The sequence below is a fragment of the Burkholderiales bacterium genome (assembly GCA_035518095.1).
In the GTDB taxonomy this organism is placed as follows: Bacteria; Pseudomonadota; Gammaproteobacteria; order Burkholderiales; family JAHFRG01; genus JAHFRG01.
In genome coordinates this window covers 1-57,671 of sequence record DATIXX010000071.1, presented here as the reverse complement: position 1 = coordinate 57,671, position 57,671 = coordinate 1, and the positions used below count along the sequence as shown (strand labels likewise).

At 54.6% G+C, this 57,671-nt stretch carries 48 protein-coding genes and 1 tRNA gene (1 of these 49 running past the window's edge); 31 read left to right on the top strand and 18 right to left on the bottom strand.

Going from position 1 to position 57,671, the window contains the following annotated elements; translation table 11 throughout:
* The 3 genes from VLV32_11410 to lgt form a co-directional block, all read right to left on the bottom strand.
* Window positions 1-1,109, bottom strand: the 5' portion of a protein-coding gene (locus VLV32_11410) for a TolC family protein (protein HUL42493.1). The gene continues 223 nt to the left of window position 1, outside the view; 1,109 of the gene's 1,332 nt are visible here — the first part of the coding sequence; the start codon lies at window positions 1,107-1,109; its stop codon lies beyond the left edge, outside the window.
* Window positions 1,110-1,456: 347 nt separating this feature from the next.
* Window positions 1,457-1,532, bottom strand: a tRNA-Ala gene (locus tag VLV32_11405).
* A 148-nt stretch (window positions 1,533-1,680) separates the two neighbouring features.
* On the bottom strand, window positions 1,681-2,463 hold the full coding sequence (gene lgt, locus VLV32_11400; protein HUL42492.1) for a prolipoprotein diacylglyceryl transferase: 783 nt from the start codon (window positions 2,461-2,463) through the stop codon (window positions 1,681-1,683).
* Window positions 2,464-2,554: 91 nt separating this feature from the next.
* On the opposite strand from lgt, the gene ilvD reads away from it, so the two are divergent.
* From ilvD to VLV32_11355, 9 genes are all read left to right on the top strand, one after another.
* Complete coding sequence (gene ilvD, locus VLV32_11395; GenBank protein HUL42491.1) at window positions 2,555-4,228, top strand: dihydroxy-acid dehydratase; 1,674 nt, start codon at window positions 2,555-2,557, stop codon at window positions 4,226-4,228.
* On the top strand, window positions 4,225-4,599 hold the full coding sequence (locus VLV32_11390; GenBank protein HUL42490.1) for a cyclophilin-like fold protein: 375 nt from the start codon (window positions 4,225-4,227) through the stop codon (window positions 4,597-4,599). Before ilvD ends, VLV32_11390 begins: the two co-directional genes overlap by 4 nt.
* 36 nt (window positions 4,600-4,635) lie before the next feature.
* The gene (locus VLV32_11385; GenBank protein HUL42489.1) at window positions 4,636-6,723 is read left to right on the top strand and encodes a thioredoxin domain-containing protein; all 2,088 of its coding nucleotides are present in this window, start codon (window positions 4,636-4,638) and stop codon (window positions 6,721-6,723) included.
* Between the two features lie 166 nt (window positions 6,724-6,889).
* Complete coding sequence (locus VLV32_11380; GenBank protein HUL42488.1) at window positions 6,890-8,107, top strand: branched-chain amino acid ABC transporter substrate-binding protein; 1,218 nt, start codon at window positions 6,890-6,892, stop codon at window positions 8,105-8,107.
* 430 nt (window positions 8,108-8,537) lie between these two features.
* Entirely contained in the window at window positions 8,538-9,461 is a 924-nt protein-coding gene (locus VLV32_11375; protein ID HUL42487.1) for a branched-chain amino acid ABC transporter permease, read from the top strand.
* Complete coding sequence (locus VLV32_11370) at window positions 9,458-10,561, top strand: ABC transporter ATP-binding protein (GenBank protein HUL42486.1); 1,104 nt, start codon at window positions 9,458-9,460, stop codon at window positions 10,559-10,561. Before VLV32_11375 ends, VLV32_11370 begins: the two co-directional genes overlap by 4 nt.
* Window positions 10,558-11,322, top strand: coding sequence for an ABC transporter ATP-binding protein (locus VLV32_11365; GenBank protein ID HUL42485.1), 765 nt, complete (start codon window positions 10,558-10,560; stop codon window positions 11,320-11,322). Before VLV32_11370 ends, VLV32_11365 begins: the two co-directional genes overlap by 4 nt.
* The gene (locus tag VLV32_11360; protein ID HUL42484.1) at window positions 11,319-12,020 is read left to right on the top strand and encodes an ABC transporter ATP-binding protein; all 702 of its coding nucleotides are present in this window, start codon (window positions 11,319-11,321) and stop codon (window positions 12,018-12,020) included. The genes VLV32_11365 and VLV32_11360 overlap by 4 nt, the downstream gene beginning before the upstream one ends.
* Before the next feature lies 1 nt (window position 12,021).
* Window positions 12,022-12,552 (top strand): adenine phosphoribosyltransferase, encoded by a 531-nt coding sequence (locus VLV32_11355; protein ID HUL42483.1) that lies wholly within the window; start codon window positions 12,022-12,024, stop codon window positions 12,550-12,552.
* A 6-nt stretch (window positions 12,553-12,558) separates the two neighbouring features.
* Here the strand turns inward: VLV32_11355 and VLV32_11350 are convergent, their stop codons facing one another.
* The 10 genes from VLV32_11350 to VLV32_11305 form a co-directional block, all read right to left on the bottom strand.
* Window positions 12,559-12,978, bottom strand: coding sequence for a phosphate-starvation-inducible PsiE family protein (locus VLV32_11350; GenBank protein HUL42482.1), 420 nt, complete (start codon window positions 12,976-12,978; stop codon window positions 12,559-12,561).
* A 28-nt stretch (window positions 12,979-13,006) separates the two neighbouring features.
* Window positions 13,007-13,915 (bottom strand): oxygen-dependent coproporphyrinogen oxidase, encoded by a 909-nt coding sequence (gene hemF / locus VLV32_11345; protein ID HUL42481.1) that lies wholly within the window; start codon window positions 13,913-13,915, stop codon window positions 13,007-13,009.
* 182 nt (window positions 13,916-14,097) lie between these two features.
* A complete protein-coding gene (purD, locus tag VLV32_11340) occupies window positions 14,098-15,375 on the bottom strand; it encodes a phosphoribosylamine--glycine ligase (protein ID HUL42480.1) in 1,278 nt (425 codons plus the stop codon).
* Between the two features lie 85 nt (window positions 15,376-15,460).
* Window positions 15,461-17,023 (bottom strand): bifunctional phosphoribosylaminoimidazolecarboxamide formyltransferase/IMP cyclohydrolase, encoded by a 1,563-nt coding sequence (gene purH, locus VLV32_11335; protein ID HUL42479.1) that lies wholly within the window; start codon window positions 17,021-17,023, stop codon window positions 15,461-15,463.
* An 89-nt stretch (window positions 17,024-17,112) separates the two neighbouring features.
* Entirely contained in the window at window positions 17,113-17,349 is a 237-nt protein-coding gene (locus tag VLV32_11330) for a helix-turn-helix domain-containing protein (GenBank protein HUL42478.1), read from the bottom strand.
* Window positions 17,349-18,365 carry a tRNA dihydrouridine synthase DusB gene (gene dusB / locus VLV32_11325; GenBank protein ID HUL42477.1) on the bottom strand — a complete coding sequence of 339 codons (1,017 nt, stop codon included), beginning with the start codon at window positions 18,363-18,365 and terminating at the stop codon, window positions 17,349-17,351. Before dusB ends, VLV32_11330 begins: the two co-directional genes overlap by 1 nt.
* Before the next feature lie 145 nt (window positions 18,366-18,510).
* Complete coding sequence (locus VLV32_11320; GenBank protein ID HUL42476.1) at window positions 18,511-19,659, bottom strand: FAD-dependent oxidoreductase; 1,149 nt, start codon at window positions 19,657-19,659, stop codon at window positions 18,511-18,513.
* Window positions 19,649-20,959 (bottom strand): aminopeptidase P N-terminal domain-containing protein, encoded by a 1,311-nt coding sequence (locus tag VLV32_11315; protein ID HUL42475.1) that lies wholly within the window; start codon window positions 20,957-20,959, stop codon window positions 19,649-19,651. The genes VLV32_11320 and VLV32_11315 overlap by 11 nt, the downstream gene beginning before the upstream one ends.
* Window positions 20,960-21,002: 43 nt before the next feature.
* Entirely contained in the window at window positions 21,003-21,695 is a 693-nt protein-coding gene (locus VLV32_11310) for a nucleotidyltransferase family protein (GenBank protein ID HUL42474.1), read from the bottom strand.
* A gap of 10 nt (window positions 21,696-21,705) precedes the next feature.
* Entirely contained in the window at window positions 21,706-22,683 is a 978-nt protein-coding gene (locus VLV32_11305) for a phosphotransferase (protein ID HUL42473.1), read from the bottom strand.
* A 198-nt stretch (window positions 22,684-22,881) separates the two neighbouring features.
* Between VLV32_11305 and VLV32_11300 the strand changes: the two genes are divergently transcribed.
* The 5 genes from VLV32_11300 to VLV32_11280 all read left to right on the top strand — a co-directional run bounded on the left by VLV32_11300 (window position 22,882) and on the right by VLV32_11280 (window position 30,069).
* Window positions 22,882-25,023: an LPS-assembly protein LptD gene (locus tag VLV32_11300; GenBank protein HUL42472.1), complete on the top strand. Its 2,142-nt coding sequence runs from the start codon at window positions 22,882-22,884 to the stop codon at window positions 25,021-25,023.
* 33 nt (window positions 25,024-25,056) lie between these two features.
* Window positions 25,057-26,385: a peptidylprolyl isomerase gene (locus tag VLV32_11295; protein ID HUL42471.1), complete on the top strand. Its 1,329-nt coding sequence runs from the start codon at window positions 25,057-25,059 to the stop codon at window positions 26,383-26,385.
* 62 nt (window positions 26,386-26,447) lie between these two features.
* The gene (gene pdxA / locus VLV32_11290) at window positions 26,448-27,494 is read left to right on the top strand and encodes a 4-hydroxythreonine-4-phosphate dehydrogenase PdxA (protein HUL42470.1); all 1,047 of its coding nucleotides are present in this window, start codon (window positions 26,448-26,450) and stop codon (window positions 27,492-27,494) included.
* A 37-nt stretch (window positions 27,495-27,531) separates the two neighbouring features.
* A complete protein-coding gene (gene rsmA, locus VLV32_11285; GenBank protein ID HUL42469.1) occupies window positions 27,532-28,311 on the top strand; it encodes a 16S rRNA (adenine(1518)-N(6)/adenine(1519)-N(6))-dimethyltransferase RsmA in 780 nt (259 codons plus the stop codon).
* 33 nt (window positions 28,312-28,344) lie between these two features.
* Window positions 28,345-30,069 (top strand): diguanylate cyclase, encoded by a 1,725-nt coding sequence (locus VLV32_11280; GenBank protein HUL42468.1) that lies wholly within the window; start codon window positions 28,345-28,347, stop codon window positions 30,067-30,069.
* Between the two features lie 22 nt (window positions 30,070-30,091).
* Here VLV32_11280 and gloA read toward each other — a convergent pair whose 3' ends face one another.
* Window positions 30,092-30,484, bottom strand: a complete 393-nt coding sequence (gene gloA, locus VLV32_11275; protein HUL42467.1) for a lactoylglutathione lyase — start codon at window positions 30,482-30,484, stop codon at window positions 30,092-30,094.
* 20 nt (window positions 30,485-30,504) lie between these two features.
* Window positions 30,505-30,669: a rubredoxin gene (locus VLV32_11270; GenBank protein ID HUL42466.1), complete on the bottom strand. Its 165-nt coding sequence runs from the start codon at window positions 30,667-30,669 to the stop codon at window positions 30,505-30,507.
* A 48-nt stretch (window positions 30,670-30,717) separates the two neighbouring features.
* On the opposite strand from VLV32_11270, the gene VLV32_11265 reads away from it, so the two are divergent.
* From VLV32_11265 to VLV32_11250, 4 genes are read left to right on the top strand one after another with little or no spacing between them, the layout of a single operon-like run.
* Window positions 30,718-31,542: a hydroxymethylpyrimidine/phosphomethylpyrimidine kinase gene (locus tag VLV32_11265; GenBank protein ID HUL42465.1), complete on the top strand. Its 825-nt coding sequence runs from the start codon at window positions 30,718-30,720 to the stop codon at window positions 31,540-31,542.
* The gene (gene thiE / locus VLV32_11260; protein HUL42464.1) at window positions 31,526-32,167 is read left to right on the top strand and encodes a thiamine phosphate synthase; all 642 of its coding nucleotides are present in this window, start codon (window positions 31,526-31,528) and stop codon (window positions 32,165-32,167) included. Before VLV32_11265 ends, thiE begins: the two co-directional genes overlap by 17 nt.
* Window positions 32,154-33,434, top strand: a complete 1,281-nt coding sequence (gene hemL / locus VLV32_11255) for a glutamate-1-semialdehyde 2,1-aminomutase (protein HUL42463.1) — start codon at window positions 32,154-32,156, stop codon at window positions 33,432-33,434. The genes thiE and hemL overlap by 14 nt, the downstream gene beginning before the upstream one ends.
* Window positions 33,431-34,021: a GNAT family N-acetyltransferase gene (locus VLV32_11250; protein ID HUL42462.1), complete on the top strand. Its 591-nt coding sequence runs from the start codon at window positions 33,431-33,433 to the stop codon at window positions 34,019-34,021. The genes hemL and VLV32_11250 overlap by 4 nt, the downstream gene beginning before the upstream one ends.
* Before the next feature lie 49 nt (window positions 34,022-34,070).
* On the opposite strand, the gene VLV32_11245 is transcribed toward VLV32_11250, so the two are convergent.
* Entirely contained in the window at window positions 34,071-34,685 is a 615-nt protein-coding gene (locus VLV32_11245; GenBank protein ID HUL42461.1) for a c-type cytochrome, read from the bottom strand.
* A 972-nt stretch (window positions 34,686-35,657) separates the two neighbouring features.
* Here VLV32_11245 and hemB point away from each other — a divergent pair.
* Window positions 35,658-36,668 carry a porphobilinogen synthase gene (gene hemB / locus VLV32_11240; GenBank protein ID HUL42460.1) on the top strand — a complete coding sequence of 337 codons (1,011 nt, stop codon included), beginning with the start codon at window positions 35,658-35,660 and terminating at the stop codon, window positions 36,666-36,668.
* Window positions 36,669-36,678: 10 nt separating this feature from the next.
* On the opposite strand, the gene VLV32_11235 is transcribed toward hemB, so the two are convergent.
* Complete coding sequence (locus VLV32_11235) at window positions 36,679-37,287, bottom strand: hypothetical protein (protein HUL42459.1); 609 nt, start codon at window positions 37,285-37,287, stop codon at window positions 36,679-36,681.
* 12 nt (window positions 37,288-37,299) lie between these two features.
* Window positions 37,300-39,636, bottom strand: a complete 2,337-nt coding sequence (locus VLV32_11230; GenBank protein ID HUL42458.1) for a penicillin-binding protein 1A — start codon at window positions 39,634-39,636, stop codon at window positions 37,300-37,302.
* Window positions 39,637-39,816: 180 nt separating this feature from the next.
* On the opposite strand from VLV32_11230, the gene VLV32_11225 reads away from it, so the two are divergent.
* The 12 genes from VLV32_11225 to VLV32_11170 all read left to right on the top strand — a co-directional run bounded on the left by VLV32_11225 (window position 39,817) and on the right by VLV32_11170 (window position 57,598).
* Window positions 39,817-40,869, top strand: a complete 1,053-nt coding sequence (locus tag VLV32_11225; GenBank protein ID HUL42457.1) for a pilus assembly protein PilM — start codon at window positions 39,817-39,819, stop codon at window positions 40,867-40,869.
* Window positions 40,866-41,456: a PilN domain-containing protein gene (locus VLV32_11220; protein HUL42456.1), complete on the top strand. Its 591-nt coding sequence runs from the start codon at window positions 40,866-40,868 to the stop codon at window positions 41,454-41,456. Before VLV32_11225 ends, VLV32_11220 begins: the two co-directional genes overlap by 4 nt.
* A gap of 6 nt (window positions 41,457-41,462) precedes the next feature.
* Window positions 41,463-42,086: a type 4a pilus biogenesis protein PilO gene (locus VLV32_11215; GenBank protein ID HUL42455.1), complete on the top strand. Its 624-nt coding sequence runs from the start codon at window positions 41,463-41,465 to the stop codon at window positions 42,084-42,086.
* Window positions 42,083-42,607 (top strand): pilus assembly protein PilP, encoded by a 525-nt coding sequence (locus tag VLV32_11210; protein HUL42454.1) that lies wholly within the window; start codon window positions 42,083-42,085, stop codon window positions 42,605-42,607. Before VLV32_11215 ends, VLV32_11210 begins: the two co-directional genes overlap by 4 nt.
* A complete protein-coding gene (locus tag VLV32_11205) occupies window positions 42,604-44,733 on the top strand; it encodes a type IV pilus secretin PilQ (protein HUL42453.1) in 2,130 nt (709 codons plus the stop codon). The genes VLV32_11210 and VLV32_11205 overlap by 4 nt, the downstream gene beginning before the upstream one ends.
* Window positions 44,734-44,829: 96 nt before the next feature.
* Window positions 44,830-45,390 carry a shikimate kinase gene (locus tag VLV32_11200; protein ID HUL42452.1) on the top strand — a complete coding sequence of 187 codons (561 nt, stop codon included), beginning with the start codon at window positions 44,830-44,832 and terminating at the stop codon, window positions 45,388-45,390.
* Between the two features lie 34 nt (window positions 45,391-45,424).
* On the top strand, window positions 45,425-46,513 hold the full coding sequence (aroB, locus tag VLV32_11195; protein ID HUL42451.1) for a 3-dehydroquinate synthase: 1,089 nt from the start codon (window positions 45,425-45,427) through the stop codon (window positions 46,511-46,513).
* Window positions 46,506-47,633 carry a deoxyguanosinetriphosphate triphosphohydrolase gene (locus VLV32_11190; GenBank protein ID HUL42450.1) on the top strand — a complete coding sequence of 376 codons (1,128 nt, stop codon included), beginning with the start codon at window positions 46,506-46,508 and terminating at the stop codon, window positions 47,631-47,633. Before aroB ends, VLV32_11190 begins: the two co-directional genes overlap by 8 nt.
* Before the next feature lie 210 nt (window positions 47,634-47,843).
* Window positions 47,844-52,529, top strand: a complete 4,686-nt coding sequence (locus VLV32_11185) for a glutamate synthase-related protein (GenBank protein ID HUL42449.1) — start codon at window positions 47,844-47,846, stop codon at window positions 52,527-52,529.
* Window positions 52,522-53,943, top strand: coding sequence for a glutamate synthase subunit beta (locus VLV32_11180; protein ID HUL42448.1), 1,422 nt, complete (start codon window positions 52,522-52,524; stop codon window positions 53,941-53,943). The genes VLV32_11185 and VLV32_11180 overlap by 8 nt, the downstream gene beginning before the upstream one ends.
* Window positions 53,944-54,013: 70 nt before the next feature.
* Entirely contained in the window at window positions 54,014-55,075 is a 1,062-nt protein-coding gene (gene hemE / locus VLV32_11175; protein ID HUL42447.1) for a uroporphyrinogen decarboxylase, read from the top strand.
* Between the two features lie 345 nt (window positions 55,076-55,420).
* Window positions 55,421-57,598, top strand: coding sequence for a primosomal protein N' (locus tag VLV32_11170; GenBank protein HUL42446.1), 2,178 nt, complete (start codon window positions 55,421-55,423; stop codon window positions 57,596-57,598).
* Window positions 57,599-57,671: the final 73 nt, after the last annotated feature.

Below are 57,671 nucleotides of genomic sequence, written 5' to 3'. Positions count from 1 at the left end.
AGGTTGTCTTCGGCCGCGTAATAATTTCTGACCGCCTGTTCCGCCTCGTTGATTGCGCGCGCCTGCACAGCTTTAACTTGTGCCGCGGCTTCGTCCCGCTTTGCCCCGGCTTCGGCAATGGGACCTTCATTCCGATTGAAAAGCGGCAATGCAACGAAGGAAATGGGCAATACCAATGAATCCCCGTCTCTGTTGTAGAGATAGCCGGGGCCGAGATGGATGTCCGGATATTGCTTGGCGATTTCCAGCTGCAGGGCAGCCTGGCTTGCCTGATACTTGGCCAGCGCACTCAGCAAATCGGGCCGAACAAGTAGCGTTCTATAGCGATCTTCATCGGTGGGAACTTCAAAACGAATTTGATCAAATACATCAAACGATATCTTGATATCGTGGAGCGCGCTTACCGGGATCCCGATCGCTGCGGCGACTCGGGCTTGAGCGTCACGCATCTGCGTTTGCGCGAGAGACAAATCGCGGCAATATTGGCCGAGAGCAATCCGCGCAGCGTGGACGTCTGCTGCCGAAGCAGCGCCCTGTGAAAACCGCTTATCCAGCATGCTCGCAATATTCTCCTGCGCGTGGATCAACTGCTCCAGGTACGAAACTTTTCGGGTTTCCGCGTACAAGCTAAGTAGTTCACTGCGCAGCCGGCTTCTCACTTGCCAGGCCGTATTTGCCATATCGAGACGCGCCGACAGGGAGAGCTGCCGAGCCTTGGCAATTCGGTAACCGCGCTTGCCCGCGGTTTCAATGGGAATGTCGAGATTGATGCCGTATGTCCAAGGCGTGTCCCCATTCTTGGCGTCCACGGTGTATTGGAACGGCAACTGAAGTATGGGATTCGGCCGTTGTCCGGCGGTTTTTACCGCCGCCTCGGCGACACCCCATTTCGCCCGAGCAACGTCCAATTCGGGGCTGTAGTAATAAGCGGCTAGCGACAATGTTGACAGATCCCACTGCTGGGGCGGCCAGGGTTGGACGTCGTGATGCAGGTTCTGGGCGACGAACTTCTGCAACTCGGGGTTCCCCAGCGAGCGCGACTCAAATGCCCGTCCCGTGTCATCGAGCTTGATCGGGTGGTCTTGGTAAGTGGCGCAAGCCGGCAGCATGAGTATCACTAGAAGCAGAGCACGGGCACGACACCGTCCGGGGCGTGGCCACGTTGATAAGCTGTGGAATGCAGAAAGGCATAATTCCGGCATAGCGATCACCTTCTCGTCAACTGTTTGCCCAGCAATTATAGTATTTACGGGAGGCGGCGGATTCCCCGAACAATCATACCGAAGCTCGATTAGAGTCCTCGCTTAAGACTCTGCGCCCGATGGCCGCGGAGGTTCGCCGGCAATGAGCGAATTGTACTCGACGAGAATCCAAAAAATTACACTTTTGAACCGGATTTACCGCATTTCTGGCAATTTTTGGATCTACAGGCGCCGAGGTAAATTGTCGGGAGAAATGGTGGAGTCGAGGAGGATCGAACTCCCGACCTTCGCATTGCGAACGCGACGCTCTCCCAGCTGAGCTACGACCCCGAGGGCTGTTATCTTATACTCAATTGACATACGCGTAAATTGCGCAGTCAGGCGCCGAAAAATAACGCGAGCGCGAAAATACAAAAACCGATATCTGTCTTGGCGTGCTTGGAAAATTCCAGTTTTTTTCAGATCACCGCACGCAACGTTAGGCGTGTTTGCGATAGCTCCAAAGGATCATCCCGACACCAGCGAAAATCATGGGTAAAGAAAGCCACTGTCCCATGCTCAAACCCAACGCAAGCAGGCCGAGAAACGAATCGGGTGCGCGAGTAAATTCCACTAGAAAACGGAACAGCCCGTAGAAGATCAGAAACATCCCGGACACGGCACCGAGCGGCCGAGGCTTTGCGGAATACAGCCACAAAATAATGAATAGTACGACTCCTTCCAAAGCGAATTCGTACAGTTCGGAAGGATGGCGCGGCACATTATCCACTGACGGGAAAATCATGGCCCACGGAACGTTGGTGGGCCGTCCCCATAACTCGCCATTAATAAAATTGCCGATGCGTCCTGCGCCCAACCCTAGTGGTACCAACGGTGCGATGAAATCGGTTATAGCTAACCAGTGCTTCCGGTATTTGCGGGAAAACAGCCATAATGCGAGGACAACCCCGAGTAATCCGCCGTGAAAGGACATGCCGCCTTCCCAGATGTAGAATATTTTGATCGGTTCGTGCAGGTAATCGGAAAACTTGTAGAACAACACATAGCCCAGGCGGCCGCCGAGAATTACTCCCAGTACGATGTAGAAAAGCACATCGTCAAGTTGGTTATAGGTCCATCCAGAATTGGGTTGAGTTTTTATGCGGTACCGTCCTAATAACATGCCCAGGGCAAATCCTAAAAGGTACATCAATCCGTACCAGTGAACTGCGAGTGGCCCGATGTGCACTGCAACCGGATCAATCTGCGGATGGACGAGCATTGTTTTGGAATAGGTTGTACGCGGTATTTCCGTTAGAATTGCAATTATACGTAAATACACCTCCTTACCGACCGCTTTTCGAGGGACTGTCATGCCTTTGAACCTGCGCAGCAGAGCCGTTACCGAGGGCGACGAACGCGCGCCTAACCGTTCCATGTACTACGCGATGGGATATCACGACGTCGACTTCGGAAAACCCATGGTCGGCGTAGCCAACGCCTACAGCACCATTACGCCCTGCAACGCCGGCTTGAACCAGCTGGCAACGCGCGCCGAAGCGGAACTCAAATCGGCCGGGGCCAATCCGCAGGTGTTTGGCACCATTACCGTGTCCGACGGGATTTCCATGGGCACCGAGGGCATGAAATATTCGCTGGTTTCGCGCGAAGTGATCGCCGACTCGATTGAAACCGCGGTGCAGGCGGAATGGATGGACGGAGTGCTGGCAATCGGTGGCTGCGACAAAAACATGCCCGGAGCGTTGATGGCGATATCGCGCATGAACATTCCGTCGATTTTCGTCTATGGGGGCACCATCAAGCCCGGACATTACAAGGGCAAGGACCTCACCATCGTTTCCGCCTTCGAAGCCGTGGGCGAATTTACCGCCGGCCGTCTCAGCCGCGACGATTTTAAGGAAATCGAACGCCGTTCCTGTCCAGGCGCGGGTTCTTGCGGTGGCATGTATACCGCGAATACCATGTCCACCAGCATCGAAGCGGTTGGCATGAGCCTGCCTTATTCTTCAACCATGGCCGCGGAAGACGCGGAAAAAACGGAGAGCGCGGCGCAATCGGCGCGCGCCCTGATCGAGGCGATTAAAAAACAAATCCTTCCGAGGCAAATCATCACTCGCAAATCCATCGAGAATGCTGTTTCAGTGGTTATGGCGACCGGCGGATCGACCAATGCTGTTTTGCACTGGCTTGCCATTGCCCACGCCGCACAGGTGCAGTGGGTGCTCGATGATTACGAGCGCATACGCAGCCGCGTGCCGGTGCTGTGCGACATGAAACCCTCGGGCAAATATGTTGCAACCGATCTGCACAAGGCGGGCGGTGTACCCCAAATCATGAAGATGCTTTTGATCCATGGGCTGATCCACGGTGATTGCCTTACCATCACGGGCAAGACGGTAGCTGAAAATCTCAATAGTGTTCCTGATGACCCGGCCACAAACCAAGATGTCATCAGACAATGGGACAACCCGCTTTACCCGCACGGCCATCTTGCGATTCTGAAGGGCAACCTCGCCACTGACGGCTGCGTTGCGAAAATTACCGGCCTGAAAAATCCGGTAATCACCGGACCGGCCCGCGTCTTTGAATCGGAAGAAGCATGTTTGAAAGCCATACTCGGCGACAAAATCAAGCCGGGCGACGTGATTGTGATTCGCTACGAAGGGCCCAAAGGAGGGCCGGGAATGCGCGAAATGCTTGCCCCGACCTCGGCCATCATCGGCAAAGGTCTGGGTGACAAGGTCGGGCTGATTACCGACGGCCGTTTTTCGGGCGGCACCTGGGGCGTGGTCGTCGGGCATGTTGCGCCTGAAGCTTTTGTCGGCGGCACCATTGCACTGGTGCAGGAAGGCGATTCGATCACTATCGATGCCATCAAGCGCATACTGCAGCTTAATGTTTCTGATGCGGAACTTGTGCGCCGCAAAGCCGGCTGGCAACAGCCAGCGCCACGCTATACCCATGGGGTCATGGCAAAGTACGCAAAACTTGTGTCTTCAGCCAGCTTGGGCGCGGTCACCGATTGAATACGCGCATCCGCATTTCCTGGTCTCAAGATGAACTCTCCGCGACGCTGCGGAGCACTCCGACCGTGAAAAAACTGCTTGCGGCGCTTCCGTGCGAGGCGCGCGCCCAAACCTGGGGCGATGAGGTTTATTTTTCAATCCCGGTGGAATCTGTGTTGGAAAAAGACGCAACACAGGTTGTCGAGCCCGGGACGGTTTGTTTTTGGGTCGAAGGTCGTTCCTTGGCTTTGCCTTTCGGTCCGACGCCCGTTTCCGAAAGTAATGAGTGCCGGTTAGTGACGCGCGTCAATGTTCTTGGCAAGATTGACTGCAATGCGAATAAACTCAGGACGGTCAAGGACGGCGATCGAGTCCGTTTGGAACCGCTCTAGCGGGCTCGGCACATTGCCGATTTTTGCTCCTGAATTATGTCCAATCACCTTGCGAATGAGACCAGTCCTTATCTGCTTCAGCATGCGGAAAATCCCGTGAATTGGTATCCGTGGGGAGATGAGGCTTTACGGCTGTCGCGCCAGCAGGACAGGCCCATACTGCTCTCAATCGGATATTCTGCCTGTCATTGGTGCCACGTAATGGCGCACGAATCTTTCGAGGATTCCGAGGTCGCCAAATTGATGAATGAGCACTTTATCAACATCAAGGTGGACCGTGAGGAACGACCTGACCTTGACCAAATTTACCAAACCGCGCAGTACATGCTTACGCAGCGCACCGGCGGCTGGCCGCTTACCATGTTTCTCACGCCCGACCAGAAACCGTTTTTCGGCGGCACTTATTTTCCCAAAGAAGCGCGCTATAACCTTCCGGGATTTGGCGACCTGTTAAAGCGTGTTGCGGACTTCTATCACCAGCACCGGGACGAAATTGATATGCAGAGCCAATCTCTGCTTGCCGCCTTGCAGCGCACTTTGCCTGAAACAGCCCAGCAAGTGGTGAGCGCAGAACCCTTGCAGCAGCTGCTGGAGCAATTGCACAACGGTTTCGATCCGCTGCACGGCGGCTTTGGCGATGCTCCCAAGTTCCCGCACACCGCCGAAATCGAGTTTTGCCTGCGGCGCTTCGCAGCAGGCCGTGACGACAATGCACTTCACATGGCCACCTTTACACTTGAGAAAATCGCCATGGGCGGCATTTACGACCAGTTGGGCGGCGGATTTTGTCGTTACAGCGTGGATCAAAACTGGATGATCCCGCATTTCGAAAAAATGCTGTACGACAACGGCCCGCTGTTGCGGCTGTATTCCGACGCCTGGCAGGTGACGCACAATCCGCTGTTCAAGAACGTGACAGAAGAAACTGCAGCCTGGGTGATGCGCGAAATGCAATCCGCGGAGGGTGGTTATTACTCCACCTTGGATGCGGACTCCGAGCATGAAGAAGGCAAGTTCTACACTTGGGTGCGCGACGAGGTCGCGACGCTGCTCAACACAGAAGAATATTCCGTTGCCGCTGCGCATTACGGATTAGCTGATGAGCCGAATTTTGAGGGCAAGCTTTGGCATTTGCACGTCAAGAAAAGCGCGAGCGAGGTCGCAAACGCGCTTTCCGTACCGCAACAAGAAGTCGAGCAACGGCTGGCTTCGGCGCGCAGCAAGCTTTTTGCGGCGCGGGAAAAACGCGTGCATCCTGGACGCGACGAAAAAATTCTCACAAGCTGGAACGCCTTGATGATCAAAGGCATGGCGCACGCGGCGCGAGTTTTTGCCAACCCGGACTGGCTTCTCTCGGCACAACGCGCGAGCGATTTTATTCAGAGTTCCTTATGGAGAAACCGCCGTTTGTTTGCCACCTGTAAGAGCGCCTCGGACTCGCGCCGCACAGAGCGTGAAGGAACACGGAGCACTGGCAGAGCGCATTTAAACGCCTACCTTGACGATTACGCGTTCCTGCTGGATGCGCTGCTCGAACTGCTGCAGACTGAATTCCGCGGCAGGGACCTCGAATTCGCAACACAACTGGCGCAAGTCATGCTGGCGCAATTTCAGGACCGGGAATTCGGAGGTTTTTTCTTCACCAGTCATGATCATGAGAAACTTATTCACCGTCCCAAATCCGGCTACGACGGCGCTACACCTTCGGGCAACGGCGTCGCCGCTTTCGCTTTGTTGCGGCTGGGTCACATTCTGGGGAACCGCGACTACTTAAAAGCCGCCGAGGACACACTAAAACTTTTCTATCCGGAATTGAGTCGCAGGCCCGGCGGCTACACCAGCATGATTATGGCTTTGGAGGAAATTCTCAGGCCGCCGCAGGTTATCATTTTGCGCGGACAAAAAAATTCCCTGGATCAATGGCAGCGTGAATTGCAGCAGGACTACCTTCCGCGCGCTTTGATTCTGGCTTTGCCGGATAACCTTGAAGGGCTGCCCCAAATGCTTGACCGCAAGGCGGCCGGACCGGTCCACGCCTGGGTCTGCGTCGGCGATAGATGTTTGGCGCCGATAAGCGATCTGCAGCGTTTGAAGCAGTTATCGAAAAGCGACCTCGTTCCATAACCTTTGTGACATATTACGTCGTCGCACAAGTACGATGGCATTGCCGAATGTATTCCACACTATAATTGCCACAACAATCGCGATTATTCAGATCTATTTTCCAAAATTGACAAGGCATACTTGACTGCGGATAATCGTTCGCAGATTGTATCTATTCAAAGCAAACATGAAATTAAGCCGAGCTCTTGCATTGGCCGTTCTGGCGGCAGTTCTGGCGCTCTACGGTTGCGGCAAGCAGCAGGCACCCTCATCGGAACTGGTCGTTAAAATCGGCTCGGTTGCACCGCTCACGGGCCCGCAAGCGCACCTGGGCAAAGACAACGATAACGGGGTGCGTATGGCAATTGACGAAGTCAACGCGGAGCACCTGGTAATCGGCGGCAAGCCAGTCCATTTCGAGCTCATCAGCGAAGATGATCAGGCCGATCCAAAAACAGCCACTATCGTTGCGCAAAAACTGGTCGACGAAAAAGTGAACGCCGTTATTGGGCATCTCAATTCCGGAGCTACGATTCCCGCGTCGAAGATTTATCACGATGCAGGTGTCGTGCAGATTTCCCCGTCCGCGACGGCAATACCGTATACGCATCAGGGCTTCAAAAACGCTTTCCGCGTCATGACCAATGATGCGCAGCAAGGCAAAGTGCTTGGCGATTTCGCGGTAAGAGATATGGCAGCAAAAAAAATCGCCATCATTGACGACCGCACCGCGTACGGCCAAGGATTGGCGGACCAGTTCGAGAAGGAAGCAAAGGCCGACGGCGGGGATATCGTGGCACGCGAATACACCACCGACAGAGCAACCGACTTCATGGCAATATTGACTTCCATCAAAGGCAAGCAGCCGGACCTCGTTTTCTACGGTGGGATGGATGCGCAAGCAGGTCCGATGGCAAAGCAGATGAAATCGCTGGGATTGAATGCCAAATTTCTCGGCGGCGATGGAACGCAAAGCTTCGAATTTATAAAGCTTGCCGGAGCGGATGCTGAAGGTGTAACAGCGTCTTCGCCCGGGCTGCCCCTGGCAAAAATGCCCGGCGGCGAAGAATTTCTCAAAAAATTTGAGTCAAAATACGGCAAAATTCAGATCTACGCGCCTTACGCCTACGACGCAACCATGACACTGGTTGAAGCCATGAAACAAGCGGATTCGGTTGATCCCGCCAAGTATTTGCCTGTGCTCGCGCATATTCATCGCAACGGAGTGACCGGGCCCATCGCTTTCGATTCGAATGGCGATGTCCAAGGTGGCGCAGTGACCCTCTATCGAGTCGAAAACGGAAGCTGGGTGCCGCTGGAAACGCTGGGTCAAAGCGTTGCAGCATCCCAGACAACTGTTCCCGCGGAAACTAAACCCCTGGGTTCGCTTAACCAACGTTATTAAGCGAAGTTCTTTCCTGCACGCAGCGCCTTAGGAACCTCTGATTTAATCCGCCAGGTAGTGGGTTGCAGGCGAGGAATGACCGGATGCAACGCGCGCCGGGCAACGCGCTACAGCCTAGTAACGCGAGCTCAAGCGACGCCGCAGATGACCGTCCAGTCGCAGCAACCCCGCGGGACGGCTGCCGCGACAGGGTCAGCGAAGCTTGGGGTGCGGGAGCGGCAGCATAAGCGCCCCATTTTTACCGTGTTTCTTGCGTCAACTTGCGCTCCTTCCCGCACCACGCTGCGCGAGACCGAGTACAGGGCGCTTTTCCGCTTCCTGTGCTTTGCCGTTCATCGCTTCGCGCTTGGGAACCGAAAAACGCACCGTCGCGCACGTACAGGACCAAATCAGAGGTTCCCTTCGCCGTTTTGCCGTATAGAATCGATTTATGGATATTTTTCTCCAGCAGATAATTAACGGAATCGTGCTGGGCAGCGTCTACGCCCTGGTGGCGTTGGGCTACACCATGGTGTATGGCATCCTCGGACTTATTAACTTTGCCCATGGCGAAGTGGTGATGATTGGCGCTATGGTCGCGCTTGCCGTAATCAACGCCTTGAGCGGCACTGCTCTTCCCGGCCCGGTGATCGTTTTGCTGGGACTGCTGGTCGCCGTGCCGGCCTGTATGGCTCTGGGATATGGCATCGAGCGCGTCGCTTACCGGCCGCTACGCCACGCCCCGCGGCTTGCACCGCTAATCACCGCAATCGGTGTTTCCATCGTGTTGCAAAACAGCGCGATGATCATTTGGGGGCGCGAGTACATTACCTTTCCCCCGCTGCTGCCTTCCAAACCCCACTTCATCGCAGGCGCCGCCATTTCCGACCTGCAGATTTTCATCGTTCTGCTAGCCGCCCTAATCATGGTGGCGCTGCTGATTCTGGTCCACCATACCCGGCTGGGAAGGGCGATGCGCGCCACTGCGCAGAGCGCCGAAGTGGCGGGCCTGATGGGTGTCAACGTCAACACCATCATCTCAATTACTTTTATTGTCGGTTCTGCGCTCGCCGCGTTAGCCGGCGTGCTGGTGAGCGCCTATTACGGTCTCGCGCATTATTACATGGGCTTTCTGCTCGGGCTTAAGGCCTTCACGGCAGCGGTACTGGGAGGGATCGGAAATTTAGGCGGGGCGATGCTGGGCGGGCTTTTGCTGGGCATCATTGAAAGCCTCGGAGCCGGCTACATAGGGCCACTCACCGGAGGCTATCTGGGCAGTAACTACCAAGACGTGTTCGCTTTCTTCGTGCTGATTCTGGTATTGGTGTTCCGTCCTTCCGGTTTGCTTGGCGAGAGAATTGCGGAACGCACATGAGCGGCCTGGGGAAACTGAAACGCAATCCACGCGCCGCTTGGGTCGCATTCGCCCTGCTTGCGATATTGCTTGCCTTGCTTCCGTTCCTCGCCGGTTCTCTACTGGGCCGCAGCTGGGTGCGCATCCTCGATTTTGTACTGCTGTACATTATGCTGGCGTTAGGTCTGAACATTGTGGTTGGCTTTGCCGGTTTGCTCGATTTGGGGTATGTCGCGTTTTTTGCGGTTGGCGCTTATATGTACGCACTGCTCGCCTCGCCGCAGTTCGGCATTCATTTGCCATTTTGGGCGTTGCTGCCCCTCGGGGCTGGCGTAAGTTGTATTTTCGGCGTGCTCATCGGTGCGCCTACGCTTCGGTTGCGCGGCGACTACCTCGCCATCGTGACCTTGGGCTTCGGCGAAATTATCCGCATTTTTCTGAACAACCTGGATGCACCCGTCAATATTACCAATGGCCCGCAAGGCATAAATAACATCGACCCGGTGAGTATCGGCGGATTCTCCTTCTACCAGACTCACCGGCTCTTCGACGTCAATTTTTCCTCGGTATATAACTATTATTATCTATTCCTTGCGCTGACAACTCTGGTCATTTTCGTTTCCATGCGTCTGCAGGATTCGCGCATCGGCCGGGCCTGGGCCGCGGTACGCGAAGACGAAGTGGCGGCGAAGGCAATGGGTATCAACACGCGCAATATCAAACTGCTGGCATTTGCGATGGGCGCAAGTTTCGGAGGCGTGAGCGGCGGCCTGTTTTCCGCATTTCAGGGCTTCATAAGTCCAGAGAGCTTTACTCTCATAGAATCGATCATGATTTTGTGCATGGTGGTGCTGGGTGGCATGGGCAATATAGCGGGCGTGGTCCTGGGCGTGGTGCTGCTCGTGGTGCTGCCTGAAGCACTGCGTTATATCGGACCTGCCGAGCAGGCGCTACTGGGCCGTGTTTTTGTCGATCCGGATGATCTGCGAATGCTGATCTTCGGGCTCGCGCTGATTCTGGTCATGCTGTTTCGCCCCGCGGGCTTATTGCCTTCCACAATCCGCAAGCGGGAATTCGCAGCCGAGGACGAAGCCGAATCCCAAGACGGGATCCCTACATGACCCTGCTTGAAGCACGCGGCGTCAGCAAACATTTTGGCGGACTGCTCGCGCTCGATGCAGTTAGCCTATCAGTGCAAAACGGGGAAATTTACGGTCTCATCGGCCCCAATGGTGCCGGCAAGACTTCCCTATTCAATGTGCTGACAGGCCTTTATTCTCCCGACAGCGGAGACTTTTTCTTCGACGGCGAAAAGCTGGTAGCCACTAAGCCGCACGTTGTAGCCGAGCGCGGGATTGCGCGCACGTTCCAGAATATCCGTTTGTTTGGCAACATGAGCGCGCTGGAAAACGTTATGGTGGGGCGCCACCTACGAACGCATGCCGGGGTGATCGGAGCGGTGCTGCGCAACGCGCGCACGCGCGCCGAAGAAGCATCTATCCGTTCCCGCGCGCTGGAGCTTTTGCAGTATGTCGGCATTGCCGCGCACGCAAATAGTCTGGCGAGTCACCTGAGTTACGGCGATCAGCGCCGGCTGGAAATCTCCCGCGCGCTTTCCACCGAACCTAAATTGCTCGCGCTCGACGAGCCCGCGGCTGGAATGAACGCCACCGAAACCGCGGAACTTCAAAAATTACTCGAAACTATCCGCCATGACGGCGTGACCGTCTTGTTGATCGAGCACGATGTAAAGCTGGTGATGGGATTGTGCGACCGCGTAGCGGTGTTGGATTACGGCAAAAAAATCGCCGAGGGTACCCCGCAGCAGGTGCAACATGATCCGGCTGTGATCGAAGCATACTTGGGCGGCGCGCTCGCGTGAACCTGCTCGAAGTGCGCGGATTGAAAGTATCCTACGGCGGCATCAATGCGGTAAAGGGCATAGATCTGGACATTAGCGAAGGTGAAATGGTTGCGCTGATTGGTTCAAATGGGGCGGGCAAAACCACAACTTTGAAGGCAATCTGCGGCTTGCTGCTTCACGTTACAGGTGAAGTGCGCTACTGCGGCAACTCGATCATGCGGCTGCCTAGTTATCAGCTGGTGCGTCGCGGCGTGGCGCTGGTGCCGGAGGGGCGCGGTATTTTTGGTAGGCTTACCGTTGAAGAAAACCTGGAAATGGGCGCTTACTGCCGCGTTTCCGACAAGCAGGAACTAGAACACGTTTACCAAATGTTCCCGCGCCTCAAGGAAAGGCGCAGTCAAACCGCGGGCACGCTCTCGGGCGGAGAACAACAGATGCTGGCTATAGGTCGCGCACTTATGAGCCGGCCGAAATTGCTGCTGCTCGACGAACCGAGCATGGGATTGGCACCTCTTATGGTGAGTAAAATTTTCGAGACGATTATGGGCGTTGCCAAGCAAGGCGTTACGCTGCTGCTGGTTGAGCAAAACGCCAAGCTTGCGCTCGAAGCAAGCCAAAAGGCTTATGTTATGGACGGGGGGCTGATTACCTTGAGCGGCCCTGCGCAGGACTTGCTGAACAACCCGCGAGTACGCGAAGCTTACTTGGGAGAATAAGATGAAGGAGATTAGATCGCTGATTCGCACCGTTCCTGATTTTCCCAAACCCGGCGTTATGTTCCGCGATATTACGACGCTGCTCAAGAATCGAGACGGATTTCGCAGCACCATAGTTCAACTTTTCGACAAATACCGGGGCGTAAAAATAGATAAAATTGCAGGAATCGAATCACGCGGTTTCATTATCGGAGCAGCGCTTGCCTACCGCTTTAAAGCAGGCTTCGTGCCGATCCGCAAGAAAGGGAAGCTTCCGGGGGAGAATTTCGGGCACGACTACGAACTGGAATACGGAACCGACCGACTGGAAATTCACTGCGATGCTATTGCGCAGAACGAAAATGTTCTGGTGGTGGATGACTTGATTGCCACCGGCGGCACCGCAGAGGCCGCTGTCAAGCTGATCAACAAAACCGGCGCACAGATTGTAGGCTGCGCGTTCGTGATAGATTTACCCGATTTGGGCGGTCATAAGCGCTTAGAGAAGCTCGGCCACAGCGTGGTGGCCCTGTGCCAGTTTGAAGGACATTAAAATACGTCAACTATCGTCCTCGGGCCTGCCATATTTGCTGGAGGCATAGGCTAATATCAAAAGCGCAAAGCTAAGTATTACGATCGATCCAGTTATGGTCAGCAACAGATAGAGGTGAAAACTATCTGATACCTTCTGCACATCAACGACCAAATGTCGCGAAAGAGCGGTTATCGCGACGTATATGAGGAACTGGACCGGCAGATGATGCGTTTTGAAATAGATGCCCACCATTGCTCCCAGCTCCAGGTATATAAAAAGCAACAAAATATTCTCCAGAGCCGCGTGTCCGCTTTGCATTATGCGGATATATTCATATACCGCCGACCAAACAATTGTGGCACCGATAACGAACAGCGCAATGTAATGAAACAAGTCCACCAATACGCCGCCAATTTTTTGGATACGATCTGTGTTGTATTTCATGATTGTCAATCCAACGGAAATAGATCGCTTAGCTCACCCAGTCCCGTGCGATCAAAAACTCCTTGTACAACTTTTCTTCGATGCTTTTCGGCTTGGGCCTCCAATCATAGCGCCATTTCACGTGCGGCGGCAGGGATATGAGTATGGACTCCACGCGTCCGCCGGACTGCAGGCCAAATAGCGTGCCGCGGTCGTAAACAAGGTTGAATTCCACGTAGCGCCCGCGCCGAAGGGCCTGAAATTCACGCTCGGGTTCACCGTAAACCGTGTCCTTGCGGCGCTCGAGGATCGGCACGTAAGCAGGTAAAAAATGATCGCCAACGCTTTGCACGAGCTTAAAGCACTTCTCAAAATCATGCTCGTTGAAGTCATCGAAAAATATCCCGCCTATTCCTCGCGGCTCGTTCCTGTGTTTGATGAAAAAATATTCGTCGCACCATTTTTTGAACCGCGGGTAATAATCGGCGCCGAACGGTGCCAGCGCATTCTTGCAAGTTTGGTGAAAATGCACGCAGTCTTCCTCAAAACCGTAATAGGGCGTCAAATCCATACCGCCCCCGAACCACCATACGTCGGGAGCAACTTCCGATGAACGTGAATAAGCGCAGAGGAATCTCACGTTTAAATGTACGGTAGGTATATAAGGATTGCGGGGGTGCACGACAACCGATGCGCCCATCGCGTCAAACGGACGGCCGGCCAGCTCGGGGCGCGAGACCGTTGCTGATGGCGGCAGCCTTTCGCCATGTACATGCGAGAAATTCACCCCCGCGCGCTCAAATAGTTGTCCTTCTTCAATCACGCAACTTATGCCGCCGCCGCCAGCGGGGCGGTCCCAAAATGCTGTGCGAAACTGCCTGCCGTCAATCTTTTCGAAATGATCCACGGTGCGCGACTGCAACTGCAGAAGGTAATTCTTAACGGGTTCCGAATTCATGGATTGAGTTTTAGCATGGCAACGTCGAGGAGCGGCGGAAAGTGAATCAAGCTTCGGTTTCTTTTAACAAGTATTGGTTTTTGTCTGGCACCATTCCGGCGCGGATAGCCAATCCCCCGCTCAAAATGATCGCTTGAAAACGCGGAGCAGGAGAGGCATGGAGTCCCGGCCGACATAGCGAATCAATGTTTTTGGAATTTGACAGCGCGATATCCGATATCGCGTCGCATCTGCATGCCGTCGAAGCGGATGCCTTGTGCGATCTCGTAAGCGCGACGCTGGGCCATTCTGACATTGTCACCCAATGCGGTGACGCATAGCACCCTGCCGCCGCCGGTGACCACGCTTTTGCCGTTGACCTGGGTTGCGGCGTGGAATACTTTAAAGTCGTCTCCGGTCTTGGGCAAACCGGTAATGACGTCGCCCGTTTTCGGCTCGTCTGGGTAATTCGCGGCCGCAAGCACCACTCCCAGTGCCACCCTGCGATCCCATTCAGTCTTCACTTTATTCAGAGTTCCATTTAGCGCGTGTTCCACCATGGTGACCAGGTCGCTTTTCAGGCGCAAGATAATTGGCTGAGTTTCGGGGTCGCCGGTGCGGCAGTTGAATTCCAGCACTTTGGGATTGCCTTTGCCATCGATCATCAGTCCGGCATAGAGGAACCCGGAGTACGGAATGCCATCATTCGCCATGCCCTTTATTGCGGGCTGTATGATTTCGCGCATTACCCGATTATGCAGTGCGGGTGTTACCACCGGAGCCGGCGAATACGCGCCCATGCCGCCGGTATTGGGGCCTTTATCTTCGTCGAGTAATCGCTTGTGGTCCTGGCTGGTGGCAAGCGGCAAAATATGCTCTCCGTCGCACATCACGATGAAGCTTACCTCTTCGCCCTCCAGATAATCCTCGATGACCACGCTAGCGCCCGCCTTGCCCATTTTGCTCGATACCAGCAGCATATCGGCCGCGTGGTGCGCTTCATCTGTATCCATTGCCACCACCACCCCTTTGCCGGCCGCCAGGCCGTCGGCTTTGATCACGATGGGTGCACCGTGTTTGTCGATATGCGCATGCGCTTCGCGGGCATTGCTGAAAGCAGCAAACTTGGGCGTCGGGATGCCGTGGCGCTGCATGAATGCCTTAGCGAAGTTCTTGGAGCTTTCAAGCTGTGCGGCTTTTTGCGTGGGGCCGAAAATTTTTTGGTTGTGGGCGCGAAATTCGTCCACTATGCCCGCCGCGAGAGGCGCTTCAGGACCGACCGTGGTGAAATAAATCGACTCTTTTTGAGCAAATAGCACGAGTTCCTGGATATTGGTGACTGGCAGGTTTTCCAACCCGTTTTCGCGTGCGGTCCCGGCGTTCCCGGGAGCAACATACACTTTCTGGATGCGAGGTGATTGTGCGAGCTTCCAGGCAAGCGCATGTTCCCGGCCGCCGCCACCGATGACGAGAAGCTTCATGAGTACGTGAGGAGTAAGCGGTGAAGGGTGAGGAGTGCCTGCATAAATAGTTTAATACACCTTACTCCTTACGCCTTACTCGTTGCTAGTGTCTGAAGTGGCGCACGCCGGTAAAAACCATAGCGATGCCGTGCTCGTGCGCTGCCGCAATCACCTCGTCATCACGCATGCTGCCGCCGGGCTGAATAACCGCCCGCGCGCCCGCCCGCACCACGAGGTCCACTCCATCCCGGAATGGAAAAAACGCGTCTGAGGCCACTACTGAATTCTGCAAGCTCAAGCCGGCGTTCTCGGCTTTGATCGAAGCGATGCGCGCGCTGTCCACTCGACTCATCTGCCCGGCGCCTACGCCCAGCGTTTGCCCGCCGCCGGCGAATACGATGGCGTTGGATTTGACGAATTTAGCAACGCGCCAGGCAAACAGCAGATCGTCTATTTGCTGGAGCGTCGGCTGTTTTTTTGTAACGACCTTTAGTTGCGAGGCTGTGACATTGAGATCGTCGGGCGTTTGGACCAGCAGCCCGCCCCCTATGCGCTTGTAGTCGTGCGCGTTCGCGCCTTTTTCCAGCGCAATCTGGAGCACGCGGATATTGGCTTTTTGCGAGAGTATCTCCAGGGCATCGGGCAAGACGGCCGGCGCGAGCAGTACTTCTACAAATTGCTGGATCACGGCGCCCGCAGTTCGAGCATCCAGCTCACGGTTGAATGCGATGATACCGCCGAATGCGGAAGTGGGGTCGGTGGCGAACGCCAGCTTATACGCCCGCAGCGGGTCCGTGGCCACAGCAACTCCGCAGGGGTTGGCGTGCTTCACGATAACGCACGCAGGCTGCTCGAACGTCTTTACGCATTCCCATGCCGCATCCGAATCGGCGATATTGTTATAAGAGAGCTCCTTGCCTTGCAGCTGCGCATAATTGCTTAAGCTCCCGGGTACCGCGCCAAGTTCGCGGTACAGTGCCGCGTTCTGATGAGGGTTTTCACCGTAGCGCAAATCCTGCACCTTGCTGAAGTTGAGGTTTAGCCGGCGTGGAAATGGGGCGCGCTCGCCTTCCAGCGTGATCGCAGTTAGGTAATTGCTGATCGCCCCGTCGTAGGCCGCAGTATGGGAGAAAGCTTTCCGCGCAAGACGGTAGCGGGTTTCAAGGCCGATCCCGCCGTTGGCCGATTGCATTTCGCCGATCAGTTCGCGGTAATCGCCTGGGTCGGTCACCGCGGCGACGTGCCGAAAGTTCTTGGCGGCGCCGCGCACCAGAGTTGGTCCGCCGATATCTATGTTTTCTACCGCCTCATCCAGGGTGCAGCCGGGCTTGGCAATAGTCTCCCGAAATGGGTACAGGTTTACCACCACCATATCGATGGTCGGTATTTTTGCCTTGCTCAAGGTCTGCATGTGCTCCGATAGATCACGCCGTGCCAGAATGCCGGCATGGATCTTCGGGTGCAGAGTTTTTACGCGCCCGTCCAACATTTCAGGAAATCCGGTGAAATCCCCGACTTCAGTAACGTTAACCCCTGCCTGTGCAAGCAGTTTCGCGGTACCGCCGGTGGATAATATGCTGATGCCGAACTGCCGCAAACTCTTGGCAAATTCCACGACGTCGGTCTTATCGGAAACACTAATGAGGGCTCGTTTAACTACGGCCATTTTGCGGTTCCAGGAACGAGGAATGAGAATTCAAGGCTCGCAAAGCGCTACTGGACGCTGCGCTCGCGCGAGGCGTCATCAAAGGTTCCTTAACCCTTGATGCGGTAGTGGTGCATCTTTTTGCGCAAAGTATTCCGGTTCAGCCCCAACATTTGCGCGGCATGGGTCTGATTGCCCTTGGCACGATGCAGCACCAATTCCAAAAGTGGTTTTTCTATGGAACGAATTACCATGTCGTATATAGCGCAAGGCTTTTCTCCGTCCAAGTCCTTGAAATAGCCGTCAATGGCTTTTCGAACGCAGCGGGCGATGTCGTTTTCGTCAATCATGCCGCTGCGAGTTCCACTGGCTCTTGGTACAAAATGCGCTTCCCGCGCTCTGCCAATTGGTCGAAGAAGCGGTTTACCGCAGCAAGCTGCTCAGGGCTGCTTTCCAGTTGATTTATGGCGTGGCGGAACGCGCCAGAGCCGATCAATCCCTTTGTGTACCAGGAAATATGCCTGCGCGCTATTCGCACTCCTAAGTATTCGCCATAAAACTGGTAGAGATCATTAAGATGCGCATTCAGAACACGGCGAATCTCCTCGACTTCGGGCGCCGGCAAATGTGCGCCGGTCTCGAGATAATGGCTGATTTCCCGGAAGATCCACGGTCTGCCTTGTGCTGCGCGGCCGATCATCACAGCATCCGCTTTGGTGTAATCCAAAACGTGTTTTACCTTTTCCGGCGATGTGATATCGCCGTTGGCGATAACCGGAATGTTCGCTTGCGTTTTCACCTCAGCGATAGTGTCATATTCGGCATGGCCTGAAAAACCGCAGGCGCGAGTCCGTCCGTGAACCGCCAGCGCCTGGATGCCGGCATTTTCAGCAATCCGGGCAACGCTCAAGGCATTCCGGTTCTGGCGATCCCAGCCGGTACGGATTTTCAAAGTAACTGGAACTTGCACCGCCGACACCACCGCATCGAGGATCTCGCCGACCAGCCGCTCATTCTGCATTAAGGCCGATCCGGCCATAACATTGCAGACCTTTTTTGCCGGGCATCCCATGTTAATGTCAATAATTTGCGCCCCCTGGTCCACATTGTATTTGGCAGCCTGCGAAAGCATTTGCGGATCTGCCCCAGCGATTTGCACCGATATTGGCTCAACCTCGCCTTGGTGGTCGGCCCGGCGCAAGGTCTTTTGCGAACCCCAAAGCAGGGAATTGCTCGACACCATCTCCGATACCGCCATTCCCGCGCCCATTTTTTTGCACAGCTGGCGGAAAGGACGGTCGGTGACGCCAGCCATTGGAGCGACAATGAGATTGTTCTTGAGTTGATGAGCGCCAATTTGCATGATATTTACTTCGTGGCAGGGGTGTAATTGTAATCGCAATTTTATGCGTTAGAAAAGTGGATTAGAAATTTCTTGCAGAACTCACTACAAGGTACAAGAAGCTAAAGAGTATTAGCGCACGCAAGCGCCAAAACAAATGCTGCAATCAACCCCGCGTACCGAAAATCATACGTCTCATCAAGAAACGTTTTGCCGCCGGCATTGCATCTAGGGCGGCAAGCGCAAAACCGCGCGCCGCGGACAAAGGCGCGCTGTCGCGGGTAAACAGCCTTAACAGCGTGTCGGTAAAGAAAATTCCTCCGTAACGGTCAAGCCGCCGCCGCCCGCGATAAGACCTCAGCATTTCCGATGCGCCAAGTTGTTGCACCGTACTGCGCAGAATTATTTCGCTCAATTCCCAGGAGTCGCGCAATCCCAAATTGAATCCCTGCCCTGCAACGGGGTGCAGGGTTTGCGCGGCATTCCCTAAAATCACCGTCCGCTGCAGGGTAGGACTGATCGCATACTTGAGTTTTAGCGGAAAACTGGCGCGCTTCCCGGTCCCTGTAAATCCGCCAAGCCGGTCGCCAAAGTGTTGGTGCAAGCGCTGCAAAAACAACGCGTCGTTCAGGCCGCACAGCTTCTCGGCAACTTGGGGACTGGTGGTCCAGACCAACGCTAATTTTTCGCCGAACGGCAGCAGCGCGATGGGTCCTTGAGACGTAAACCGCTCATAGGCGACATTGCGATGCGGCGCGCGCGTGTTGACCTGTGTTACCACGGCGTTTTGATGATAATCCTTTTCCCTGTGCGTCACCCCTTCGACACCCTCGAGATTGCGTCCGCCCTCGGCCACAACCAGAAGTTTGCAGCTGACTTGTCGCATATTGCCGAGGTAGGTGAACTCCGCCTTTGCCGATTCTGCGCCGGCTTCAATGCGCAAAACAGTCGCGCCCCTTAAACAGCCGTTCAAGTCATGCTGCAAAGCTGACTGCAGTTCGCTGTAGGCAACGACGTAGCCCAAGGCCGGAACGCCGGCTTCCGCAGCACTCAGCACGCTGCGACCGAAACCACCGCGTTGAGAAACGTGGATGTTCAGTATCGGGGTCGGGGCCGCCACCCGCTTCCAGACCCCCAAATGCTCGAGTATTAAGCGGCTGCCGTAGGACAGCGCGAGCGGCCGGGAATCACTGGCTAAGGAGTCCTTTGCTTCAAGCAGCACCACGCTCAAGCCACTGCTGCGCAAGGCGAGCGCCAAGGCGGCGCCGGTAGGACCGCCACCGACGATCACGATATCTGCAGACTCAGGCGGCATTGTCTTGCATCAGCTTCTCGATAACTTCGATTTTCTTAGGCGCGGCGTCGGTCAACACGTCCCGGCCCTTTGACGTGACCAGCACATCGTCTTCAATACGCACGCCGATATTCCATAATTTCTGCGGCACACCTTTTCCCGGACGCACGTAACAGCCCGGTTCAACGGTCAACACCATTCCCGGCTTGAGCTCGCGCCATTTGCCGCCGCGTTTGTAATCACCCGCATCGTGCACGTCCAATCCCAGCCAGTGTCCGGTGCGGTGCATGTAAAACCGCTTGTAGTCGCCCGACTCCAGCACTTTGTCCAGACTGCCTTTGCACAGACCCAGATCGATCATGCCTTGCGCTAACACCTTGAGCGCCGCGCCGTGCGGCCGGTCCCAGCCGTTGCCGGGTTTTACCGCAGCTATTGCCGCTGTCTGCGCTTCGAGAACCAACTGGTAGACATCTTTCTGCGGGCCTTTGAACCGGCCGTTCACCGGAAAAGTGCGGGTGATGTCCGAAGCATAGCCGTCGAGCTCGCAGCCGGCATCGATGAGCAATAAATCGCCGTCCTTAAGCCTTGCGCTGTTTTCCACGTAATGCAATACGCACGCATTGGCTCCGCCTGCAACGATGGGCGTATAAGCCGGAGCTTGCGCACCGCGCCGGCGAAATTCGTGTATCAGCTCTGCTTCAATTTCGAATTCCCCCTTGCCGGGGCGGGTCGCGCGCATTGCCCGACGGTGCGCACTCGTGGAAATTTCCGCGGCTTGGCGCATCAGTACAAGTTCGTGGCTGTCTTTGATGATTCGCATTTCGTCCAGAATTCGGCGCACGTCCTTAATTTCTCCGGGAGCGGTGACGCCACTGCGCGACTCGCTGCGCACATTGTTCAGCCAACCGACGATGCGCGCATCCCACCGTTCGTCTGTTCCCATTGCATAGTACAGAACCGGCTGGTCAGCCAGCAGCTTGGGCATAATTTCGTCAAGCGCGGCAAGCGAATGGCCCTCGTCAAATTCAAAGTGCTCGCGCGCTCCCTCCGGGCCGTAACGGTAGCCGTCCCACACTTCACGCTCGGGGTCCTTGTCGCGACAAAACAGAATGGATCTGGGTTTCTTGCCGCCAATCAACACCAACGCTGCTCCCGGCTCGGCAAAGCCGCTCAAGTAATAAAAGTAGCTGTCGAAGCGATATGGATAGTGCGCGTCGCGGTTGCGCACGCGCTCGGCTGCAGTCGGTATAATTGCAACTCCGGCTTGCATTTCATCTAACAGTTTGGCGCGGCGCTGCGCGTAAATGGAGTAATTGCTCATCGGCGACAGTTGATGCACAAGAAATTATAATCCGAAACCCTGCTCAGCCCGCACGTTTGGCACGCAGCAGAGTATCGAGTGCACGAAGACGTTCTGAAGTGCCGATATCCATCCACAGTCCGTGAAACTGTTCGCCAGTGACTTTTCCGGCTTCAATCTGGGCGCGCAACAGCGGCGCGAGTTTAGCTTTTGCGCCAGGCGCAACACCCGCGAATGCCGCGGGATGATATAGGCCGATACCGCTGTAAGTAAGTTGCGGCTGGCCTTGCAGAGTCACTTTGCCCCGGGCTAGGCCAAAGTCGCCCTGGCGGTGGTGGTCCGGATTATCCACCAGCACCAAGTGGGCAACACATCCGCTTGCAACGAAGTTGCCTGCCTTCGACTTCAGCAACTTGAAATCAAACTCGCAAAAAATATCCGCGTTGACCACTACAAACGGCTGATTTCCGATCAATGGCAGCGCGTTGGCGATCCCGCCCGCCGTTTCCAGCGCTTGCGCTTCAGGAGAGTAAGTGATGTGTACCCCGAAGCGTGCGCCGTCTCCCAGCGCAGTTTCAATGAGGTTTCCGAGATGCGCGTGATTAATGACGATTTCCTTGAACCCCGCCGCCGCAAGGTTTTCCAAAATCCACACTATGAGCGGCTTGCCCGCGGCGGGCAACAAAGCTTTTGGCAGGAGATCGCTAACCGGGCGCATGCGCTCGCCCCGGCCGGCAGCAAGGATCATGGCACGCACTTTGGCGAACTCAAAGGTTGTAACTGACGCGCGCACTCCGCCCTTCCAGCTCGTCCAGTAGCTTGAGCAGCGGCGTGAAATCCGAATAGCGTTCGCAGGCTTTGCGCAAGTACTGCATCACCCGAGGTAGATCCTTAAGGTACCCCTCTTTGCCGTCGCGGTAATAAAGGCGGGCGAAAATGCCCAGGACCTTCAGGTGTCTTTGGATCCCCATCCATTCGAAATCGCGGTAGAATTCCGCAAAGTCGGCGGCTACCGGGAGTCCCGCCTTCCTGGCGCGCTCCCAGTAGCGCACCACCCAGTCCAGGATCCGCTCTTCGTCCCAGCATACATAAGCATCCTTGAAGAGTGAAACCACATCGTAGGTAATCGGCCCGTATACTGCGTCCTGAAAATCCAGAATACCCGGATTGGGATCACCCACCATCAGGTTGCGCGAATGGTAGTCGCGGTGCACATATACCCGCGGTTGCGCAATATTGTTCTGCAACACTCGCTCGAACATCGAGTCCAGCACATCTGCTTGCCCGGGATTTAATCCAATTCGCAGTTTTTTGGCCACATACCAATCAGGGAACAGACGCATTTCCCTCAATAAAAGAGCTTCATCATAAGCCGGCAGCACGCCCGCGCGGCTCGCCCGTTGAATCTTGATCAAGGACTCGATCGCGTCCAGATACAAGCGATTAGCATTTCCGTCCTGCAGGGCCTGTAAATAAGTGATCGTGCCGAGATCGTCCAGCAGCAGGAAGCCATGCTTCAAATCGCTGGCAAGTACTCGCGGTACATGCGCACCCGCGGCATAAAACAATTCCGACACCTTTATGAACGGCGCGCAATCTTCATGCGACGGAGGCGCATCCATGACCATCAACGAACGGTCCTCAAACGTCGCACGGAAGTAACGGCGAAAACTGGCGTCTTCTGACGCCGATTCCAGCGTAAATGAGGCTCCGGGAAACTGCGAACCGACCCAGTTCTTCAGCAAAACAAAACGTTTCAAAAGCGTACCTTAATTGCCATAATGCTGAATTTGTGCGATTTTAGCACTTAAAAATCAAAACTGCCTCCGGCCATTCAATGCGCGATGGAAAAACTCCGTCCTACCTCTATTGCCTTTTTGTTGCTTTGTCTTTTTTCCCATACTTCGAATGCGGATGAAGATGCGCTCAAACTGAAATTGGATATGCGCCTAAACCCGTCACCTAAACTGCAAGAAGCGCTGCCGGTTTTCGTGGAAGCCGACCGCATCGAGGGAACGGGCCAAGAGAAAATAACGGCGCAAGGGTCAGCGGTGTTGCGCCGCGACGGGGAAGCGGTATTCGCGGATCGATTGACCTATTTTATCTCCGAAGACGAAATTGAGGCTGAAGGCCATGTACGCCTCGAGCAGCGAGGCAGTTCGGTACAGGGTCCGAAGGCAAAATTTAACATCGAACGCGACATCGGCTATTTTGAATCCCCGGAATTCAGTCTTCAGAAAAACCAGAGCAGGGGAAGCGCGGGGAATTTGCTGTTGGAAGGTCCCGAGATATACCACTTGGAACAGGCAAATTACACAACCTGCCCCGTTGGCAACGACGACTGGTATTTGCGTGCGCGCGATCTGAAAATCGACCAAGCCAATAACATCGGTGTGGCGCGCGACGCCAGCATCGTGTTCAAGGGGGTTCCAATCCTTTACACGCCGTGGATAGATTTTCCCGTGACCAGCGCGCGCAAATCTGGATTTCTGCCGCCTACAGTGGGCAATAGCAGCAACAGCGGTTTCGAGTTTACGCTACCTTATTACTGGAACATCGCGCCGAATTACGACGCGACTTTAGCTCCGCGGGTGATGTCAAAGCGTGGGGCTCAGTTTAATTCCGAATTCCGTTATCTGCAGCCGAGCTACTCCGGGATCGATCGCGTGGATCTACTTCCCGACGATCAGGTTGACCAAGATAAAACGCGCTACGCGCTGTTGTTCAATCACATGCAGGACCTCGGGAGCGGTTTTACCGGATCTGTGAATTACCAAAGGGTTTCCGACGATAATTATTTCCGCGACCTCAGTACCAACATTGCTTTCACATCGCAGGTCACTTTGCCGCAGCAAGGAACCCTGAGCTACAGCCAGCCATATTGGAATGCGACATTGACCGCGTTAGGCTATCAAACACTACAGCAACCGCAGGCACCAATAATTCCCCCTTACGAACCGCTGCCGCAGTTTAACTATAACGCGGCGCGCCAGGATGTCGGCGGATTTGATCTGTCGCTGACCAGCCAATACACCAATTTCTACCACGCTACACTCGTCAACGGCGAACGCTTCATAGCGTATCCGAGCATCAGCTATCCGCTGCAGAATTCCTACGCCTTTTTTACGCCTAAGATCGGTGTCAATTTTACTCACTATACGTTTAGCGAAAATGGTACTGCTCCACCTGACACCAACCGTGTAATGCCGATTTCCAGCATCGAGACCGGGCTCATTTTTGAGCGCCCCGCTTCGATTTTCGGCCAAAACTTAACGCAGACCCTCGAACCCAAGGTTTACTACCTCAATATCCCGTTCCGCGAGCAGAGCCAGATTCCTGTCTTTGACAGCGCACAAGCCGACGTCAATTATTCGCGCATATTCACAGAAAACGTATTCAGCGGCGGAGACCGCATCAATAACGCCAATCAGATGACGCTAGGGGTCACTTCGCGATTACTTTCCAACAACGGAGACGAGCGGCTGCGCTTTGACATCGGGCAGCGCCTGCTCATCGGTCAGCAGCGGGTCACTCTGAGCAGCACCGTGCCCAATTCACTGACGGGGCCCGGCACCACCACTACCACCGTCAACACAGCTTCGGATATCGTTGCCGCCTTCAGCGCCACGGTGATCCCCAAGTTGTCCGCTGAATCCGGCGTGGAGTATACGCCGTCCTCCAGCGACATCCAAAAATACAACATCAACTTCCGTTATCAGCCTGAACCGGGAAAAGTCCTCAATTTGGGTTACCGTTATATCCGCGGTTCGATTGAACAGACGGATCTCAGCGGGCAGTGGCACCTCGGTGGCGGGTGGTATGGAGTGGGTCGCTTCAATTATTCGCTTTTCGACAGTACGACTTTGGAGGGACTGCTCGGAGTTGAATATAATAGCTGCTGCTGGACGTTTCGCTTTGTTGCACACCGACTGACCACCGCGCAATCGCAGGCGACAACCGGTGTGTTTTTCCAGCTTGAGTTGAACGGACTTACCAAGTTGGGCTCTAATCCACTTTCGATTCTAAAACGTGAAATCCCGGGCTATACCAAAACCAATCAGCCGCTCGGCAGCACCGAACAGTAGCAATTCTATAACGATGCCCGAAGTGCTGTGCAAATGAGCGTGCTCAAGACTTATCTGCAACGCGCGTGCTGGATCGTGCTGGTAAACGCGCACTTTATTGCACCTATCGGTGCCGCCCAGACCGACGCCGCAAACACAAAGATCATTCCGCTCGATCGCATCGTGGCCGTCGTCAACGACGATGTGATTACCCAGTATGAGCTTGACGATCACATCAATCTGGTGGTCAACCAACTCAAAAAACAAGGGACTCCGCTGCCACCCCGGAACGTACTCGAAAAACAGCTCCTGGAACGCTTAATTAACGACCGCGTACAGCTACAGTACGCTAAGGAAACCGGTGTGCGCGTGGATGATACGCTATTGGAAAAGACTATGGAGCGCATTGCCCAGAACAACAAAATGAGTCTGCAGCAAATGCGTGACACGTTGGAGCGCGATGGCGTGAATTTCAATCATTTCCGCGAGGAGATACGTAACGAGATCATCATGACACGGCTCAAGGAACGGGATGTGGACAATAAAATCGTAGTGACCGACAGCGAAATCGCGAATTACCTGAAATCCCAAGCGGCTCTGGGCAAAGAGGATGAATATAACCTGGCGCATATTCTGGTGTTGGTGCCGGAGCAGGCAAGCCCGGAACAGATCCAGGCCAAGCGCGCCCGCGCCGAGCAGGCCCTGGAGCAGATAAAAAACGGGGCGGATTTTGCGCAGATCGCAGTGAGTTATTCTGACGCGGCGGACGCATTGCAAGGTGGCGCTTTGGGCTGGCGTCCAGCAGGCCGGCTACCAACACTATTTCTTGATGCCTTGCGCTCGATGAAGCCGGGCGACGTAAGCGGCATATTGCGTAGTGCCAACGGCTTTCATATCATCAAATTACTGGACGAGCGTGGCAAGGACGCTACGATTGAGGTGCAACAGACCCATGTCCGACATATTCTCGTTAAAACCAGCGAGCTGGTATCGGACAGCGAAGCGCGCGCGCGCCTGCTCAACCTCAAGGAGAGGCTCGAGAACGGTGCTGACTTCGCGGAACTGGCGCGCCTTAACTCCGAAGACGGCAGCGCTGCGCAGGGTGGCGATTTGGGTTGGATTTCTCCGGGCGATACCGTGCCCGATTTCGAACACGCCATGAATGCGCTCAAGATCGGACAAATCAGCGATCCGGTGCGGTCGCCATACGGCTGGCACCTCATTCAGGTGTTGGCACGGCGCGAACAGGATGTTACCCATGATCGCGAACGGCTGCTCGCGCGCCAAGCCATACGGGCACGCAAGGCCGATGAAGCCTACGAAGAATGGCTCCGGCAGTTGCGCGACAGCGCCTACGTGGAATACCACTTGAACGACAAGTAAATTCATCGTGGCGTAGAGAGGATCGGTAATGATCGCTGCGCTTATTTATATGCACTTTAAGCATGCTCATGGCGCGCGCTAATTCGGTTCCGACCCTTGCCCTGACTGCCGGTGAACCCGCAGGCATCGGGCCGGATCTATGCGTCTTATTGGCGCATCGCAAATTCCGGGCGCAGGTGGTGGTGATCGCTGATAAAACGCTGCTTGCCGAACGGGCGCTGATGCTGAAGAAAAAAATCAATCTCGTGGATTTTGCCGCGGGCATGAAAACCCCGGCTTCGGGAAGTCTCCTGATTCTTCACCAACCGCTTGCCAAGCCCGCGGTTGCGGGGAAGCCGGACTCGGCCAATAGCGGCTACGTGCTGCGCACGTTGCAACGGGCGCTCCAGGGCTGCCTTGAGAAACAATTCGATGCCATGGTGACCGGGCCTGTTCACAAAGGCGTAATCAATGATGCCGGCATTCCATTTACTGGACATACCGAATATCTGGCCCAACAAACCGCCACCAAGCACGTTGTCATGATGCTTGTCGGGGGCGGTTTACGAGTGGCGCTTGCGACCACCCACCTCGCTTTGAAGAATGTGCCGGCCGCTCTTAGCCGGAACGATCTGGAGTGCAAATTGCGTATTCTGCAACATGATTTGGCTTCGAGATTTGGAATTGCTGCTCCGCGCATATTGGTTGCGGGCTTAAATCCTCATGCTGGCGAATACGGTTATCTGGGAGATGAAGAACAACGAGTAATTATCCCCGTGTTAACTAAGCTGCGAATCGATGGTATCGACGTTCAAGGACCGCTCCCGGCCGATACTTTATTCACTCGCGAACACCTCAGAAATTGTGATTGCGTTCTCACCATGTACCACGATCAGGGGCTTCCTGTCGTGAAATACGCGAGTTTTGGTTCCGGGGTCAATGTTACGCTGGGTTTGCCGGTCATCCGCACCTCGGTCGATCACGGCACAGCCCTCGAGCGGGCAGGAACAGGCAAAATCGACAGCGGCAGCCTGTGGTCGGCGATCAGGCTTGCCCGGCAGCTTTCAAATAATGTCAGGCGCCGGGAAACGCGAAGCGCAATTCACGCTGTGCCGGCCGGCATAGAATAATCAAGCGCCGCCTGCTCCGAATTCCGATCATTGAACGATGCTACCTGCGGCACGAAAACGGTTTAGCCAGAATTTTCTGATTGATCCGGAAATTACCGATGCGATCATTGCAGCAATTGCACCTCAGGGCTCCGATCGCATGGTGGAAATTGGGCCCGGCAGGGGAGCGCTGACCCGTCCATTGCTGGAACACCTTGAGCATCTGCACGTCGTGGAAATCGATCGAGATATCGCTGCCCGCTTGGTTGGCGAGTTTGCCGCGCCTCGACTCACGGTACACGTTACCGACGCCCTCGGCTTCGATTTTTCGGTGCTGGGCGAAAACCTTCGAGTCGTTGGAAATCTGCCTTACAATATTTCTTCGCCATTGCTGTTTCATTTAATGCGCTTCGCAAATTGCATCCGCGACCTGCATGTTATGCTGCAAAAAGAAGTGGTCGAACGCATGGTGGCCGCGCCGTCCAGCACCGCCTATGGCAGGCTGTCTGTGATGTTACAATATCGCTGTGACATGGAAAAACTGCTGGACGTACCAAGTCATGCCTTTCGGCCCGCACCCCGCGTCGAATCCGCGTTCGTACGCATGCTTCCGCGCCCTTTGGGGGAATTACAGGCGGAAAATGAAAATCTTTTCAGGCGGATTGTGAGCAGTGCTTTTTCACAGCGCAGAAAAACTTTGCGTAATACCTTGGGCCGTTATCTTGCGTGTGAGGATTTTTCGGCGCTGGGAATTGATCCCGGCTGGCGCGCGCAGAATCTGACTTGCGCCGATTTTGCGCGCATATCCAACTACCTTGGCAAAACAGTTGGAACATAAAACCGGCTTGCTGTTGCGCGCTTTGACGCACGCATGAAGTGGCACCTTCCTAAGACAAGCCTGCTCGCGTTCGGTTTAGCGACCCTGCTTGTCTCCGTCAACATTGCACTTTCCGTTGTCGCCTACCGGAACACCGTCAAACTGGTCGCTTCCGTCGACCTAGCAAGCGCGCAGCATAAGGCGCTGAAAGCCGTGGCTGGCATTCTGCAGCTGCTTGCTGACGCCGAGGTCGGCGAGCGCAGCTATCTCATTACCGGAGAGGAACGCTATCTGGAACCTTACCACGCGGCTGTTGCTAGCATAGGCGCCAGGCTCGAGCTGCTGAAGTCGGTCGGTGCGTCCGTGGACGCACAAAATTTTAATTCGCTGATTGCGCTGGTCAACACCAAAATTGGCGAACTAAACGAGTCTATTATCCTGCGTAAAAAATCCGGATTTGAAGCCGCCGCAAAAGCCATGGCAATCGGCAAAGCAAAGGCGCCCATGGACGTAATCCGCCACCTGATCGGCGAGATCGAACTGCAGGAACAGGACCTGTTGAACCAAAGCAGTCTAGCCGCGCGCATGAGTTCACGCGATACCTATATCCTGTTTGCGGCCAGCGCGCTCACTAATCTGTTCCTGCTGACGTTGATCTTTTACGCGGCCTACCGCGATCTTAGCCAACGCGCGCAGGACCAGCGGGCGCTGAAGGATCTCGGCGAAAAACTGGAAAACGGCACGCGCCTGCTCCAGCAACAGGAGCACGAAAAACTAGTATTGGGTCAGATGAGCGGAGTATTGCAATCCTGTATGAACGTGAAGGAGGCTTATAACGCCATTGCGCAGTTCGGCAAGCGCTTGTTCCCGGGCGAGGCCGGTGTGTTCTTCGTAATGCACGATTCTCGTGAATATTTGGAAGCTGGCGCCACTTGGGGCGAACCTGAAATCGGCGGACCACTGTTCGCCCCACAGGAATGCTGGGCACTGCGCCGCGGAAGGTTGCACCTGGTGGACGATCCCCGCGTCGGCCTGCAGTGCGATCATGTAAAAGCAGCCGGTGTTCCGCAATTGTTTTACATGTGCGTGCCGATGGTGGTGCATTCCGAAACAGTGGGCCTCCTGCATTTGCAACTGGACATGGATTCAGTTCGCGGCGAACCTGCGCAGCGCGTAGACAAGCTTCAGCAATTAGCAGCAACGTTTGCCGACCAGGTGGCGCTGGCGGTTACCAATTTGCGGTTGCGCGAGACGTTACGGCAGCAGTCCATACACGACCCATTGACGGGCCTGCATAACCGACGTTATCTGCAGGAAGTCATGCAACGCGAGCTGGCGCGTACTGAACGCAAAAAAACCATGCTGGCGGTAATTGTTCTCGATGTAGATTACTTCAAGCGCTTCAATGACACCTACGGGCACGAAGCTGGCGACGCTGTATTGCGAAGCCTGGCGCACCTGATAGAGCGTCAGATTCGCGGCAGCGATATTGCTTGCCGCTACGGTGGAGAGGAATTTATATTGGTTTTGCCAGAAGCGTCTTTAAGTATTGCACGCCAGCGCGGCGAACTGTTGCGCGAGGCCGCGCTGCGCATGCATGTAACGTTAAACGGACAAACGCTGGGCCCGGTCAGCATTTCGCTGGGGCTGGCGCTATTCCCCCAGCACGGGGCCACTGCGGAAGAGTTGATTCAGGCTGCGGACGCCGCTCTTTATCGTGCCAAGCAAGCGGGTCGCAATCGCCTCATGATCGCAGAAGAAACCTCGAAAGCGACTTGAGCAAATACCTGCAGCGTGTGCTCTATCCGCGGCCTTTCCCTTGTATGAATTCGATTTTGTAGCCGTCCGGGTCTTCGACAAATGCGATCACCGTCGTTCCGTGCTTCATGGGGCCGGGTTCACGCGTAACTTTGCCGCCGCGCTGTTTTACCTGCGCGCACGCCGCATACGCATCCGGTACTTCGATGGCTACATGGCCGTAGCCGTTGCCCAGGTCGTAGGAGGAAATTTCCCAGTTATGCGTAAGCTCAAGAACGGCCTGCGACGCTTCATCGCCGTAACCCACAAAAGCCAGGGTAAATTTGCCTTCGGGATAATCTTGCTTGCGCAAGACCTGCATGCCCAACACCCGGGTATAAAACGCTATCGAGCGTTCGAGATCGCCGACGCGCAGCATGGTATGCATAATCCGCATTGTGCTCTCCTAAAGAACTTCTATATCTCGATCATCTCAAAATCTTCTTTTCGCGCTCCGCACTCGGGGCAGCACCAGTTAGGCGGCAGATCCTGCCACTTCGTGCCCGGGGCGATGCCCTCTTCTGGCAAACCTGCGGCCTCGTCATAGATAAAACCGCAAATCAGGCACATATAAGTTTTCATGCGGCGCAACGTTTAAGCTAAAATGCCATTATTATAACGAAACTCCACATGCCTCAGCCCCCTCCGATGGTTCTTTGCTTCGCTGCCACCGATCCTTCTGGCGGCGCGGGTTTGCAAGCCGATATCATGACGCTCTCGAGCATGGGCTGCCATCCGCTTTCAGTGGTAACTGCTGTCACTATCCAGGACAGCGCAGGTGTGGAAGATTTACTTGCACTGGATGCGGATTGGGTCGCCGACCAAGCGCGTTGTGTCCTCGAAGACATGGCGGTGTCCGCGTTCAAAATCGGCCTGCTTGGCAGCGTGGAAATCATCGCTGCCATCGCTGAAGTCGTGTCGGACTACCCGGACATTCCTTTGGTACTTGATCCGGTGCTGGCGTCTGGACGCGGCGATGAACTGGTTACCGATGAAATGATCGCAGCTATGCGTGAGCTTTTAATTCCGCAAACAACTTTAATGACGCCCAACAGCGTGGAAGCAAGACGTTTGGCGCTGGACGATGCCAACGAAGGCGACGAACCGGCTTTGAGCGATTGCGCACAACGGCTTCTCGGAATGGGCTGTGAATACGTGCTGATTACCGGCACGCACGAAAATACGCCACAGGTTATTAATACTTTGTACGCGCAAGAAGGCATCTTGCGAAATGATTCCTGGGAGCGCTTGCCGGGCAGTTACCACGGCTCGGGTTGTACGCTTGCCGCTGCCGTAACGGCAACCATCGCCAACGGCCTGACTATTTCTGAAGCCGTCAGAGACGCGCAGGAATACACCTGGCATGCGCTCAAATTGGCATTTCGCCCCGGGATGGGACAGTACATACCCGATCGCCTGTTCTGGGCGCGCGAAGAAGATGAACGGCAGGATTAGTGGTCTTTACGCAATAACTCCCGACCTGGCTGATACCCAGAAATTAATTAAACAAGTGCGCCTGGCGCTTGAAGGCGGCGCGCGCGCCCTTCAATACCGTAACAAGAGCGCCGATCAATCACTTAAGCTGCAGCAGGCAAGCGCACTTATGCGCGTATGCCGCGAGGCCGCAGTGCCAATGATCGTTAACGACGACCTGGAACTGGCGCTTGAAATTAACGCCGGCGGTGTACATCTTGGATCGAGCGACTGTCCGATCGCGGACGCGCGAATCAGGCTTGGCAAGCATAAGCTCCTTGGCGCTTCGTGCTACAACGATTTGCAGCGCGCGCTCCAATGCGAGGCCGAGGGAGCAGATTATGTAGCGTTCGGACGTTTCTTTTCTTCCACTGTCAAACCCGATGCAGTCAGAGCGCCGTTCAAATTGTTGCGGAACGCAAAATTGCGGCTGAACGTGCCCGTCGTGGCAATTGGAGGAATCAATCTGCAAAACGCCGCGTTGCTGATAGAAGCGGGTGCGGACGCGGTTGGCGTCATTTCCGCACTTTTCAATGCCTCCGACATCGTGGAAACGGCAAAAATTTTTGCTTCTTTGTTTGCGCATCAACGTCATGGCGTCGCGTAACCAGGAACTATTCGAGCAATCGCAACAATTCATTCCGGGCGGAGTAAATTCGCCGGTGCGAGCATTTAAATCCGTCGGTGGCACTCCGTTTTTTGTGACTCGGGGTCAGGGTGCAACGGTATGGGATGCGGACGGCAAGGCCTACGTGGATTACGTCGGCTCCTGGGGTCCGCTAATTCTTGGCCACGCATATCCTGATGTCGTCGCCGCGGTCGACCGAACGGCCGCTAAAGGCCTGAGCTTTGGCGCACCAACTGAAACCGAACTGGAAATGGCGCGGCTTCTGTGTCAGCTATTACCGTCACTGCAACAGGTGCGCCTGGTGAGCTCCGGTACCGAGGCCACGATGAGCGCGGTTCGCCTTGCGCGCGGCTTTACTGGCAGAAACCGCATCATCAAGTTTGCCGGTTGTTATCATGGCCACGCGGACTCGTTGCTGGTGAAGGCGGGATCGGGCGCACTCACTTTGGCCCAGCCCGATTCTGCCGGCGTTCCAACGCAAATCGCTGCCCTGACCACGGTGCTTGAATTTAACGACAGCGAAGCCTTGGAGCGAATTTTCAATAACATGGGCGGGGAAATCGCTGCAGTGATAGTGGAACCTGTCGCCGGCAATATGAACTTAGTCAAACCCACAATGGAATTCTTGCAGCTGCTTAGAAGTCTGTGTACAAAAAATGGCGCGGTGCTCATTTTCGACGAGGTGATGACCGGATTTAGGGTTGCGCTGACGGGTGCACAGGGGCTCTACAAAATCATTCCTGATCTCACTACCCTGGGCAAGATAATTGGAGGCGGCATGCCGCTTGGCGCGTTCGGCGGCAGACGCGATATCATGCAGGACATTTCCCCGTGCGGCCCGGTATATCAGGCGGGCACGCTCTCAGGCAATCCAGTGGCAGTGGCGGCGGGCTTGGCGACGCTGCGCTTGGTCCAAGCGCCCGGATTTTACGAAAAGCTCTCCGCAGCTACGCAAAAACTGTGCGAAGGCTTGAGCATGGCCGCCCGCAGACGCCGAGCAGCATTTTCGTCACAAGCTGTAGGAGGCATGTTTGGCATTTATTTCCGGCAAAATCCGCCGCAAAATTACAGCGAAGTCAGACAGTGCGATACATCCAGGTTCACGCGTTTTTTCCACGCCATGCTGCAAAAAGGCTTCTATTTCGCTCCGTCGCCATTTGAAGCGGGTTTTGTATCTGCTGCGCACGGCGAAAGGGAAATTGATGCAACGCTCGCGGCGGCCGAGCAGGTGTTTGCCGAGTTATGACGGCGCTCATCAAACAGTTGTCGGCACTCAGCGACGAGGCATTGCGCCAGCACTTCCTCGCTCTTCCGCCCGAAGACCTGCGATTGCGCTTTGGCAGCTCGTTGAGCAAGGAAGCGCTGAATTCCTATGTGGACAAAATCAACTTCGAAAAGGACGCGGTGTTCGGCGTATTCGATGACAGTCTGAAGCTTGCCGGAGTCGCGCACTTGGCACTTGATCCTGAACACGACGCCGCCGAGCTTGGCGTAAGCATTTTGCCCGGACATCGCCGCCAAGGTATCGGTACGGCGCTATTTAAGCGCGCCGAGGCGCATGCGCGTAACCACTATATCAAAATTCTTTTCATGCACTGCCTCAGCGAGAACCGGCCCATGGTGCACATTGCGGCCAAGTCGGGAATGCGGGTGGTCGCCGCGGGCGCTGGTGAGACCGACGCGCATCTGGAATTGCCGCCGCCCGATGCGGCGAACGTTGCGAACGAGTTGGTACAGGATAAGGTTGCGCTATGGGATATTGCTATGAAAGCGCAGCTTCTATCCGCCAGGAAATTCGCACGGGCGATAACGCGAAAAAATGAATTAGGCTAAAGCGGCTGGAAGGTATGCGGGTAGAAACTTTGATTGATGGAGATATGCTTTAATGTAGACCCGAAATGTACTGGCCCACGGCCTGCATTTCCTTGTCGCTAAGTTTCACCGCGATAGCACGCATCATTTTGCTGTTGTCATCAGCACGCTCGCCACTGCTGAACGCTTTTAATTGCGCGAGGACATACTCCGCGTGCTGGCCAGCAAGACGCGGAAACAGCGGGGGAATACCGGCGCCATCAGGAGTATGGCAGGCAGCGCACGCGGGAACGGCGGTCGCGGCAACGCCGCCCCGATATATCTTTTCTCCGAGGGCAACCAGTTCGGGGTTTGTGGCAGTGCCGAGCTTTGGGGGCTGTTCACCATAGTAGGCCCCCAAATTTTTCATATCATCCGGAGTCAGAGTGGCAGCGATCCCGGACATCACCGCGTTCTTGCGCGCGCCCGTCTTAAAACTCAGCAACTGGCTGGTAAGATACTCAGGGTACTGCCCGGCAAGATTGGGAGTCGCCGGGAGCAGGCTATTTCCGTCCGCGCCATGGCATGCGGCGCATACTTGAGTCGCGATTTGCTGCACTTTTGCTGCGTCGCCCTGCGCCGGATTGGCGGCGATAGCCGGACACAGCATGCCGGCCGCAGCGAGCAACAGCATAGTAGGTTTCATTCTCTGATCAGTTCCCTAAAAATCCCCGTTCCAATAACCGGCTCATTTTATATCAGCCATTGTCAATCGCGCTATTAAACTACGTGCGTCGAATCTATTCATTTCCCGGTTTCAGCGCGCCAAATCCTTTCCTGTATTCGGAACCCGCCCGATCGGCACGCGTCATTTGGCAAAGAGATAACTATTGTAGATTGCTGCAAACTCGCAAAATCGAGCGCAAAAAAGTGCGCTTGCAAATGCCAAATGGCTTATTTGCATTTCCAGATCAACCGCGGCCATTGGGCAATTTTTTTGAGCTAGTGGGATGCGAGCTATCGTTTGGATCCGACCGACTGGGTTATGTGACGGCGCCTGCCGCTCTGCGGCGTGGAGAACTGCAGTTAAGCGAGTAGCTGCAAACCAGAAAATAGTTGATTGGACCGGGTACAAAATTGCCGCTCGGTTTCCCCGCCGATCCGGAACACCGTTCATACCCTGCTGAACTTGGACACCGAGTCGAACAAACAGGCGTAAAAGACCTGCTTCGCAATGTTGCTGAAACGTTAGCCCGGTTTGGGTACCGATGTAGGTGCAATTCGTTGCCAGCCATTTCCAGAACCGGGATTACTGAACCCGTTGCCGCCCTCCCCGCCGCTTTGGCGCAATTTTGCGTCGGTCTCAAGAATAAAAAACCCCCGGTTAAAGGGGAACAAACCGGGGGCGAAACGCCTTAATTAGATTTAAGGCACCCGCTCAGGGAGGAGAAGCGGGAGACGAAAACAACCGTCTGCAACATTAGTTCTCCGGGGGATGGTATAAGTTCCGTTCACCCGGAAAAAATTATCGTTTTTATTATCAATAGCCTAAAATCAAAAAAGCGTACTGCGCCTGAGCATAAAAAGGCGTTCGCGCTCAAGTTAATTCAAGCCTGTGCCCTTTCCGTTAATCAGAATATTGTGTCAATATAAAAATTTATAGTATCCGGGCACAATAATGCAGAAGCCGGGCAAATTTCCAAATGTAAGAATGCGGCGGTTGCGGCGCGATGATTTTTCGCGCCGGTTGGTTCGCGAGAACCGTCTTTGCGCCGAGGATCTGATCTATCCCGTATTTGTGCTTGACGGAAATAACCGATCCGAGCCAATACCCTCCATGCCGGGAATCATGCGGCAAACGTTGGACCGATTGCTGTACCAGGCCGAAAAATGTACGAAATTAGGCATCCCCGCAATCGCCCTGTTCCCGGTCATTGCGCAGAAACGGAAGACGCCGGATGCAAAGGAAGCATTCAACCCTCGCGGCCTCATACCACGAGTGGTACGGGCTTTGAAAGAACGCTTGCCGGAACTCGGTATCATCACCGACGTCGCGCTTGACCCTTATACCAGCCATGGCCAGGATGGGCTGATCGACTCGTCCGGCTATGTGATGAACGATGAAACCGTCGCGGCACTCACTAAGCAGGCGCTAGTGCAGGCTCGTGCCGGCGCGGATATCCTAGCCCCCTCGGACATGATGGACGGGCGCATAGGAGCAATCCGCAAGGCACTCGAGGAAGAGAATTTTATTCATACACTCATCTTGGCTTACTCGGCCAAATACGCATCGAATTTTTACAGCCCGTTCCGCGAGGCAGTAGGTTCGGCGCGAAATCTTGGCAGCGGCAATAAGCACACGTATCAAATGGATCCCGCTAACAGCGATGAGGCGCTGCGGGAGGTAGCTCTCGATCTGCAGGAAGGCGCGGACATGGTCATGGTCAAGCCGGGTATGCCGTATCTCGATGTGCTGCGCAGGATAAAAGAAACGTTCAAAGCGCCAACTTTTGTTTATCAGGTGAGCGGTGAATACGCGATGCTTAAGGCCGCCGCAAAAAAAGGTTGGCTGAATGAGAGGGAATGCGTACTGGAAGCGCTGCTCGCTTTCAAACGCGCCGGCGCCGACGGGATACTAACCTATTTTGCACTGGATACCGCGTCTTGGCTTGCCGAAGAGGGCTTCTAAAACACTTGGCTCATAGCCTTTGCAGTAGGGTCTCCACCACCTCAGTCCGGGCGCGCTCGATCGGTTTCCCGTCGACTGAGGACCTAAGCGCGTGACGCTGGTCATCCGTCAAAAAAACCGCAACTGTCACAACCGCGTCCTTGCCGTCTACAGCAAACACCGGAATCACACGCAATGCTTCGCCGACATACATGCGCTTTTCGGCTCTTCGATAAGGTATTTGATTATTCAGTAAAAATAGTTCGACATCCTTTACGTTGTCCACAAACAGCTGCAAACTGACCTCGGAGTGCCTGCCCGCGGTGCCCGAGAGGACCGATCCTGTTAAGTGTGGATTAAAACGGGTAAGCAATTGCATTACTGCAATGGCTTGCCTTCTTAGATGCACGAGTACAGCCCGTTGTTCTTCGCCTTGATAGAGTTCCTGATAGGCGCGCAAAGCCTGTTCCACTTCCTCATTGGTGGGGAGCTCCCGCAGGTTGGAAGCGCCGGCTTGTCGCGCCGCTTTGCGTTTTGCCAATGCAAAGTCGGCGATGCCGTCCTTAGCCATTAGACGCGCCGCTTGGTAGGCAATATGTTCACGCAGCTGTTGTCGTTTTGGGCCAGGAACTCTCGGCATGATTTCCGCCGCTTAAAAGAGCTGGTTCTTAATTTCTTCAGCGGGTCGGCCTGAATTTCCCGGTGATCCGCCAAAACCATTTTCCTGTTCTGGGGGCAGATTCTCCGCATAAAAATATTCGACAATGCCGTTTTTGTTTTCCGGGTCCCGCAAACCGGTATCCGGGTTTATCTTCGCGGTAACAACACCTTCAGGCGCCGAGTAGCTTGCTTCCGGCATGCCTTTCAGCACTTGGCCCATGTATTCGATCCACATCGGCAACGCGGCAACGGCACCCGTTTCATGCTCACCGAGAGTATTGGGCTGATCATAACCAATCCAAGCCACCGCGACGATATTAGGTTGATAGCCTGCAAACCATGCGTCCACGTTTTCATTAGTAGTACCGGTTTTGCCTGCCAAATCCGTGCGCTTAAGCTCCCTCGCCCGCACCCCGGTCCCCTTGGCGATAACATCCTGCATAAGCGTGGTCATTATAAAAGCATTTCTAGCATCAATAACGCGCGGTGCACCGTCTCCCGCGCGTTCCGGTTTGGCCTGCACCAGCACATTGCCGCGGTCGTCTTCAATGCGCTGTATGAAATAGGGAGTAATTCGGTATCCACCGTTGGCGAACACTGCGTAGCCAGTCGCCATCTGCAACGGGGTAGCGGTACCCGCGCCCAGGGCCATCGTCAGATACGGCGGATGGCGCGATGGATCGAATCCGAACCGGGTGATGTAATCCTGCGCGTACTGCGGGGTAATGGCTTGCAATATGCGCACTGAAACCAGGTTTTTGGATTTGGCTAAAGCAATGCGAAACCGGATCGGTCCGGAGTATTGGTCTTCGAAGTTTCTGGGTTCCCAGTCCTCGTCGCCGGTTTGAGAAGGGTCCACCACGAGTGGGGCGTCATTTATCACTGTCGCCGGCGTAAATCCTTTCTCCAGTGCCGCAGAATAAATAAAGGGCTTGAAACTCGAGCCAGGCTGGCGAAAAGCCTGAGTGACGTGGTTAAACTTATTGTGATTGAAGTCAAATCCCCCAACCAGCGCGAGTATGGCCCCGTCTTTTGGATTCAATGACACGAGCGCGGCCTCAACGGCCGGTAGTTGCGTGATTTGCCACTGATCACGTTCATCTTTCTGGAGCCGAATTAGCGACCCCCTCCGGATACGCTGCCGCAGTTTGACGCGTTCCCCGATATTTTCCTTCACAAACTTAAGCCCTTCACCACTGATATCCACTGTTTCACCGCCTTTGACGTAGGCCTTCACCAATCTCGGACTCGCCTCTAACACCACGGCGGGAATAAGATCACCGCTTTCACTAACCTCTGAAAGCGCGTCGTCGATAATATTTTCCGCCTGGGACGGATCGCGCGGCAATTCGATATATCCTTCCGGCCCGCGATAGCCGTGGCGCCGGTCATATTCCATCACCCCGTCGCGCAACGCGGCGTAAGCAGCATCCTGATGCGATTTGAGCACTGTGGTATATACGTTGAAGCCCCGAGTATAGGCTTCGTCTTGGTACTGCTCGTACATGGCCTGACGCACCATTTCCGCGACGTAGTCGCCTTTCACCGCGAATTCCTGCTGTTCTTGCTTTACCACTATGGGTTGTGCGCCTGCGGTTCGATATTGCTCGTCAGTGATCAACTTAAGGTCCAGCATACGGCGCAGCACATATTGCTGGCGTTGTTTGGCGCGTTTTGGATTATCAATCGGGTTATCGCGCGAAGGCGCTTTCGGCAGGCCGGCGAGCATCGCCATTTCGCCTAGGTTCAGTTGGTCCAGTGGTTTGCCAAAATAGGTCTGCGCGGCAGCTGCAAAGCCATAGGCGCGCTGTCCCAGGTAAATTTGGTTAATGTACAGCTCGAGGATTTTGTCTTTGCTCAAAATATGTTCGATCTTCAAGGCTAGCAGCGCTTCGCTGAATTTGCGTGCCAGTGTCTTTTCCTTGGTTAGAAAAAAATTGCGGGCAACTTGCATGGTAATGGTGCTAGCCCCCTGGCGGGCGGCCCCAGAAGAAAAATTGGAATAGGCCGCGCGCAGCACCCCAACGTAATCCACGCCACCATGTTGGTAAAAGCGCTCGTCCTCAGCAGCCAAGATCGCCTGTACCATCAGTTTCGGCACAGTTTCGATTCTGACCACGTTACGCCGTTCTTCTCCGAATTCGCCAATCAAATAACCGTCCGCGGTATATACCCGCAGCGGAATCTTGGGTCGGTAATCAGTCAAGGTTTCAAGTGACGGCAGGCTGGGGTACGCAATTATCGCGGCAAAGGCCGCGAGTAGCGCCCCAAGTAAGCCCGCTCCAAGTATCGCAAGCAACAGGAATCCCAACCAACGAGCAACGATCATAACGTTTTCATCTTAAAGGTAAGATTCATGAATTTGGGCGATTATAGGCGCACTGAGCTCCAAAAGAAATTTGCCAAAAATTTACTTTACATGGTTTGGGCTTGTTGCTAGGATTTAATGTAAATTATATAGATTGCCTCTAACCGGTATATGCCTAAAGGGAAATTCAATTTCTTTGAAATGCCCACGCCGCCTTTGATCGGCGTGGATGTCAGTTCGTCCGCAGTAAAGATGGTCGAAATCTCCGAAGCAGGAAAAAGCGGGTACCGGGTCGAGCGCTATACGATCGAGCCGCTGCCTAAGGATTCGGTAGTAGATGGCAATATCTCCAATCTGGAAGCGGTGAGCGACGGTATCAAGCGTGGATGGAGAAGCATGGGCACGCGCATAAAGAACGTTGCAATGGCATTGCCTGCAGCGGCGGTGATTACCAAGAAAATCGTTCTTCCCGGCGGGCAACGCGAGGAAGACTTGGAACAGCAAGTTGCGGCCGAAGCCAACCAGTACATCCCTTTTGCCATCGATGAAGTCAATCTGGACTTCCAGGTGCTGGGGCAGGCGCCTAACAATCCTGATGAAGTCGAGGTTCTTATTGCGGCATCGCGCAAGGAAAAGGTTGAAGACCGCGTAGCGGCGGCCGAGGCGGCCGGTCTCAAAGCTATAGTCATGGACGTGGATTCCTTTGCCACGGAAACTGCTTTCGAGTTGATAGAACCGCAGTTGCCGGACGGCGGCCGGGATCAAGTTGTGGCAATTGTCGATATCGGCACTGCGATCATGAATATCAATGTGCTGCATAACAACCAGTCGGTGTACACCCGAGAACAACCGTTCGGCGGCAATCAATTGACACAGGAAATCCAACGCAGGTTCAATCTCTCCTCGGAAGAAGCGGAAAAAGCAAAACGAGATGGGTCGTTGCCCGATAATTATCAAACCGATGTGCTGCAACCGTTTATGGATACGCTGGCACTGGAAGTTGCGCGCGCCTTGCAATTTTTTTTCACGTCCACGCAATTCAGCCAAACCCACCACATTCTCCTGGCCGGTGGCTGCGCGATGATTCCGGGTCTCGATGACGTGGTGGCGAGCCGCACGCAGGTTAACACAATGGTTGCCAATCCGTTTGCAAACATGGCGCTTTCCAGCAAGGTACGGCCGCGCCAGTTGAGCACCGACGCGCCCGCGTTAATGGTCGCGTGCGGGCTTGCCATGCGGAGGTTCGATCAGTGATCCGCATCAACCTGCTGCCCCACCGTGAGCTTAAGCGGCGCGCCAGGCAACGCCACTTTTACATTCAAGCTGGCATGACTGTTGGCTTGGGGCTGCTTATTGTCTTTTTTGTGCACGGCATTATCAGCGCCCGAATCTCTTACCAAGCGGAGCGCAACCACTTCCTGGAAAAGGAAATCGCTATTCTGGATACACAAATTAATGAAATTAAAAAGCTCAAAGAGCAAATCCAGGTGCTGCTGGCACGCAAAAGAGTGGTCGAAGCGCTGCAAACTAACCGCTCGGAAACGGTTCATTTGCTCGATCAGCTGGTGCGGCAGCTTCCCGAGGGTGTTTACTTAAAGAGTGTTAAGGAAACCGGCAACAAGGTTGATCTCACCGGTTACGCCCAGACCAATGCTCGCGTTTCCACCTTGTTGCGCAATCTTGAATCAACGCCCCAGTTCGAGTCTCCGAACCTTGTGGAAATCAAAACCGTCATCCAAGGTACTAACAGGCTGAGCGAATTTAATTTGAACTTTATCCTCGCGCGCGCAAAAGAAGAGACCAAACCCTCGCTCAAACCTGGTCCCAAACATGGAGCTTAAGCCAGGATGACTTTAGACGACTTAAAATCCCTAGACCCCAATAACATAGGCAACTGGCCGATCGCGCCGCGATTAGGGCTATTGTTGGTCGGTCTCTTGTGCATCGTATTCGCAGGCTACTGGTTTGACTGGCAAGGCCAGCTTGCTGATCTTGAAAAAAGCCAGAATAAGGAGGAGCAACTGCGTCAGACTTTTCTCGACAAAAAGAGGCAAGCAATTAATCTTGAAATTTATAAAAAGCAGCTCGCGGAAATTCAAGACTCGTTCGGAACTTTGCTCAAGCAATTGCCCAATAAATCGGAAATGGACGCGCTGCTAACCGATATTAATCAAGCCGGTCTTGGCCGCGGCCTGCAATTTGAACTGTTCAGGCCGGACCCCCACGAAAAAGTTGAAGAGTTTTACGCCGAATTGCCGATTCATATACGGATAACCGGCAATTATCATGAGCTCGGGGCGTTCGCAAGCGATATTGCAAGAATGCCACGCATCGTAACGTTGAGTGATATCAACATCAATCCGGTTAAAGACGGCGCATTATCAATGGACGGAATTGTTAAAACCTATCGCTATCTCGACGAAAACGAGATGGCTGAGCAAAAAAGAGCAGCTAAAGGCAAGAAAAAATGAAGCGCGGTGTTTTTATTTTATTGCTGGGATTACTGCTAACGGCGTGCAGCGAGCAATTCCAGGATCTCAAGGACTTCGTCAAGGAATCAGAAAAAGGACCGAGGGCAAGGGTCGAACCGTTGCCTGAAGTCAAGCCGTACGAGCCTTTTATTTATAGCGCGTTCGATCTGCCGGATCCTTTCAAGCCGCGAAAAATCGAGCCCATTAAAGGCGCAGGAGGTAGCAAGTTGCAGCCGGATTTGAACCGGCGCAAGGAAGCGCTAGAAGCATATCCTCTCGAAAATCTGAGGATGGTCGGAACTCTGGAGCGAGGCAAGGTCATCTATGCGTTGATCAAGTCTCCGGATAATAATCTCTTCCGCGTCACAACCGGCAATTACATGGGTCAAAATTTTGGACTTGTCACGGCGGTAACTGAATCATCCTTGAAACTCAAGGAACTGGTCCAGGATAGCACAGGCGACTGGACTGAACGGGATAGCAGCTTGCAGTTGTTGGATGATCAAGGGGGCAAAAAATGATTAAATCAGTGGTTCTGTTTAACCGGTGGTCCTGCCTTGCATTAGGAGCCATGCTGTATTGTTCCAGCTATGCTGCTGACCCTGCGCCTGCCGCAAGCGGTGGCGAGAGCGCGGCGCAAAATAGCATCGAAGCAATAAATGTTACCGGCTTGCAAGGTGGCGCAGTATCAGTCAGGATTACCTTAGATCAGGCGCTCGCCAATCCTCCCGCCGGGTTTACCGTTAATAACCCGCCCAGAATCGCTTTTGACTTTCCGAATACCGCAAACGCGCTTGGCAAAAGTACCCAGGAGTTCGAAAAATCCGGTTTGCGAAGCATCAACGTTGTGCAGGCAGGCGGGCGCACCCGGCTGGTGATGAATTTGACACAACCCTTTGGTTACGATACGAAAATTGATGGAAAAGATCTGGTTGTTACACTCCAACCGGTGGAGGCCGGCGCGGGTGCCACTTCAGTTACGACGCGTTTTGCAGAAGCCAAACCCAGCGCAACCAAGCACAGCGTACTTGATATCGACTTCCGCCGGGGACCCAATGGCGAGGGCCGCGTAATAATCGACCTCTCGGATAGTTCTACCGGAATTGACTTGCGGCGCCAGGGGAAAAATATTGTGATCGACCTGATCCAGACCTCGCTTCCTAGTAACTTGCAGCGGCGTCTCGATGTCGTTGATTTTGCAACCCCAGTTCAGATGATAGACGCTTACGGCGAAGGCAATAACGTACACGTGGTGGTGCAGCCGAGCGGGCTGTGGCAACAATCGGCATACCAGACGGATAACCGATTTACCTTGGAATTGAAGCCGGTCGTGGAACAACCGAACGAGCTGGTGCAACCCGGTTACACTGGCGAGAAGCTGTCGCTGAACTTTCAGAATGTGGAAGTACGCGCAGTGCTGCAAGTCATCGCTGATTTCACCGGCCTTAACATCGTTACCAGCGATACCGTTACCGGCAACTTGACGTTGCGCCTGAAAGATGTGCCTTGGGACCAAGCATTGGACATCATCTTGCAAGCCAAGGGGCTGGATATGCGCAAAACGGGCAACGTGGTATGGATAGCGCCGCGCGATGAACTGGCGACACGGGAGAAACTTTTGCTCGAATCTAGGCAGCAGATCTCCGAACTTGAACCGCTTCATACCGAGAGTTTTCAACTGAACTATCAAAAAACCGATGCAATGGAAAAGTTGTTGACTAATCCTCAACAGAGAATCTTGTCGAAGCGGGGAAGCGTGGTGGGTGATGCCCGCACCAACACGCTTTTTGTGCAGGATACTTCGGCCAAGCTCGAGGAAGTGCGCGCGCTCATAAAAAAGATTGACGTGGCAGTACGACAAGTGCTGATTGAAGCACGGATTGTCAACGCAACGGATAACTTTAGCAAGAATCTCGGAGTCAAGTTTGGCGGCACCACGGGAAGTTTAGCCATTCCGGGCAATGCGCGAACCTCAGCAGGCGGCGATTTAGGCACGAATGCAGCAGGGATCGGGGAACCCAACTCAACCGCCATAGCCATTCCGCAATCGCTAAATATTAACCTGCCGGCAGCCGGCATAGCGGGCGCTCAACCCGGCGCACTTTCGCTGATTCTTTTTAACAACGCCGCTACTCGCTTTCTCAACCTTGAGATAAGCGCGCTTGAAGCTGACGCAAAGGGGAAAATCCTTTCCAGCCCGAAAGTGGTAACTGCGGACCAGGTGGAGGCTACGATCTCGCAGGGAACCCAAATCCCCTACCAGCAGGCAACCTCGAGTGGCGCAACCAGCGTCGCCTTCCAGAACGCCACGCTCAGTCTAAAAGTCAAACCGCAGATCACACCGGATGATAATGTGATCATGGGTCTTGATATCCACAATGACTCAGTCGGGCAGTCTACGACAGCCGGGCCAGCCATTAATACTCAAGCCATTCAAACGCAAGCGCTGGTTGAAAACGGCGGCACCGTCGTGATCGGTGGAATTTACATTCAAAACCTGCAAACCACGATAAATAAGGTTCCCCTTTTAGGCGATATCCCCGTCCTGGGCGTGCTATTCAAAAACACCAGCACTCAGGATAACCGATCGGAACTGTTGATATTCATTACGCCTCGAATCCTCAAGGATGTCCTGACAGTACGCTAGGCCACCCGACACGCGAGCCCTGACGGGTCCCTGTGCTGCAGCTTCCGTTTACCCGGCACTTCGTCGCGCGCCAGAATTCCGTTACAATTCCCGCTCATGGAAAGCGGTGGCCCAGATCATCCCAAAGGCGGCGCACCCAGCTCTAATTCCGGCAACATATTCCTGGTGGGCTTAATGGGCGCCGGGAAAACTACCGTGGGAAAGCTGCTCGCCAAGCACTTCAACAAATCCTTCTTTGACACCGATCACGAAATCGAGCGCCGCACCGGTGTCAATATCCCGCTAATTTTCGAGATCGAGGGTGAGGCGGGGTTCCGCGCCCGCGAGCAAGCCATTTTACGGGAGCTGGCAAAGCGCAATAATATAGTGCTGGCTACCGGTGGCGGCATCGTATTGAGCAAAACAAACCGTGATATTCTCGCCAAAAGCGGCACGGTTATTTATTTGCGCGCCGTCGCAGCCGATTTGCTGCAACGAACGCGCTACGACAAAAATCGTCCGCTTTTGCAAACCGCAGACCCCCTCGCCAGGCTCACGCAATTGTATAAAGAGCGCGATCCGTTATATCGAGAAGTGGCGCACCTTGTAATTGACACGAGCAAACAGAGCGTGCGTGTGCTGGCCCGGGAAATTGAGAAAAGATTGGTTCAATTTTAAAAGGTGCGCGAAACGCACGATCTGAAGCATGTCGATGCTGATTTTAAGTGTTGATTTGGGGGAACGCAGCTACCCGATATATATCGGTGACGGGCTGTTAAATCGTTCGGAATTGCTGCTACCTGCCCTGGTGCAAAAAAAAGCCGCAGTTGTTACCAATTCTACGGTGGCGCGCCTTTATTTGAACCCGTTAACAGCCGTACTCGGCGAGCAGCGGGTGGAAGTAGTTCCGATAGTGCTGCCAGACGGCGAAAAATATAAGAACTGGGAAACGTTGAACCTGATTTTCGACGCGCTGCTTTCGCACCATTGTGAACGCAAAACGGCGGTAATCGCCATGGGCGGGGGGGTCATTGGTGATTTAGCCGGCTTCGCGGCTGCGGTTTACATGCGCGGAGTCCCATTCATCCAGATTCCGACCACACTGCTCGCCCAAGTCGATTCTTCCATCGGCGGGAAAACCGCCATAAATCATCCGCAAGCCAAGAATCTTATAGGCGCTTTCTACCAGCCGAAATTAGTGTTGGCGGACACCGCTACACTGAATACTCTTCCGGAACGCGAGTTCTGCGCGGGGCTTGCCGAGGTCATTAAATACGGGCTTATCCGAGACGGGATATTCTTTGAGTGGCTGGAAAGCAACATGGAAAAACTCCTCAAGCACGATAGCGAAGCGCTTGCGTACGTGATTAAGCGATGTTGCGAGAACAAAGCCGCAGTTGTGGCGGCCGACGAGCGCGAGACCGGAATGCGTGCGATTTTAAATCTAGGACATACATTCGGACATGCAATTGAAACCGGTAAAGGATATGGAACCTGGCTGCATGGAGAGGCGGTGGCTGCTGGAACTTTGCTTGCCGCGCACCTGTCGCTGCGCATGGGCTTAATCCGGGAAAGCGAGGTGCGGCGCATAACCGATCTTTATCGCAGGGCAAGGCTTCCCGTTTCCGCACCTAACCTTGGTGCGGAGCGCTACTTGCAATTAATGGCACTGGATAAAAAGGTCGAAAGCGGGAAGTTGCGATTTGTACTCCTAAAGAAAATCGGCGCAGCATTCCTAACCGCGGACGTGCCCAAAGACGTTGTTACGGCTACCCTTAACGCAATCCCTGAAAATGCCTGAATTGGCGGTCTACGCTACCCGCCCTGAACATTCCCGCGGCAGGCGCTACCCGGAGGCAGCGCCTCAAGGTCGCAGTGAATTCCAGCGCGACCGAGACCGAATCATCCATTCCACAGCATTTCGTCGCCTCGAATACAAAACCCAAGTGTTCGTCAACCATGAAGGTGATCTGTTCCGCACGCGCCTCACCCACAGTCTGGAAGTGGCGCAAATTGCGCGATCGATCGCTCGCGGATTGCGCCTTAATGAGGATCTTGTGGAAGCAATCGCGCTCGCACATGATCTTGGCCACACTCCTTTCGGCCATGCAGGCCAGGATGCTCTTAATTCATGCATGAAAGACTGTGGCGGCTTCGAGCACAACTTGCAATCATTGCGCGTGGTTGATCTGCTCGAGGAACGCTACGCAGCATTCGACGGGCTGAATTTGTGCTATGAGACGCGCGAGGGCATACTCAAGCACTGCTCGCGAAAAAACGCCAAGGCCTTAGGGGAGCTGGGTGAACGCTTTCTGCGCAAGCGGCAACCTTCTTTGGAAGCGCAGTTGTGTAACTTGGCCGATGAGATCGCCTACAACAACCACGACGTCGATGACGGCTTGCGTTCGGGTCTAATCAGTCTGGAGCAGCTTCTGGAGGTCGACATCTTCAGGCGCCATTTGCATGCGGTACGGAAACAGTACCCGGCGATACCGGAGCGGCGCTTAATCCATGAGACCGTACGACATATGATCAATACGCTCGTATCTGATGTTACTGGGCAGAGCTTGAAAAATATTCGGCAGATCTCACCGAAAAACCCCGATGAGGCGCGCATGGCAAAGCCGCTGATCGCTTTCAGCGCGAGTATCAGCGAAGAACAACAAGAACTGAAACAGTTCCTGCGCCTGCAGCTGTACCAACACTATCGAGTAGCGCGCATGAGCAGTAAGGCAAGACGCATCATTTTCGACCTGTATCACGCGTTCATTGAGGATGTTAAATTGTTGCCCCCGCAATTTCAGGAAAAAGCCGGCGGCGACAAGGCAAGAACAATTTCCGATTACATTGCTGGAATGACCGACCGCTACGCTATACGCGAGCACCGGCGACTGTTCGCAGTCGAAGAATTATGGTCGTAAGCTATTTATTGTTTGTGGGTTGCTCGCATCCGATGTCGCGATTCTAACGCTGCTATACCGGCGCCTCCGCATGCGAGTTGAAGTAGGCTATTGAAAGATGTAGACTTAAACGCTTTCAGTGTAATTTTTCGGTTCTACCAGAGCACAGGATACTTGCTCGAAGTTTTTGCTCCGCTGGTCGTCCTGATTGCATATTCACGAGAGTAAACAGTGAGTCAAGCGCCCCCAAAACAGGGTTTGTATGACCCCGCCCGGGAGCACGATGCGTGCGGGGTGGGCTTCATTGCTCATATCAAGGGTAAGAAAAGCCACAGTATCATCGAGCAGGGCCTTCAGATCCTCAATAACCTCACGCACCGCGGCGCGACCGGCTGGGATCCGCTGCTAGGCGACGGCGCAGGTATTTTGATTCAAATTCCCGATACTTTCCTGAGGTCGGAATGCAAAAGGGCCGGATTTTTGCTGCCGGAGTCGGGAGCTTACGGAGTGGGAATGGTTTTCCTGCCGCGGGTCCGCGCAAGCCGCGCCGCCTGTGAGCGGGTGATCGAGCAAATGGTTGCCGATGAAGGCCAGTCTGTACTCGGCTGGCGCGACGTATCCACCAATAATGAGTGCATCAGCGAAGATGCCAAGCGACAGGAGCCAGTAATCCGGCAGATATTCGTGGGCCGCGGCGCCTCTTGCTCCGACCAGAACTGTTTCGAGCGCAAATTATTTGTGATACGCAAGCGCATCGAACATGCGGTGCGAGCACTCAATCTCGCCGATGGAAAAATGTTCTACGTTCCTTCGTTGTCGAGCCGCACTTTAGTGTACAAAGGTATGCTGCTGGCGCACCAGGTGGGGACCTATTATCGGGACCTGCAGGATGAACGCATGGATTCTGCACTCGCCTTGGTGCACCAGCGCTTCTCAACCAATACGTTTCCCACCTGGGAGCTGGCGCACCCGTTCCGCATGATTGCGCACAACGGGGAAATCAACACGTTGCGTGGGAACATTAATTGGATGGCAGCGCGGCGGCAGGCAATGCGCTCGCATTTGCTTGGCGCTGATCTCGAGAAACTGTGGCCGCTGATTGTCGAAGGCCAATCGGACACCGCCTGTTTTGACAACGCCCTGGAGCTTCTGGTTGCGGGCGGTTACCCACTTGCCCATGCCATGATGCTGCTTATTCCTGAAGCGTGGGCGGGCAACCCGTTAATGGATGAGAGCCGCCGCGCATTCTATGAATATCATGCGGCGCTGATGGAGCCTTGGGACGGTCCGGCGGCGGTGGCGTTCACTGACGGCAGGCAAATTGGCGCTACACTCGACCGTAATGGTTTACGCCCCGCGCGCTACCTCATTACCGACGACGACATCGTGGTCATGGCATCGGAAATGGGTGTGCTTGACGTACCGCAGCATAGAATCGTCAAGAAATGGCGGCTCCAGCCTGGCAAGATGTTTCTAATTGATCTCGAGGCGGGGCGCATCATTGACGACGTCGAGCTCAAGGCGCAATTATCGGCTGCCAAGCCTTATCGGACGTGGATCAATCAGTCCAAGGTCGCGCTGGAAGAACTGCCCAGTCAGGAATACAACATTGAGTCCAGGGTTGATCTGCTGGACCGCCAGCAGGCGTTTAGCTACACCCAGGAAGATTTGAAATTCATTCTCGCACCCATGGCGGCAGCGGGTGAGGAAGCCGTGGGCTCAATGGGCAATGATTCACCGCTTGCGGTGCTGTCTGACCGGCCAAAACCGCTCTACCATTATTTTAAGCAGATGTTCGCGCAGGTGACCAACCCGCCGATAGACTCGATCCGCGAAGAATCGGTTATGTCACTGGTATCCTTCATTGGCCCTCGTCCTAATCTTCTAGGAATTGAACTTGCCGCACCACCGGCGCGGCTTGAGGCCAAACAGCCGGTGCTCGCGGGCGAGGATATGGGCAGGATCTTGCGCATCGCTGAATTAACTGCTGGCGCATTTCGTTCTTGCGCTCTCTCGATTTGTTATCCGCTTGCTCAAGGCGCAGCCGGGATGGAGAGCGCGCTCGATACGTTGTGTCACAAAGCCGAAAACGCGGTGCGCGAAGGCTGCAACATCTTGGTATTGAGCGACCGGGACATTGCACCCAATTTCATCGCCATTCCGGCGTTGCTCGCGACTTCGGCGGTACATCACCATTTAGTTGGAAAAGGGCTGCGCACCAGTACCGGCTTAGTGGTTGAAACGGGCTCGGTGCGCGAAGTGCACCATTATGCTCTGCTTGCGGGTTACGGCGCTGAAGCGATTTATCCTTATCTCGCGTACGAAACGCTCGCACATCTCGGTGACTTCGCACCCAAGGACCTAAAGTACAAGGATGCGGTGAAGCGCTATGTCAAGGCAATTAACAAGGGATTACTCAAGGTGATGTCCAAGATGGGCATCTCGACCTACCAGTCCTATTGCGGCGCACAGATTTTCGAGGCGGTAGGGCTGAACACCGAGTTCGTGCAAAAATATTTCACCGGTACCGCCAGCCAGGTGGAGGGTATTGGAATTCTCGAAGTAGCTGAAGAAGCGGTGCGCATGCATAGGCTGGCATTTAGCGATCATCCTTTGTACCGCAATGCGCTTGATCCGGGTGGCGAATATGCCTATCGGGTACGCGGCGAAGAGCACATGTGGACGCCCGAATCCATAGCAAAGCTTCAACATTCGGCCCGCGCTAATAATTTTAAAACCTACAAGGACTACGCCAAGCTCATCAATGAGCAAAGCAAGCACCTCATGACGCTGCGCGGCTTGTTCGAGATCAAAGAATCCGCCAGCCCGATTTCCATTGACGAAGTTGAACCGGCCAAAGAAATCGTCAAACGCTTCTCTACGGGCGCCATGTCGCTGGGTTCGATCTCGCAGGAGGCGCATACCACGCTGGCGATCGCGATGAACCGCATCAAAGGCAAATCCAACACCGGCGAAGGCGGCGAAGATCCGCAGCGCTACAGGAAAATCGAAGCTGATGGAATGCTCGCCGATTATGTCCAGGGCGTGCTGGTGGATATTCCGGTAAAAGCGGGTGATTCTTTGCGCTCGGCAATTAAACAAGTTGCTTCCGGCCGGTTCGGCGTCACTACTGAGTACCTGGTGAATGCGGATCAACTGCAGATCAAGATTGCCCAGGGCGCGAAACCCGGCGAAGGGGGGCAACTCCCAGGCCACAAAGTAAGCGCTTACATTGCTCAAGTGCGCCACACGGTACCGGGTGTAGCATTGATCTCACCACCGCCGCATCATGACATCTATTCGATCGAGGATATTGCGCAACTCATTCACGATCTGAAAAACGTTAATCCCGACGCCAGCGTAAGCGTCAAATTGGTATCCGAGGTCGGGGTGGGGACAGTTGCCGCGGGCGTGTGCAAAGCCAAATCCGATTATGTCACCATTGCCGGCCACGACGGCGGTACCGGAGCTTCCCCATGGAGCTCGATCAAGCACGCAGGAACGCCGTGGGAGCTGGGGCTGGCGGAGACACAGCAAACGCTCGTGCTCAACCGCCTGCGCGGTCGCATCACGGTGCAGGCCGACGGCCAAATGAAGACCGGGCGCGATGTCGTCGTTGGCGCTTTACTCGGAGCTGATGAATTCGGATTTTCCACGGCACCCCTGGTTGTAGAGGGCTGCATCATGATGCGCAAGTGTCATCTTAATACCTGCCCAGTGGGCGTAGCCACTCAGGACCCAGAGCTGCGTAAGAAATTCACCGGCCAGCCGGAGCATGTGGTGAATTATTTTTTCTTCGTCGCCGAGGAGGTACGCGAATACATGGCGACGATGGGGTTTCGCACGTTCAATGAGATGATCGGGCGTTCCGACATGCTGGATACGAAGAAAGCCGTGGACCACTGGAAAGCCCGGGGATTGAACTTCACGAAAATTTTCCACCGCCCTGACATGCCTGCTGACGTCGCGAGATACCATTGCGAGCGACAAAACCATGGCCTGGAAAAAGCTCTCGACCACAAGCTCATTGCTGAAGCCAAGCCGGCGCTCGAGTATCGGCAGCCGGTCGCAATCGAGAGTCCTATCCGCAATACCAACCGGGTGGTGGGCGCAATGCTGTCGGGAGAAGTCGCCAAACGTTTCGGCTATGAAGGACTGCCCGACGATACGATTTACGTCAAGTTTAAAGGCACGGCCGGCCAGAGCTTCGGCGCGTTCCTCGCCCACGGCGTAACCCTGGAACTTGTAGGTGAAGGCAATGATTACGTTGGAAAAGGGCTGTCGGGAGGACGCATAGTCATTTATCCTCCAGCGGACTGCCCTATCGTCCCGGAGAATAACATTATTGTGGGCAACGTCGTGCTGTATGGCGCGATTGCCGGCGAATGCTATTTCCGCGGTGTCGCAGGCGAGCGCTTTGCGGTGCGCAATTCCGGTGCAGTTGCGGTGGTGGAAGGGGTAGGCGACCACGGGTGCGAATACATGACCGGTGGCACCGTGGTGATACTCGGTTACACGGGTCGCAACTTTGCCGCCGGCATGAGCGGCGGCGTCGCGTACGTTCTAGACGAAGAAGGTGACTTCGAGCGTCGTTGCAATTTGGCGATGGTCGAACTGGAGGCCGTGCCCGAGGAAGCGCAGGCCATGGAACAACTCGGCGGCGGAGATCCGGAGAGCCATGGCCGAGTCAACGTAAAGCAACTCGGGCAGTCGGACGAGCGGCTGCTTCGCGTTTTGATTCAAAAGCATCTCCATTATACCGGCAGCCAGCGTGCCAAAAAGATCCTCGAACATTGGGAGAAATATCTGCCCAAGTTCGTCAAGGTAATGCCGACCGAATATCGGCGCGCCCTGAAGGAAATGGCCGCAGCCCAGGAGCAAGCACAACCCAAGGTTGAAATCGCGCAGCATGGGTAAAGTCACTGGGTTCATGGAGATCGCGCGGCACGATCTGCCCGCCCTCCCGGTGGAGGAGCGGGTGCGCAGTTTCCGCGAGTTCTATCTGCCGCTGCCCGATGCCGAGATGGCAAAGCAAGGCGCGCGCTGCATGGACTGCGGCATTCCCTTTTGCCAGACCGGCTGTCCCATCAACAATATTATTCCGGACTGGAATGATTTGGTTTACCGCCAGAACTGGCGCGAAGCGCTCGAAGTTTTGCATTCGACCAATAATTTCCCGGAATTCACCGGACGCATTTGCCCCGCGCCCTGCGAGGCAGCGTGCACACTAAACATTAACGATGATCCGGTCACCATCAAGTCTATCGAGCACACGATAATCGACAAAGGCTGGGAGATGGGTTGGGTGGTGCCGCAGATTCCAGCGCACAAAACAGGTAAACGGATTGCAGTGGTCGGATCCGGGCCTGCCGGAATGGCCTGCTCACAGCAACTGGCGCGCGCCGGCCATGATGTTGTGCTGTTCGAAAAGAACGACCGTATCGGGGGGCTTTTGCGCTATGGCATCCCGGATTTCAAGATGGAAAAACACCATATAGACCGGCGTATGGAGCAAATGCGCGTCGAGGGCGTGGAATTCCGTGTCAATCAGCACGTAGGGGTTAATATTCCTGCAAACAAGTTGCTCGATGAATTTGACGCCGTAGTATTGACGGGCGGTTCAGAACATCCGCGCGACCTGCCGGTGCCGGGGAGGGAATTGCACGGGATTCACTTCGCCATGGAATTCCTGCCTCAGCAGAACAAGGTAAATGCCGGTGATAAAGTTTCGAACCAGCTTACTGCCGAAGGCAAGCACGTCGTGGTAATCGGCGGAGGCGATACCGGTTCCGACTGTATCGGCACCTCTATACGACAGGGAGCGATCGCCGTGACCAATTTCGAACTCCTGCCCCAGCCTCCGATCGAGGAAAACAAGCCGCTGACCTGGCCTGACTGGCCGATGAAATTACGCACATCTTCATCGCACGAAGAAGGCTGCTATCGAGACTTCAGCATCGCTACGCGGCGTTTCTCGGGGAAAGACGGACATGTCACCACCTTACATGCCGTGCGGCTGGAATGGAAGGATGGCAAGATGCAGGAAATGCCCGGCACGGAATTCGAAATCCGGGCTGACCTTGTGCTGCTTGCAATGGGCTATCTGCATCCGGTTCACGAAGGCATGCTTAACGAACTGGGCGTCGGGTTCGATGCCCGCGGCAATGTCAAAGCGGATACCAACCGTTACCAGACCTCGATTCCCAATGTATTTTCTGCAGGCGATATGCGCCGCGGCCAATCGCTGGTGGTATGGGCGATTCGCGAAGGCCGTCAGGCAGCGCGTGCTGCGGACGAATTTCTGATGGGCTCTTCAGACCTACCCCGTTGACCCAAAGGCTAATGCTGGACATTGAGGAATTTTCCAGAACTGTTATTGCCCTTACAGTTTTAATCTCACGATGTCCAAATTGAAGAACGACACGGTGCTGCGCGCGCTGCTGCGCCGGCCCACGCCTTACACACCGGTGTGGATCATGCGGCAAGCGGGGCGCTACCTGCCCGAATATAATCAGATCCGCCATCGCGCAGGGGACTTTATGACCCTGTGCAAAAATCCTGATCTGGCCACCGAAGTTACTTTACAACCTCTTACGCGCTTTAAATTGGATGCTGCAATCCTGTTTTCAGATATTCTCACCATACCTGATGCGATGGGACTTGGACTTCATTTTCCGGATAACCAGGGACCGAAATTCGCTAAACCGCTGCGCGACGAGCGCGAAATAAAAAAACTGCGGGTGCCGGATCCAGGCTCGCAGCTGCGCTACGTCATGGACGCAGTAAGCCAAATCAATAAAGCACTGGACTATGAGGTGCCGCTAATCGGCTTCTCGGGCAGTCCATTTACGCTCGCCTGCTACATGATAGAAGGCGCGGCGAGCACCGACTTTATACAGGTTAAGAGCATGCTTTACCGGCGACCAGATCTGGTGCACCAGGTACTGGCAATCAACGCCCGCGCGGTAATCTCTTATCTCAATGCACAAATCGAATCGGGGGCGAGTGTCGTGATGATTTTCGATACTTGGGGCGGAATTCTTTCAAGCTCCGCCTATCAAGAGTTCTCGCTGCACTACATCGAGCAGATATTGAGCAGACTTATGCGCCAACATGCGGGAACCAGAGTGCCCAACATTGTTTACACCAAAGGCGGCGGAGACTATTTGGAAAGCATCGCCGCCACCGGTTGCGATGCCATCGGTCTGGATTGGCGCACTGACATTGGCGAGGCCCGCAAACGCGTGGCCCATAAAGTTGCATTGCAAGGCAATCTCGATCCTGCAGTGTTACTCGCGTCGCCCGAGGTTATCATCAAGGAAGTGGACAAAGTACTGCGGAGCTTCGGCGCGGGCGACGGGCATGTTTTCAATCTTGGACACGGTGTAATGCAAATTACGCCTCCCGAACATGTCGGGGTGATGGTAGATGCGGTGCACGACTTGAGCCGTAACTACCATTGAAACAAGATTTCGAAAGGCTTTTGTCCGAAGTTAGTCACCACTTTCGCTCGTTTAAGTTATGCACACCGGCTTTGCCCAAGCTACGCCCAACTGTTTTACTTGGAATGAATGGCTGCAAATTTTCCAACATTATGAATTGCAAGCTGTTTGTGCCGCTTAAATTTTGAGCAGAACACGATATTTCACATTTCAAGGGGCGTCGCAAGGGTTGTCAAATATTTATTCACAAAGTTATCCACCGAAATTGTGAATAAAAAAATTTAAGCCTAAACACCTGATTCCGGCACGATAAAATTTGCCTTATGAATTCGGGCTCAACCCTCGTGCCAGCTTTTTAATTTTTTCATGGTTATTGCACGCGTCGCACTCGATGTGCCCGTCGCATGTCTGTTCGATTACGCTGCGCCGGGCTTGACCCGCCACGATATCGGCAAGCGCGTGCTGGTTCCGTTCGGAAAAAAACAACAAGTAGGCGTGGTAATGGAAATCGCCAATCAATCCACCATCCCCGCGCAACGCATCAAGTCGGTCTCCCATCTATTTCAGGACATTCTTCCAATCTCACAACGGACGCTCGATCTCTTGAAATTTTGCAGCGATTATTACCACCATCCCTTGGGACAAGCGATCATTGGCGCGCTGCCACCTCGGTTGCGTCGCAATAAACCGGTAAATCGAAAAGCCAATTGTTGGTTCGAACTTACGGAAATCGGGCGCAAGCTTGATCTTTCCACTCTTCCGGCAAATCAGGTGTTGCGACGCAAACTGCTGGCACGACTCAAGACTGCAGGTGTTCTCGCGCTAGATGAATTGCGGGAAATCTCTCCAAGCGCAAAAAAAGCTTTGAATGAACTCGTGGCATTGGGCTGGGTGCAGGAGACTCGGCGTACTGCCGCCATTAACGTGGCGTCGGCAGCATCTGCTCCGGAGCTCAATGTGGAACAAGCGCATGTTTTACGCCCAATCGGCATGGGCGAATTCGCATGTTGGCTGCTTTATGGCGTTACGGGCAGCGGAAAAACCGAAGTTTATATAAGCCTGATCTCGCAGGTGCTGGAACAAGGTAAGCAAGCCTTGCTTCTGGTGCCGGAAATCAACCTTTCACCACAGCTTGAAGCGCTGCTAAGAATCCGGTTCCCTCAATATCGCGTGGCGTGTTTGCACAGCGGGTTGAACGAGAGCGAGCGTCTGGAGAACTGGCTACTTGCGCAATCGGGCGAAGCGCAAATAATTCTTGGCACGCGGCTTGCCGTTTTCACGCCGATTCCCAGGCTCGGACTAATAATCGTCGATGAAGAGCACGACGCCTCGTTCAAGCAACAAGAAGGATTGCGTTATTCTGCGCGCGATGTCGCGATCTATAGTGCAAAGCAGGCCAACGTGCCGGTAATTTTGGGTTCGGCCACGCCTTCTCTCGAAAGTTATCAGCACGCGTTGTCGGGCCGTTACAAAATGGCGATTCTTACCCAGCGCGCGGTGGAGAATGCCGCGCTACCGTCCCTGCGATGTATTGACATTCGCCGCAGCAAGCTCAACGAAGGCTTGTCCGAAACTTTAATTGAAGCGCTCAGGGAAAGACTGCAACGGCGCGAACAAAGTCTCATTTTCATCAACCGCAGGGGCTATGCTCCGGTGCTAATGTGCAGCGCGTGCGCTTGGATTTCCGGCTGCTCGCGCTGCTCGAGCCGCCTGGTATTGCATTTGCGCGAAAAAAAGCTGCGCTGCCACCACTGCGGGCATGAAGAACGCGTGCCTTCCGCTTGCCCGAATTGCGGCAACGTCGACCTAACTCCGTTGGGGCAGGGCACGCAGCGGGTGGAAAGTGCATTGTCGGAATTGTTTCCGAGCGCGCGCATTTTGCGCATTGACCGCGATTCCACGCGACGCAAGGCAATGTGGCCCGAAATGCTAAAAAACATAAAGGAAGGGCGCACAGATATTTTGGTGGGAACGCAAATTCTGTCCAAAGGCCACGATTTTCCCAAACTTTCCCTGGTCGGCATCCTGAACGCCGACAGTTCTTTATACAGCACCGACTTCCGCGCTTCCGAACGGCTTTTCGCGCAACTCATGCAGGTGGGAGGGCGGGCGGGGCGTGCAGGAATCCCCGGCGAAGTGCTGATTCAAACGCAGTTTCCCGATCATCCTTTGTTCGACGCGCTGGGTAAGCATGATTACAGTGCTTTTGCCAAAAACCTGCTTGCTGAACGCAGACACGCCGGTTTACCGCCTTTTGTGCACCAGGCACTGCTGCGCGCGGAAGCGACGCGTTTCAGCACCGTAATGAACTACCTTGCTGAGGCGGCAAAGCTGGTTTCACGCATTAACCATGAAGTGACCGTTTACGATCCGGTACCTGCGTATATGCCACGGCTTGCAGGTCGCGAGCGCGGGCAACTGCTGGTGCAAAGCAATTCGCGCAAAAAACTCCAGGCGTTTTTGAATGATTGGTATCCCAAGCTCGCGGAAACGGCGGGCAAAAAAGTGCGTTGGGCTTTGGATGTGGACCCGCTGGAGTTTTAGCTGGATACGCCAGCTTGACCACGGCGGCAACTACGAGAACCACGTGCGCAGCCATGGTAACGAAGCTTAGGAG

What these genes read in the sequence shown, in the direction of transcription:
- lgt (HUL42492.1), bottom strand. Translation starts at nt 2,463, where the DNA reads ATGCTCGTCCATCCGCAGATTGATCCGGTTGCAGTGCACATCGGGCCA.
- ilvD (HUL42491.1), top strand. Translation starts at nt 2,555, where the DNA reads ATGCCTTTGAACCTGCGCAGCAGAGCCGTTACCGAGGGCGACGAACGC.
- VLV32_11385 (HUL42489.1), top strand. Translation starts at nt 4,636, where the DNA reads ATGTCCAATCACCTTGCGAATGAGACCAGTCCTTATCTGCTTCAGCAT.
- VLV32_11380 (HUL42488.1), top strand. Translation starts at nt 6,890, where the DNA reads ATGAAATTAAGCCGAGCTCTTGCATTGGCCGTTCTGGCGGCAGTTCTG.
- VLV32_11375 (HUL42487.1), top strand. Translation starts at nt 8,538, where the DNA reads ATGGATATTTTTCTCCAGCAGATAATTAACGGAATCGTGCTGGGCAGC.
- VLV32_11370 (HUL42486.1), top strand. Translation starts at nt 9,458, where the DNA reads ATGAGCGGCCTGGGGAAACTGAAACGCAATCCACGCGCCGCTTGGGTC.
- VLV32_11365 (HUL42485.1), top strand. Translation starts at nt 10,558, where the DNA reads ATGACCCTGCTTGAAGCACGCGGCGTCAGCAAACATTTTGGCGGACTG.
- VLV32_11355 (HUL42483.1), top strand. Translation starts at nt 12,022, where the DNA reads ATGAAGGAGATTAGATCGCTGATTCGCACCGTTCCTGATTTTCCCAAA.
- VLV32_11350 (HUL42482.1), bottom strand. Translation starts at nt 12,978, where the DNA reads ATGAAATACAACACAGATCGTATCCAAAAAATTGGCGGCGTATTGGTG.
- hemF (HUL42481.1), bottom strand. Translation starts at nt 13,915, where the DNA reads ATGAATTCGGAACCCGTTAAGAATTACCTTCTGCAGTTGCAGTCGCGC.
- purD (HUL42480.1), bottom strand. Translation starts at nt 15,375, where the DNA reads ATGAAGCTTCTCGTCATCGGTGGCGGCGGCCGGGAACATGCGCTTGCC.
- purH (HUL42479.1), bottom strand. Translation starts at nt 17,023, where the DNA reads ATGGCCGTAGTTAAACGAGCCCTCATTAGTGTTTCCGATAAGACCGAC.
- dusB (HUL42477.1), bottom strand. Translation starts at nt 18,365, where the DNA reads ATGCAAATTGGCGCTCATCAACTCAAGAACAATCTCATTGTCGCTCCA.
- VLV32_11320 (HUL42476.1), bottom strand. Translation starts at nt 19,659, where the DNA reads ATGCCGCCTGAGTCTGCAGATATCGTGATCGTCGGTGGCGGTCCTACC.
- VLV32_11315 (HUL42475.1), bottom strand. Translation starts at nt 20,959, where the DNA reads ATGAGCAATTACTCCATTTACGCGCAGCGCCGCGCCAAACTGTTAGAT.
- VLV32_11300 (HUL42472.1), top strand. Translation starts at nt 22,882, where the DNA reads ATGCGCCTAAACCCGTCACCTAAACTGCAAGAAGCGCTGCCGGTTTTC.
- VLV32_11295 (HUL42471.1), top strand. Translation starts at nt 25,057, where the DNA reads ATGAGCGTGCTCAAGACTTATCTGCAACGCGCGTGCTGGATCGTGCTG.
- pdxA (HUL42470.1), top strand. Translation starts at nt 26,448, where the DNA reads ATGCTCATGGCGCGCGCTAATTCGGTTCCGACCCTTGCCCTGACTGCC.
- rsmA (HUL42469.1), top strand. Translation starts at nt 27,532, where the DNA reads ATGCTACCTGCGGCACGAAAACGGTTTAGCCAGAATTTTCTGATTGAT.
- VLV32_11280 (HUL42468.1), top strand. Translation starts at nt 28,345, where the DNA reads ATGAAGTGGCACCTTCCTAAGACAAGCCTGCTCGCGTTCGGTTTAGCG.
- gloA (HUL42467.1), bottom strand. Translation starts at nt 30,484, where the DNA reads ATGCGGATTATGCATACCATGCTGCGCGTCGGCGATCTCGAACGCTCG.
- VLV32_11270 (HUL42466.1), bottom strand. Translation starts at nt 30,669, where the DNA reads ATGAAAACTTATATGTGCCTGATTTGCGGTTTTATCTATGACGAGGCC.
- VLV32_11265 (HUL42465.1), top strand. Translation starts at nt 30,718, where the DNA reads ATGCCTCAGCCCCCTCCGATGGTTCTTTGCTTCGCTGCCACCGATCCT.
- thiE (HUL42464.1), top strand. Translation starts at nt 31,526, where the DNA reads ATGAACGGCAGGATTAGTGGTCTTTACGCAATAACTCCCGACCTGGCT.
- hemL (HUL42463.1), top strand. Translation starts at nt 32,154, where the DNA reads ATGGCGTCGCGTAACCAGGAACTATTCGAGCAATCGCAACAATTCATT.
- VLV32_11250 (HUL42462.1), top strand. Translation starts at nt 33,431, where the DNA reads ATGACGGCGCTCATCAAACAGTTGTCGGCACTCAGCGACGAGGCATTG.
- VLV32_11245 (HUL42461.1), bottom strand. Translation starts at nt 34,685, where the DNA reads ATGAAACCTACTATGCTGTTGCTCGCTGCGGCCGGCATGCTGTGTCCG.
- hemB (HUL42460.1), top strand. Translation starts at nt 35,658, where the DNA reads ATGCAGAAGCCGGGCAAATTTCCAAATGTAAGAATGCGGCGGTTGCGG.
- VLV32_11235 (HUL42459.1), bottom strand. Translation starts at nt 37,287, where the DNA reads ATGCCGAGAGTTCCTGGCCCAAAACGACAACAGCTGCGTGAACATATT.
- VLV32_11230 (HUL42458.1), bottom strand. Translation starts at nt 39,636, where the DNA reads ATGATCGTTGCTCGTTGGTTGGGATTCCTGTTGCTTGCGATACTTGGA.
- VLV32_11225 (HUL42457.1), top strand. Translation starts at nt 39,817, where the DNA reads ATGCCCACGCCGCCTTTGATCGGCGTGGATGTCAGTTCGTCCGCAGTA.
- VLV32_11215 (HUL42455.1), top strand. Translation starts at nt 41,463, where the DNA reads ATGACTTTAGACGACTTAAAATCCCTAGACCCCAATAACATAGGCAAC.
- VLV32_11210 (HUL42454.1), top strand. Translation starts at nt 42,083, where the DNA reads ATGAAGCGCGGTGTTTTTATTTTATTGCTGGGATTACTGCTAACGGCG.
- VLV32_11205 (HUL42453.1), top strand. Translation starts at nt 42,604, where the DNA reads ATGATTAAATCAGTGGTTCTGTTTAACCGGTGGTCCTGCCTTGCATTA.
- VLV32_11200 (HUL42452.1), top strand. Translation starts at nt 44,830, where the DNA reads ATGGAAAGCGGTGGCCCAGATCATCCCAAAGGCGGCGCACCCAGCTCT.
- aroB (HUL42451.1), top strand. Translation starts at nt 45,425, where the DNA reads ATGCTGATTTTAAGTGTTGATTTGGGGGAACGCAGCTACCCGATATAT.
- VLV32_11190 (HUL42450.1), top strand. Translation starts at nt 46,506, where the DNA reads ATGCCTGAATTGGCGGTCTACGCTACCCGCCCTGAACATTCCCGCGGC.
- VLV32_11180 (HUL42448.1), top strand. Translation starts at nt 52,522, where the DNA reads ATGGGTAAAGTCACTGGGTTCATGGAGATCGCGCGGCACGATCTGCCC.
- hemE (HUL42447.1), top strand. Translation starts at nt 54,014, where the DNA reads ATGTCCAAATTGAAGAACGACACGGTGCTGCGCGCGCTGCTGCGCCGG.
- VLV32_11170 (HUL42446.1), top strand. Translation starts at nt 55,421, where the DNA reads ATGGTTATTGCACGCGTCGCACTCGATGTGCCCGTCGCATGTCTGTTC.